55 protein-coding genes, 2 tRNA genes and 1 pseudogene (1 of these 58 only partly in view) are annotated in these 57303 nt (G+C 59.8%); 29 read left to right on the forward strand and 29 right to left on the reverse strand.

What is annotated here, in order from left to right:
* The first annotated feature begins 113 nt into the window (after positions 1-113).
* Both ACUXUR_RS23935 and ACUXUR_RS23940 read left to right on the forward strand, forming a co-directional pair.
* Positions 114-995 (forward strand): 3-hydroxybutyryl-CoA dehydrogenase, encoded by an 882-nt coding sequence (locus ACUXUR_RS23935; protein ID WP_445504855.1) that lies wholly within the window; start codon positions 114-116, stop codon positions 993-995.
* Between the two features lie 135 nt (positions 996-1130).
* Positions 1131-1700: an HNH endonuclease gene (locus tag ACUXUR_RS23940; RefSeq protein ID WP_445504856.1), complete on the forward strand. Its 570-nt coding sequence runs from the start codon at positions 1131-1133 to the stop codon at positions 1698-1700.
* A gap of 7 nt (positions 1701-1707) precedes the next feature.
* Here ACUXUR_RS23940 and ACUXUR_RS23945 read toward each other — a convergent pair whose 3' ends face one another.
* On the reverse strand, positions 1708-2208 hold the full coding sequence (locus tag ACUXUR_RS23945; RefSeq protein ID WP_445504857.1) for a disulfide bond formation protein B: 501 nt from the start codon (positions 2206-2208) through the stop codon (positions 1708-1710).
* Between the two features lie 12 nt (positions 2209-2220).
* Positions 2221-2802 (reverse strand): YqaA family protein, encoded by a 582-nt coding sequence (locus ACUXUR_RS23950; RefSeq protein WP_445504858.1) that lies wholly within the window; start codon positions 2800-2802, stop codon positions 2221-2223.
* A 149-nt stretch (positions 2803-2951) separates the two neighbouring features.
* Here ACUXUR_RS23950 and ACUXUR_RS23955 point away from each other — a divergent pair.
* The 3 genes from ACUXUR_RS23955 (at position 2952) to ACUXUR_RS23965 (ending at position 4580) form a co-directional block, all read left to right on the forward strand.
* Positions 2952-3036 (forward strand) — tRNA-Leu (locus ACUXUR_RS23955).
* Positions 3037-3244: 208 nt separating this feature from the next.
* Positions 3245-3685, forward strand: a complete 441-nt coding sequence (locus ACUXUR_RS23960; RefSeq protein WP_445504859.1) for a c-type cytochrome — start codon at positions 3245-3247, stop codon at positions 3683-3685.
* A gap of 52 nt (positions 3686-3737) precedes the next feature.
* Positions 3738-4580: a DUF1194 domain-containing protein gene (locus tag ACUXUR_RS23965; protein WP_445504860.1), complete on the forward strand. Its 843-nt coding sequence runs from the start codon at positions 3738-3740 to the stop codon at positions 4578-4580.
* A 127-nt stretch (positions 4581-4707) separates the two neighbouring features.
* Here ACUXUR_RS23965 and ACUXUR_RS23970 read toward each other — a convergent pair whose 3' ends face one another.
* Complete coding sequence (locus ACUXUR_RS23970) at positions 4708-4971, reverse strand: hypothetical protein (RefSeq protein ID WP_445504861.1); 264 nt, start codon at positions 4969-4971, stop codon at positions 4708-4710.
* A gap of 460 nt (positions 4972-5431) precedes the next feature.
* Between ACUXUR_RS23970 and ACUXUR_RS23975 the strand changes: the two genes are divergently transcribed.
* A complete protein-coding gene (locus ACUXUR_RS23975) occupies positions 5432-5623 on the forward strand; it encodes a hypothetical protein (RefSeq protein ID WP_445504862.1) in 192 nt (63 codons plus the stop codon).
* A 95-nt stretch (positions 5624-5718) separates the two neighbouring features.
* Here ACUXUR_RS23975 and ACUXUR_RS23980 read toward each other — a convergent pair whose 3' ends face one another.
* The 8 genes from ACUXUR_RS23980 to ACUXUR_RS24015 all read right to left on the reverse strand — a co-directional run bounded on the left by ACUXUR_RS23980 (position 5719) and on the right by ACUXUR_RS24015 (position 12938).
* Positions 5719-6351 (reverse strand): DUF1236 domain-containing protein, encoded by a 633-nt coding sequence (locus tag ACUXUR_RS23980; RefSeq protein WP_445504863.1) that lies wholly within the window; start codon positions 6349-6351, stop codon positions 5719-5721.
* A gap of 256 nt (positions 6352-6607) precedes the next feature.
* Positions 6608-7147 carry an RNA pyrophosphohydrolase gene (locus ACUXUR_RS23985; RefSeq protein ID WP_445504864.1) on the reverse strand — a complete coding sequence of 180 codons (540 nt, stop codon included), beginning with the start codon at positions 7145-7147 and terminating at the stop codon, positions 6608-6610.
* A 228-nt stretch (positions 7148-7375) separates the two neighbouring features.
* On the reverse strand, positions 7376-8689 hold the full coding sequence (locus ACUXUR_RS23990) for a S41 family peptidase (RefSeq protein WP_445504865.1): 1314 nt from the start codon (positions 8687-8689) through the stop codon (positions 7376-7378).
* A complete protein-coding gene (locus tag ACUXUR_RS23995; RefSeq protein ID WP_445504866.1) occupies positions 8689-10047 on the reverse strand; it encodes a murein hydrolase activator EnvC family protein in 1359 nt (452 codons plus the stop codon). Before ACUXUR_RS23995 ends, ACUXUR_RS23990 begins: the two co-directional genes overlap by 1 nt.
* A gap of 3 nt (positions 10048-10050) precedes the next feature.
* Positions 10051-10545, reverse strand: a complete 495-nt coding sequence (rlmH, locus tag ACUXUR_RS24000) for a 23S rRNA (pseudouridine(1915)-N(3))-methyltransferase RlmH (RefSeq protein ID WP_445504867.1) — start codon at positions 10543-10545, stop codon at positions 10051-10053.
* 15 nt (positions 10546-10560) lie between these two features.
* Positions 10561-10890, reverse strand: coding sequence for a ribosome silencing factor (gene rsfS / locus ACUXUR_RS24005; RefSeq protein ID WP_244470453.1), 330 nt, complete (start codon positions 10888-10890; stop codon positions 10561-10563).
* 153 nt (positions 10891-11043) lie between these two features.
* Positions 11044-11700: a nicotinate-nucleotide adenylyltransferase gene (locus tag ACUXUR_RS24010; RefSeq protein WP_445504868.1), complete on the reverse strand. Its 657-nt coding sequence runs from the start codon at positions 11698-11700 to the stop codon at positions 11044-11046.
* A complete protein-coding gene (locus ACUXUR_RS24015) occupies positions 11697-12938 on the reverse strand; it encodes a glutamate-5-semialdehyde dehydrogenase (RefSeq protein ID WP_445504909.1) in 1242 nt (413 codons plus the stop codon). Before ACUXUR_RS24015 ends, ACUXUR_RS24010 begins: the two co-directional genes overlap by 4 nt.
* 217 nt (positions 12939-13155) lie before the next feature.
* Here ACUXUR_RS24015 and ACUXUR_RS24020 point away from each other — a divergent pair, with 217 nt between their 5' ends.
* Positions 13156-13905: a DUF72 domain-containing protein gene (locus ACUXUR_RS24020; protein ID WP_445504869.1), complete on the forward strand. Its 750-nt coding sequence runs from the start codon at positions 13156-13158 to the stop codon at positions 13903-13905.
* Here the strand turns inward: ACUXUR_RS24020 and proB are convergent.
* The 5 genes from proB to rplU form a co-directional block, all read right to left on the reverse strand.
* Complete coding sequence (gene proB / locus ACUXUR_RS24025; RefSeq protein ID WP_445504870.1) at positions 13875-14990, reverse strand: glutamate 5-kinase; 1116 nt, start codon at positions 14988-14990, stop codon at positions 13875-13877. The genes ACUXUR_RS24020 and proB overlap by 31 nt on opposite strands.
* Positions 14987-16024 (reverse strand): GTPase ObgE, encoded by a 1038-nt coding sequence (gene obgE / locus ACUXUR_RS24030; protein WP_445504871.1) that lies wholly within the window; start codon positions 16022-16024, stop codon positions 14987-14989. The genes proB and obgE overlap by 4 nt, the downstream gene beginning before the upstream one ends.
* Positions 16025-16143: 119 nt before the next feature.
* Entirely contained in the window at positions 16144-16794 is a 651-nt protein-coding gene (locus tag ACUXUR_RS24035) for a GNAT family N-acetyltransferase (RefSeq protein WP_445504872.1), read from the reverse strand.
* Positions 16795-16971: 177 nt separating this feature from the next.
* Positions 16972-17238: a 50S ribosomal protein L27 gene (gene rpmA / locus ACUXUR_RS24040; RefSeq protein WP_009763277.1), complete on the reverse strand. Its 267-nt coding sequence runs from the start codon at positions 17236-17238 to the stop codon at positions 16972-16974.
* A 35-nt stretch (positions 17239-17273) separates the two neighbouring features.
* Positions 17274-17666, reverse strand: coding sequence for a 50S ribosomal protein L21 (rplU, locus tag ACUXUR_RS24045; protein WP_047191305.1), 393 nt, complete (start codon positions 17664-17666; stop codon positions 17274-17276).
* Positions 17667-17940: 274 nt separating this feature from the next.
* Between rplU and ACUXUR_RS24050 the strand changes: the two genes are divergently transcribed.
* The 5 genes from ACUXUR_RS24050 to ACUXUR_RS24070 all read left to right on the forward strand — a co-directional run bounded on the left by ACUXUR_RS24050 (position 17941) and on the right by ACUXUR_RS24070 (position 19380).
* A tRNA-Ser gene (locus tag ACUXUR_RS24050) sits at positions 17941-18030 on the forward strand.
* A 304-nt stretch (positions 18031-18334) separates the two neighbouring features.
* A complete protein-coding gene (locus tag ACUXUR_RS24055) occupies positions 18335-18697 on the forward strand; it encodes a hypothetical protein (RefSeq protein WP_445504873.1) in 363 nt (120 codons plus the stop codon).
* A gap of 63 nt (positions 18698-18760) precedes the next feature.
* Entirely contained in the window at positions 18761-19129 is a 369-nt protein-coding gene (locus ACUXUR_RS24060; RefSeq protein WP_445504910.1) for a tyrosine-type recombinase/integrase, read from the forward strand.
* Positions 19080-19235 (forward strand): hypothetical protein, encoded by a 156-nt coding sequence (locus tag ACUXUR_RS24065; RefSeq protein ID WP_445504874.1) that lies wholly within the window; start codon positions 19080-19082, stop codon positions 19233-19235. The genes ACUXUR_RS24060 and ACUXUR_RS24065 overlap by 50 nt, the downstream gene beginning before the upstream one ends.
* On the forward strand, positions 19228-19380 hold the full coding sequence (locus tag ACUXUR_RS24070) for a hypothetical protein (RefSeq protein WP_445504875.1): 153 nt from the start codon (positions 19228-19230) through the stop codon (positions 19378-19380). Before ACUXUR_RS24065 ends, ACUXUR_RS24070 begins: the two co-directional genes overlap by 8 nt.
* Before the next feature lie 235 nt (positions 19381-19615).
* Here the strand turns inward: ACUXUR_RS24070 and ACUXUR_RS24075 are convergent, their stop codons facing one another.
* Positions 19616-19900, reverse strand: coding sequence for a hypothetical protein (locus ACUXUR_RS24075; RefSeq protein ID WP_445504876.1), 285 nt, complete (start codon positions 19898-19900; stop codon positions 19616-19618).
* Positions 19901-20413 carry a LysR substrate-binding domain-containing protein gene (locus ACUXUR_RS24080; RefSeq protein ID WP_445504877.1) on the reverse strand — a complete coding sequence of 171 codons (513 nt, stop codon included), beginning with the start codon at positions 20411-20413 and terminating at the stop codon, positions 19901-19903. It lies immediately after the preceding gene.
* Positions 20414-20724: 311 nt separating this feature from the next.
* Between ACUXUR_RS24080 and ACUXUR_RS24085 the strand changes: the two genes are divergently transcribed.
* The 15 genes from ACUXUR_RS24085 (at position 20725) to ACUXUR_RS24155 (ending at position 40682) form a co-directional block, all read left to right on the forward strand.
* Positions 20725-27144, forward strand: a complete 6420-nt coding sequence (locus ACUXUR_RS24085; protein WP_445504878.1) for an RHS repeat-associated core domain-containing protein — start codon at positions 20725-20727, stop codon at positions 27142-27144.
* Positions 27145-27153: 9 nt separating this feature from the next.
* Positions 27154-27495, forward strand: coding sequence for a DUF6572 domain-containing protein (locus ACUXUR_RS24090; RefSeq protein ID WP_445504879.1), 342 nt, complete (start codon positions 27154-27156; stop codon positions 27493-27495).
* Between the two features lie 118 nt (positions 27496-27613).
* Complete coding sequence (locus tag ACUXUR_RS24095; RefSeq protein ID WP_445504880.1) at positions 27614-28483, forward strand: RHS repeat-associated core domain-containing protein; 870 nt, start codon at positions 27614-27616, stop codon at positions 28481-28483.
* Between the two features lie 539 nt (positions 28484-29022).
* The gene (locus tag ACUXUR_RS24100; protein WP_445504881.1) at positions 29023-29529 is read left to right on the forward strand and encodes a hypothetical protein; all 507 of its coding nucleotides are present in this window, start codon (positions 29023-29025) and stop codon (positions 29527-29529) included.
* Between the two features lie 294 nt (positions 29530-29823).
* Entirely contained in the window at positions 29824-32202 is a 2379-nt protein-coding gene (locus ACUXUR_RS24105; RefSeq protein ID WP_445504882.1) for an autotransporter outer membrane beta-barrel domain-containing protein, read from the forward strand.
* Positions 32203-32370: 168 nt separating this feature from the next.
* Entirely contained in the window at positions 32371-32859 is a 489-nt protein-coding gene (locus ACUXUR_RS24110) for a prepilin peptidase (RefSeq protein WP_445504883.1), read from the forward strand.
* Positions 32847-34586 carry a GspE/PulE family protein gene (locus tag ACUXUR_RS24115; protein WP_445504884.1) on the forward strand — a complete coding sequence of 580 codons (1740 nt, stop codon included), beginning with the start codon at positions 32847-32849 and terminating at the stop codon, positions 34584-34586. The genes ACUXUR_RS24110 and ACUXUR_RS24115 overlap by 13 nt, the downstream gene beginning before the upstream one ends.
* 65 nt (positions 34587-34651) lie before the next feature.
* A complete protein-coding gene (locus ACUXUR_RS24120; protein WP_445504911.1) occupies positions 34652-35809 on the forward strand; it encodes a type II secretion system F family protein in 1158 nt (385 codons plus the stop codon).
* 74 nt (positions 35810-35883) lie between these two features.
* Positions 35884-36282 carry a type II secretion system major pseudopilin GspG gene (gene gspG / locus ACUXUR_RS24125; RefSeq protein WP_445504885.1) on the forward strand — a complete coding sequence of 133 codons (399 nt, stop codon included), beginning with the start codon at positions 35884-35886 and terminating at the stop codon, positions 36280-36282.
* Complete coding sequence (locus ACUXUR_RS24130; protein WP_445504886.1) at positions 36275-36715, forward strand: prepilin-type N-terminal cleavage/methylation domain-containing protein; 441 nt, start codon at positions 36275-36277, stop codon at positions 36713-36715. The genes gspG and ACUXUR_RS24130 overlap by 8 nt, the downstream gene beginning before the upstream one ends.
* Positions 36702-37091: a PulJ/GspJ family protein gene (locus ACUXUR_RS24135; protein WP_445504887.1), complete on the forward strand. Its 390-nt coding sequence runs from the start codon at positions 36702-36704 to the stop codon at positions 37089-37091. Before ACUXUR_RS24130 ends, ACUXUR_RS24135 begins: the two co-directional genes overlap by 14 nt.
* A gap of 649 nt (positions 37092-37740) precedes the next feature.
* Positions 37741-38787: a hypothetical protein gene (locus tag ACUXUR_RS24140; protein ID WP_445504888.1), complete on the forward strand. Its 1047-nt coding sequence runs from the start codon at positions 37741-37743 to the stop codon at positions 38785-38787.
* Positions 38784-39347 (forward strand): GspMb/PilO family protein, encoded by a 564-nt coding sequence (locus ACUXUR_RS24145; RefSeq protein ID WP_445504889.1) that lies wholly within the window; start codon positions 38784-38786, stop codon positions 39345-39347. The genes ACUXUR_RS24140 and ACUXUR_RS24145 overlap by 4 nt, the downstream gene beginning before the upstream one ends.
* Entirely contained in the window at positions 39344-39832 is a 489-nt protein-coding gene (locus ACUXUR_RS24150) for a hypothetical protein (RefSeq protein WP_445504890.1), read from the forward strand. Before ACUXUR_RS24145 ends, ACUXUR_RS24150 begins: the two co-directional genes overlap by 4 nt.
* Entirely contained in the window at positions 39807-40682 is an 876-nt protein-coding gene (locus ACUXUR_RS24155) for a hypothetical protein (RefSeq protein ID WP_445504891.1), read from the forward strand. Before ACUXUR_RS24150 ends, ACUXUR_RS24155 begins: the two co-directional genes overlap by 26 nt.
* Positions 40683-40789: 107 nt before the next feature.
* Here ACUXUR_RS24155 and ACUXUR_RS24160 read toward each other — a convergent pair whose 3' ends face one another.
* Together ACUXUR_RS24160 and gspD are read right to left on the reverse strand one after the other, a co-directional pair.
* Positions 40790-43576 (reverse strand): hypothetical protein, encoded by a 2787-nt coding sequence (locus ACUXUR_RS24160; protein WP_445504892.1) that lies wholly within the window; start codon positions 43574-43576, stop codon positions 40790-40792.
* Positions 43577-43711: 135 nt separating this feature from the next.
* Positions 43712-45760, reverse strand: coding sequence for a type II secretion system secretin GspD (gspD, locus tag ACUXUR_RS24165; protein WP_445504893.1), 2049 nt, complete (start codon positions 45758-45760; stop codon positions 43712-43714).
* A gap of 272 nt (positions 45761-46032) precedes the next feature.
* On the opposite strand from gspD, the pseudogene ACUXUR_RS24170 reads away from it, so the two are divergent.
* Positions 46033-46802 (forward strand): annotated as a pseudogene (locus ACUXUR_RS24170) (transposase).
* Between the two features lie 409 nt (positions 46803-47211).
* Here ACUXUR_RS24170 and speB read toward each other — a convergent pair.
* The 8 genes from speB to argH form a co-directional block, all read right to left on the reverse strand.
* On the reverse strand, positions 47212-48264 hold the full coding sequence (gene speB / locus ACUXUR_RS24175) for an agmatinase (RefSeq protein WP_445504894.1): 1053 nt from the start codon (positions 48262-48264) through the stop codon (positions 47212-47214).
* A gap of 27 nt (positions 48265-48291) precedes the next feature.
* The gene (locus ACUXUR_RS24180) at positions 48292-49692 is read right to left on the reverse strand and encodes an MmgE/PrpD family protein (RefSeq protein WP_445504895.1); all 1401 of its coding nucleotides are present in this window, start codon (positions 49690-49692) and stop codon (positions 48292-48294) included.
* 97 nt (positions 49693-49789) lie between these two features.
* Positions 49790-50632 (reverse strand): ABC transporter substrate-binding protein, encoded by an 843-nt coding sequence (locus ACUXUR_RS24185; RefSeq protein ID WP_445504896.1) that lies wholly within the window; start codon positions 50630-50632, stop codon positions 49790-49792.
* 36 nt (positions 50633-50668) lie between these two features.
* Complete coding sequence (locus ACUXUR_RS24190; RefSeq protein ID WP_445504897.1) at positions 50669-51457, reverse strand: amino acid ABC transporter ATP-binding protein; 789 nt, start codon at positions 51455-51457, stop codon at positions 50669-50671.
* A gap of 13 nt (positions 51458-51470) precedes the next feature.
* Positions 51471-52316: an amino acid ABC transporter permease gene (locus ACUXUR_RS24195; RefSeq protein ID WP_445504898.1), complete on the reverse strand. Its 846-nt coding sequence runs from the start codon at positions 52314-52316 to the stop codon at positions 51471-51473.
* A gap of 28 nt (positions 52317-52344) precedes the next feature.
* Positions 52345-53337: an NAD(P)H-quinone oxidoreductase gene (locus ACUXUR_RS24200; RefSeq protein ID WP_445504899.1), complete on the reverse strand. Its 993-nt coding sequence runs from the start codon at positions 53335-53337 to the stop codon at positions 52345-52347.
* A 23-nt stretch (positions 53338-53360) separates the two neighbouring features.
* Complete coding sequence (locus tag ACUXUR_RS24205; protein WP_445504900.1) at positions 53361-54224, reverse strand: transporter substrate-binding domain-containing protein; 864 nt, start codon at positions 54222-54224, stop codon at positions 53361-53363.
* A gap of 112 nt (positions 54225-54336) precedes the next feature.
* Positions 54337-55743: an argininosuccinate lyase gene (argH, locus tag ACUXUR_RS24210; protein ID WP_445504901.1), complete on the reverse strand. Its 1407-nt coding sequence runs from the start codon at positions 55741-55743 to the stop codon at positions 54337-54339.
* A 123-nt stretch (positions 55744-55866) separates the two neighbouring features.
* On the opposite strand from argH, the gene ACUXUR_RS24215 reads away from it, so the two are divergent.
* Entirely contained in the window at positions 55867-56799 is a 933-nt protein-coding gene (locus ACUXUR_RS24215; protein WP_445504902.1) for a LysR substrate-binding domain-containing protein, read from the forward strand.
* A 4-nt stretch (positions 56800-56803) separates the two neighbouring features.
* On the opposite strand, the gene ACUXUR_RS24220 is transcribed toward ACUXUR_RS24215, so the two are convergent.
* On the reverse strand, positions 56804-57303 hold the 3' portion of the coding sequence (locus ACUXUR_RS24220; RefSeq protein WP_445504903.1) for a polysaccharide deacetylase family protein. It continues 370 nt past the right edge of the window; the window shows 500 of its 870 coding nt (coding positions 371-870); the start codon falls outside the window, past its right edge; it ends in the stop codon at positions 56804-56806.

Genomic DNA, 57303 nt, shown 5'->3' on the forward strand with positions numbered 1-57303 from the left:
GAAGGATGAGTTGACCAAGGCCGGTTAATCGGTCCAGGAATAAGTACGATGATTGTGATCCGGGCGGGAACGCTCGCCCGGGCATTTTGGGCATGGATGTCAGGCGAAATCAGATGGGCATTGAGATCAAAACGGTTGGCGTGATCGGCGCGGGACAGATGGGCAGCGGCATTGCCCACGTCTGTTCGCTCGCGGGCTTCAACGTCCGGCTCAACGATCTCTCGGAGGAACGCATCAATGCGGGCCTCGCCACCATCACCGGCAACATGGCCCGCCAGGTCGCCAAGGGCGCCATCACCGATACCGACCGTCAGGCCGCGCTCGATCGCATCAAGCCCGCGCTCGGCTACGACGACCTGTCCACCTGCGACATCGTGATCGAGGCTGCGACCGAAAACGAGGAGGTGAAGCGCAAGATCTTCACCAATCTCTGCCCCTCGCTGCGTCCGGATGCGATGGTCGCGACCAATACGTCGTCGATCTCCATCACCCGCCTTGCCGCTTCCACGGATCGTCCGGAAAAGTTCATCGGCATCCACTTCATGAACCCGGTGCCGGTGATGCAGCTCGTGGAGCTGATCCGCGGCATCGCAACCGATGACCCCACCTACGAATCCGCCAAGGAATTCATCGGCAAGCTCGGGAAGACCGCGACGGCCTCGGAAGACTTCCCGGCCTTCATCGTCAACCGCATCCTGCTGCCGATGATCAACGAGGCGATCTACACCCTCTACGAGGGCGTGGGCTCGGTGGATGCGATCGATACGGCCATGCGCCTTGGCGCGAACCACCCCATGGGCCCGCTGCAGCTCGCCGACTTCATCGGCCTCGATACCTGCCTGTCGATCATGCAGGTGCTCTATGAAGGCCTGGCCGATTCCAAGTATCGCCCCTGCCCACTGCTGGTGAAATACGTCGAGGCCGGCTGGCTCGGCCGCAAGACCAAGCGCGGCTTCTACGATTATCGCGGCGAGCACCCGGTTCCGACCCGCTAAAGGGCTTTGCCCGTAAGGTTGTTCACCGAAATAAACCCGGGTGCGTCACAAACGTCCCACGTGTGTGCTTCACAACAGCGTCACAATCCCTATAGTCTAATCAGACGGGACTACTCTTCTTGACGAGGAGGTGATGTGACGATCCACGTCCAACCTGTTGTGAGGCCGGAATCCTGCCCGGCCCTTGTTCTCAATGCCGATTACCGGCCATTGAGTTATTACCCCTTGTCCATCTGGTGTTGGCAGGATGCGATCAAGGCGGTGTTCCTGGAGCGGGTGAACATCGTCTCCGAATATGACAAAGTCGTGCGAAGTCCGAGCTTCGAAGTCCGCCTCCCCTCGGTCATCTCTCTCAAAACCTACGTTCAGCCCTCGCGGCACCCCGCCTTTACCCGCTTCAACGTTTTCCTGCGCGACCGTTTCAGCTGCCAATATTGCGGCACTCGCGACGATCTGACCTTCGATCACGTCATCCCCCGCTCCAAGGGCGGACAAACCACCTGGGAAAACGTCGTCGCCGCCTGCGCTCCCTGCAATTTGAAAAAAGGGGACAAGATGCCCCGCGAAGTCGAGATGTGGCCCCGCCAGCATCCCTTCGCCCCTACCGTCCACGACCTGCACTCGAACGGACGCCTCTTCCCGCCGAACTATCTGCACGAAAGCTGGATGGACTATCTCTACTGGGACAGCGAGCTGGAGCCGTAAGAGGCCGTCACCGCCCTACCGCAATTCCCTTGTCCGCCGCTGCCTTGGCCGCGAAAGCCGCCAGCCCGAGCGAGATCAGCAGGTTCCATCCCGCCAGCGACAGCCCGAGGAACCGCCATGCGGCCTCCGTGCAGCTCACCACGCGCGTGTTCTGCAGCTGACTGAGGAAATCACCCACATTGCCCGCCCCTGCCCCTGCCCCGCCGCCGCAATCGCTGGGCCCGGCGAAGAAGCCCCACTCGACGCCCGAATGATAGGCGCCAAGTCCCGCGCTCACGAGGAAGATGAGGGCGATGAGCCACAGCCCTAGGCGCGTCCAGCGCGACGGCAGAAAGGCCGCCACCAACCCCACCGGCATGGCGAGATAATAAGGATTGCGCTGGATGAGGCACAGCTTGCAGGGCACGTAACCGAAGACGTGCTCGAACACGAGCGCGCCGCCGATAGTGGCAGCAGCACCCAGAACGACCGTGAGAGCGGCTTGGCGGAGATTGAGGCGAAGGCTCATCGCCGTTTCCCTTTAGAACAGATAGCGGAAGGCCACGAAGCCGCCGATGAAGGCAACGATGGCCAGCGTCGCCACCACATTGAAGTTGTTGTCGATGATCGACTTGATGCGCGGCCCGAACTTGCTCATCAGCAGGGCGATGATGAAGAAACGGGCGCCACGGGTCAGGATCGAGAGCAGGATGAACCAGCCCAGATGATACCCGGCAAAGCCGGACGTGATCGTCACGAGCTTGTAGGGAATGGGCGTGAGGCCTTTCAGCAGGATCACCCAGTGGCCATACTCGGCATAGGCGTGCCGGAACGTCTCCGCGCCCTCCGTGAGGCCATAGAGCTGGAACAGCCAGGCTCCAATGGAATCGTAGAGCGCCAGACCGATCACATAGCCCAGAATGCCCCCTACGACCGAGGTGATCGTGCAGATCAGCGCATAGAACCAAGCCCGGTCGGGCCGCGCCAGCATCATGGGCACGAGCATGACATCCGGTGGAACGGGGAAGAACGAGCTTTCCGCGAAGGAGACGGCCGCCAGCGCATAGGGGGCCGAAGGCCGGGCTGCGAGGGAAAGGGTCCAGTCGTAGAGGCGTCTGAGCATGGGCTCCCAGCAGATTCATGGGCAACAGGGCTGCGCCCGGCCTCTTTGAGCACAAGCCGGCCGGAATAGCGAGAGGCAAGCCTTGCGGCGTGGCTTCACATCTCACTGATTGACCAGCCTTCATCCCTCATGGTACTTCGCAGGTCCTTGCCCCTGTGGCGGAATTGGTAGACGCGCTCGACTCAAAATCGAGTTCCGCAAGGAGTGCTGGTTCGATCCCGGCCAGGGGCACCAAGAAAACCTTGGTTTTCCTTTTAGATTCAGCATCTTAAGGTCTCGCAGATGGCGCTCGTGGTGATACACGAGGCAATAACGCACCCATGGAGACCCGGGGCTGGACAGAGGACACGGCCCTGAGCCGAATAACCGGCTCTACCCCCAAGTTTCGTATGGCCCAGCCGACCATGGAGCGACATCCTTTCTGCTCGAAAGGAGGGCCGTCATGCGACCAATGATCATTGCCGCAATCGGTGTGTCGATGGTGAGCGGATTCGGAGTTCTAGCCCAGCAGGGCGATCCGATCCGGTTGCGCCAGGACTTGATGAAAAGCAATCAGGAGCAGGTACGCCTGTTGACCGGAATGTCCCGAGGACAGGTTCCGTTCAACGCGGCGCAGGCACGGGCTGCTCTCCAAAGGATTGAGCAGAACGCTCAGCAAATCCCGATGCTGTTTCCGGCAAACTCGCAGCAGGGCAAGACCAATGCTCTTCCGGTCATCTGGGAGCGAAAAGCGGACTTTGACGCTCGTGCGACCAAACTCGGACAGGATGCAAAGGCGGTTCAGACCGCCATCACGGATCAGACCAGCCTGCAAGGTGCGCTCCAAAGGGTCGGCCAGAATTGTGGCGGCTGCCATGAGACATATCGCAAGAAGGAAACCTGATAAGATCAATGGGGCTTGAAGAAACCGCGTGTTTTCGCTGGGAGAAGTCGCCATGCGACATCCCAAGACTTTATGGATGCTCCCCGTTCTCGTCACGGGGCTTCTGACCCTTACCCCTGCTTGGCACCGCCCTTCCACTGAGGTTGATCTCGCTCTTGTCCTGGCCGTCGATGTTTCCATCTCCATGGACTCGGACGAGCAGGCTCTCCAGAGGCAGGGCTATGTCGAGGCCTTCCGCTCTCCTTTGGTTCATCAGGCGATCCGCACCGGCACGCTCGGACGCATCGCGGTGACCTATGTGGAATGGGCAGGAACTCATCCGCACTTCCAGAAAGTCATTGTGCCGTGGGTCGTCCTGGACGATCCCAAGGACAGCATTTCCTTCGCCGACCGGCTGGCCCATACCCCCATTCACCGTGCGGCAGGCACCTCGATCTCAGAGGTCATTGATTTCAGCATGGCTCTGTTTTCGTCCGGTCACTTTCGGGCTGCACGGCAGGTGATCGACATTTCAGGGGATGGCTCGAACAACCAGGGACGGCTCGTGACGGAGGCTCGCGACGATGCCATTGCGCGAGGTGTCACCATCAATGGCCTCCCTCTCCTGCTGAAAGTCCCTGATCGGCATGAGAACGCGACGATAGACGCATATTACCGCGACTGCGTCATCGGGGGCTCGGGCGCTTTCATGATCCCGATCCGCGAACCTGGGCGGCTGCTGACAGAGACCAGGAACAAGATCGTTCGTGAGATCGCAGGGGTGGAAATGCCCAGCGCGCCGGTCCAGCCTGTACAGGGAGAATCGCGAACCGACTGCGACACCAGTGAGAGTCTCTGGGACGAGCCGGTTCCCGAGGCTCATCCACCCGCAAGCAGCATTGGGCAGAGATTGTAGGTGAGCGTGAGTGGATGCGCCCATGAATAGCCGAACCGCCTTCGTGATGCTTGTTGCAGCCTCACTCTGAATTCCGCGAAGGGGCGATGTCGGCGCTTTCTAACCCAACCTTCTGAGACGCACGAGGCTACGGCTCGTCCTCGACGACAGGCTCACCCGATGTGTCCTCTATCGGTCCCTCCTCTTCGCTCCTGTGCACTTTCGGGTGGCTCTTCGCAGGTGACGAGAAATCGGCTCCTGCTGGTTGATGCGCGGCGGCGAGGTCGGCTTCCGCCTGTCGCTTTGACTCAGCTGCATCGAGTTCCTGCTTCGTGCGCACATAATCGACCGCAGTTGCGCTTTCCGACGCTGCGCCTTCTTGCGGTTTTGTGTCCTGAGATTTCTTCGCCATGGGAGAACCTCCGAGCCGGACGAGAGGCCGCGAACCGCCTCCTGCCCCATCATTCACGTCGTTCTCGAAGTTCGTTGCAAACCCGGCTCCCATTTTGGAAGCCTCATGAAGCAAACATGCAGGGCCGGCATGCGTTCCGCATATTGTGTAAGCCTTCCGTGAAGCGGCATCGGCGAACTCGACGCCGGCATATTCTGGCCCGAATCCTGTGGAATCCCCACTGGAACCCGTGACGGGATCCTGATCCGAAAAACCCGATCCGTCCCAACGCTAAGAGTGCCTCGACCGAACGGCCTAGAACCCTTGAGCTACCACTTTTGCACCTTTGCCAAATCGGGAACCTTTGGCGCAAATGATCCCCGTCGAACGGCAACCCCCTGCCCCTTGCTGGCATTCAAGACCAAGAAGAGGGCCGCAGGGAAGCCGCAAGAACCAATCACCTTGTTACAAGGGGCATACCATGGACCAAGAAGTCGAATACGTCGCTCGCGCCCTCTATGAAGCCGAGGATGATGCGTTGATTTGGGAAGCCGAGCCAGAAATCCTGAAAGAGGAGTTCCGCCGCTATGCCCGCGCAGCCATTGCGATGCTGCCCCGGCAGAAGCGGGATGCCCCTGAGGCCCAGAAGAGCCAAGTCCCGTACGCAGCCTGATTTTCCGCAACAAGCAACTGATCCTACTGTCATAGAAGAACGCCCGTGACGCTCATCCGCCACGGGCGCTGCTGTACCGGCCGTTCCGAAAGACGTCAGCCGCGACGCTCGATAACCGTCACGATCCGCCGGGTCTTTGGCTCGACGATCACCACCTGATCGCGAACGATCACATAACGGCATTCGGGCAACCCGTGCAGGATGCGAATGACCTCGTTCGGGCATGCCTCCAGGCGGGTGACGACCGTCTCAGGGATCACCGTGCCGACGCTGACCGAGAAGTTCACGTCGTTCAGCGGCTGAGTTCTGACGCTGCTGAAGGCGCGCGTGATCTCGGTGCGCTGCTCGTTCGTTACGTTGATATTAGTCGAGCTGGAGGTGCTGCCGGTCGTGCTGGCCGCGCCGCCTGTCCTGGTGCCGGCAGCTCCGCTCGTCGTGCCGGAGGTCGTACCGCCTGAGGCTGTCCCCGAAGTCCCACTCGACGTCCCAGCGGATGTGCCAGACGAAGCGCCGCCCGAAGTGCCTGAGCTACCTGTGGTAGGACCGGAAGTGCCACCGCTCTGCGGAACGACAGTCGTTCCACCGGATGCACCGCCCGAAGCGCCGCCTGACATGCCACCCGAGGTTCCTCCCGTGCTGCCACCAGAGCCACCGCTCGTCTGTGCAATGGCAGCCACGCTCAAGGACAGAGCGGCTGCGGCAACGGTCGTCAACAAAGCTACACGCATAGAGAACCCTCCGATTGACGAGGAGCAGACTCTTGCCCCTCTGGTGATCGTATCAACGGGAAGCGTTCGCGAGGGTTCCGTTCCTATTACAGCCACGCATCGGCACGAGCACATCGTACGGAATCAGAGGTCCGCGTCAGCGAAATGCGGCTTCGGCAAGACTGATCTCGGCAGTTCTGAAAGACGCTGGAATAATTGCTTCGCTCAGACTCCGTTCCTGCAGAGGGCAGGGAAACTTTGCAAACTCAACCTATGCTCAGGCTTTGGTTTTCTGCACTGCCAAGTGGCTGAAGGCTGCAACCACGCTCTCGTAAACACCACGCTTGAAAGGAATGATCAGCTCCGGCAGACGGTGCATGTCTTCCCAGCGCCACTCGTCGAATTCCGGCTTGTGATGACCACCGCCGGGCTGAGTGATGTTGATCTCGCTGTCGTCGCCTTCGAAACGAAAAGCGAACCATTTCTGGATTTGTCCCCGATAGCGGCCACGCCAAGCGCGACCGGCCACCATGGCGGGGAGATCGTAGGAGTACCATTCAGGCGCTTCCGCCAAGAGACTCACGGAGCGCACGCTGGTTTCTTCGTACAGCTCGCGAAGAGCTGCCTGATAAGGATTCTCGCCTGGATCAATGCCGCCTTGAGGCATCTGCCATGCATAGCCATCGGCAAGGTGATCGCTGGAATCGGAATGACGCCGTCCGATGAAAACCTGGCCCTGCTTGTTCAGCAGCATGACGCCGACGCAGGAGCGATAGGGCAATTCCTTCTTGCTCTGCGGGCTTTTGGCGTTTCTCATCAGACACTCACTCCCTTGCCTCGCCCCCAGGTTTGCCGATCGTTTCAAATATCGCCGGCTTTTGTTGATGATTCCAAAGGTCAGAACCAAAGAGTGCCGCGTCATAAAAGCCAGCACAAGCCGTTACGTGCGGTTGTCAAAGCCTCAATGAAAAAGCCTGGCGGCTCATGAGCCGCCAGGCTTCTTTTTTCGTCATGCCGCTGAGAAGAACAGCGGAGCCTTTAAATTTCAGTTCGGAGACGTCGTGGTGTTGGCAGCACCCTTGCGGACACCGTGGAGCAGGTCATAGGCAGCGAGCAGCTGCTTGTCCTTGGCCGGATCCGGCGGAACGTAAGCGGAGGAACCGCCGCGCTCTTCCTTCTCACCACCATTCTGCAGGTGACCGCGAAGGCCGGCTTCGCCCTTGGTCTCATCCTTGCCCTTCAGTTCCTCGGGCACCTCCTGCAGCACCTCGATATCCGGATCGATGCCCTTGGCCTGGATCGAGCGGCCGGACGGCGTGTAGTAGCGCGCCGTGGTCAGGCGAACGGCACCGTTGCCGCCGAGCGGAATGATGGTCTGCACCGAACCCTTGCCGAAGGAGCGGGTGCCGAGGACCGTCGCACGCTTGTGGTCCTGGAGGGCACCGGCCACGATCTCGGACGCGGAAGCCGAGCCGCCGTTCACGAGCACGACGAGAGGCTTGCCTTTCGTCAGATCGCCTGCCTTGGCGCTGAAGCGCTGCGTATCCTCGGCATTGCGGCTGCGAGTCGAGACGATCTCGCCGCGGTCGAGGAAGGCATCGGAGACCATGATGGCCTGATCGAGCAGGCCGCCCGGGTTGTTGCGCAGGTCGACGACAAAGCCCGCCACCTTGTCGGCGCCGATATCCTGAGTGAGCTTCTCGATGCCCGCGCGCAGGGCCTCATAGGTCTGCTCGTTGAACTGCGTGACGCGCAGAACACCGATGTCACCCTCGACGCGAGCACGCACCGGGCGAACCTTGATGGTCTCGCGGGTGAGCTTCACCTCGATCGGATCCTTGGCTTCCTTGCGCTGGATCTTCAGCGTAACCGAGGAATTGACCGGACCGCGCATCTTGTCGACAGCCTGATTCAAGTTGAGACCCTGAACAGGTTCATTGTCGATATGCGTGATGATGTCGTTTGCCAGAATGCCGGCACGGGAAGCAGGCGTATCGTCAATCGGCGTCACCACCTTCACGAGGCCTTCTTCCATGGTGACCTCGATACCGAGGCCGCCGAACTCGCCGCGGGTCTGAACCTGCATATCGCGGAAGCTCTTGGCATCCATGTAGCTCGAATGCGGATCGAGCGAGGTCAGCATGCCATTGATGGCCGACTCGATGAGCTTCGATTCCTCAGGCTTTTCAACATAATCCGTGCGGACCTTTTCGAAGACGTCTCCGAAAAGGCTCAGCTGTCGGTACGTATCCGCCGAGGCGGCAACCGCGCCCGAGGACATCAGGCTCGTCTGCGACACCATGGTCGCGCTGCCTGCGCCGATAGCCGCACCGAGAATCAATAGGGAGAGTTTGCGCATTATCCGCGAACCTTTTCGCTTTGCGATTTCGCCCACCAGGGACCTGGGTCGATCGAACCGCCGTCTTTCCTGAACTCAACATAGAGGACGGGATTGTTCTTTTCTATGGCACCGCCGGTCAAACTCATGAGAGGAGCATCCCCCATGGTTGCGACTGGCTCACCAGCGAGCACGAATTGCCCGACATCGACGTTGATTTGGTCCATACCGGCCAGAAGAATATAATATCCCCCGCCCGCGTTGATGATCAAGAGTCGACCGTAGGACCGGAAGGGCCCTGCGAAGGCCACCCAGCCGTCCGCTGGTGATACAACAGCTGCCTTTGGACGGGTGGTGATCGAAATGCCGCGCGTCGTTCCGCCGTAGCCGTCTGCCGCACCGAAGTCCAGCGCAACGTCACCGCTGACCGGCTTCGGCAGCAGGCCCTTGGCCTCGGAGAACGGAATTTTGGGCGCAAGCCTCGCCGGATCGCGGAAGGCGGCCTGGGCGAAACGCTCCTTGGCCTCGCGCTCCTGGGCCTCCGCGGCCTTGCGCGCCTCCTCGGCGGCCCTCTGGGCGCCTGCGATCTCCGTCTCCATCCGATCGATCAACTCTTTGAGAGTGCCGGCCTGGCGGGCGAGCTCCGCTGCCTTGTCCCGCTCGGCCCCCATGCTGCGCTCCACCTCGACCATGCGGCTTTGGCGGGCGTCCATGAGAGCCGTCAGGCGCTGCTGCTCGCCGTTGAGAGCGCCGAGTTCGGTGTTGAGGGTGGACCGGTCGGTGGCAATCGCCTCCTTGAGACGCACCAGCTCGGCGAGATCGGAGGCCAGAATCTCGGCCTCGGCCCGCAATTCGGGGAGCACCGCCCCCAGCATGATGGAAGCCCGCACCGCCTCGAGCATGTCCTCCGGACGGACCAGGACGGCGGGCGGCGGGCGGCGGCCCATGCGCTGAAGGGAGGCGAAGACCTCGACGATCACGCCCCGGCGGCTCTCCAGCGAGCGACGGATCGCCGTTTCCGATGCGGTAAGGGTCTGAAGCCGCTGCTCCAGGCCGCGAATCCGGTCCTCGGTCTCCCGGACCCGGCCAGCGGTCTCAATCAGCGTGGCATTGAGCTTCGCCCGGTCCGTCTTGATCCCGTCGATCTCCGCCTGGAGGCGCTTTTGGGCCTCGGCGTTCGCATTCATCGCATCTTCCAGAACCTTGAGGTCGTTCTGGCGCTTCTGCTTCTCCTCCAGCGTCTCCGGCGCGATCTGGGGCGTCCCGGCCGCAGGCCCAGCAGGCGCCTGCTGGGCCTGCACGGGCCCCAGGGCGGACACAGCCAGCATTACGGCAAGACTCAAGGCCCTGCGGGGGAGAACGGTTTGGGAGCGGATCATTCGTCAGGAATCATCGTGGCCGGCGCGATGATAAGGGTGTCCGGCAATGATTGTCAGCGCCCTATAAAGCTGCTCGGCCACGAGCGCCCGGACGATCTGGTGCGGCATAGTGAGCGCACCGAAGGAAACCACCATTTCAGCCCGCTGGCGGATCTTGGGATCGAGCCCGTCAGGCCCGCCGATGACGCAGGCCACACCGGAGCGGCCCTCGTCGCGCCATTGCCTGATTCGCTCGGCGAAGGCTTCGCTGGAGGGGCTCTTGCCGCGCTCGTCGAAAACGATCAGCACGGAGGACCCAACCTTTTCCAGAAGCGCAGCCGCCTCTTCCGCACGGCGGTCGTCATCGCGGCGCGCCCGGCTCTCCGGCAGCTCGACAATATCGAGCCCGGCCAGACCCAAGGCCCGGCCCATGCCTTCGACTCTCTGCCTGTATCGTTCGACCAGCTCCCGTTCGGGGCCGCTCTTGAGACGGCCCACGGCCAGCAAGCTCAGTCGCAACGGTTCAGGCCTTCCTTAGCTCGCCCGATCCTGAGGACGATCGGCGCCCCACATCTTCTCGAGGTTGTAGAAACCACGCACCTCGGGACGGAAAATGTGAACGAGAATGTCGCCGGCATCGATCAGCACCCAATCGCAGGCAGGCAGGCCTTCCACGCGCGGAGTGCCGAACCCCTTGTCCTTGAGGTCCTTGACCAGACGGTCGGCAATCGCGCCCACGTGACGGTGGGAACGGCCCGATGTGACGATCATGGTGTCTGCAAGCGAGGTCTTACCGGCCAGGTCGATCTCGACCGTGTTTTCGGCCTTCATGTCCTCGATGGAAGCCAGGGCGACGGCCCGGATATCCTCATCCTGCGGAGCAGTCGCTCCGGAGAGAGGGGGAAGCGTGTTCGTGTCCGCTTCGACAGTGTTCAGTCGGTTCAGGTTCAAGCCCTTTCTAAGCAGCGCTCATGAGGCAGCGCCGACCCTTAAGATAAGATCGAACGCCCCCATTTTTCAACGTCCCCCGGAAGGAGAAGTTCGCCCCATTCGCCGCAGCATGGTGGAGGAGAGGTGCGAGCGCGGCCCGTGCAGGAAGACCCAGGCGGGCGGCTTGAGGCCGGCCAGAGCCGGTGCCCTGCCCTCGTCGATTCGGCCCGACGAGAAGGCAATGGCGGCACGGGAGCGCATCGCCTTCAAGGTCCAGCCGGGCCGGTCGATGATGGCCATCGGCATCATCCGGGCGATGCGCCGCCAGCCGCGCCAGCGATGGAAGCCTGCGAGATTATCCGCCCCCATCACCCATACGAAATGCACACCCGGGAAACGCTGCTTGAGATAAGCGAGCGTATCGATGGTGTAGCGCGCGCCGATCTCCCCTTCGAAGGCCGTCACGTCGATGCGTGGATCGTCGGCCATCTCCTTTGCCTGCGCCACGCGCATGGCGGTGGAGGCAAGCTCTCCCGTATCTTTCAACGGATTGCCGGGCGTCACGATCCACCAGAGGCGATCGAGCCTCAATCGCTTGAGCGCCATCAGACTCACATGCCGGTGCCCCGCATGGGCGGGATTGAAGGAGCCGCCATAAAGCCCGATGCGCATGCCGGGCTCAGCCGGCGGCAGGCGAACGAGACCCGAGGGCCTGATGCGGAAACGGGAGGGCGGAGAACTCACGGACGCGTCTGACCCGAACCGTGGATGCGATATTTGAACGAGGTCAGTTGCTCCACGCCCACGGGTCCTCGCGCATGCATGCGGCCCGTGGCGATGCCGATCTCGGCGCCGAAGCCGAACTCGCCCCCATCGGCGAATTGCGTCGAGGCATTGTGGAGCACGATGGCGGAATCGACTTGCCGGAGGAAGCGCTCCGCGGCGGCCGGATCGTCCGTCACGATGGAATCGGTGTGATGCGAGCCATAAGTCTCGATATGTGCGATGGCTTCATCCAGACCGTCAACGACGCGTACGGAGATGATCGAATCGAGATATTCGGTGCGCCAATCCTCTTCCGTCGCAGCCGTCACGCGCGGATCAGCGGCCTGCACGATCTCATCACCCCGCACAGCGCAACCTGCATCGAGGAGCATCATCACGAGCGGCTTCAGATGCGTCGAGGCGCAAGCGTGATCTACGAGGAGCGTCTCCGCCGCGCCGCAGACTCCCGTGCGGCGCATTTTGGCATTCAGCACGATTGCCTTCGCCATATTAAGATCGGCCTTCTCGTGCACGAATACGTGATTGAGACCTTCAAGATGCGCGAAGACAGGCACGCGCGCCTCTTCCTGCACGCGCGCCACGAGGCTTTTGCCGCCTCGGGGCACGATGACATCGATATTGCCATCAAGCCCTGAGAGCATCGCGCCCACGGCCGCGCGATCCCGCGTCGGCACGAGGCGAATGGCATCGGCGGGCAAGCCCGCCTTCTCCAACCCCTCGCTCATCGCCTCGGCGATCGCGAGCGCGGAACGGAAGCTCTCCGAGCCGGTGCGAAGAATCGCGGCATTGCCCGCTTTCAAGCAAAGCGCACCCGCATCCGCCGTGACATTCGGGCGGCTCTCGAAGATCACGCCGATGACGCCGAGCGGCGTTGCCACGCGCTCGATCTGCAGCCCATTGGGACGCTCGAACTTCGCCAGCACGCGTCCAATCGGGTCGGGCAGAGCGGCAACGCTTTCCACTGCGGCGGCAATGGCTTCGAGACGTTCGCCGTTGAGAGTAAGACGATCGATGAAGGCCGCTGTCTGCCCCTTGGCTTTGGCCTCGGCGAGATCCTCGGCATTCGCGGCAAGAATGGCCGGTGCGCGCGCCCGAATGCAGGCGGCCATGGCGCGCAAGGCAGCGTTCTTCTGCTCGTCCGGGGCCAGGGCGACGCGCCGGGCGGCCTGCCGGGCGCTGCGACCCAGATTGGCCATCAGAGCCGGGACATCCGGATTCCCAACCGAAGCCGCACCTGACGCGTTGAGGTGTTCAGCGAGCGAGTTTGCGCTCAAGGCTTGAGTGTTATCCATGTCCAAGTCCCAACCCTCTGATCCCCAGAGGGAAATATACCGTCCGCAACCCATAGCACGCCGGGCTGCTCCCGGGCCAAGCTATTCCATACGACCTGACGCAGCACACCCTGATATCCGGGTGGGAACCTCCGGCTGGCATTATCGATCCTGGCACGGACCTTTCTACCCGGAAGGCTTAAAGATCAAGGATTTCCTATCCTACTATGTCACACAATTCGACACGGCCGAGATCAACAATTCCTTCTACCGGCTTCCGACCGAACAGGCCGTCAGAGCATGGCAGGAGAGCGTGCCCGAGGGATTTCTCTTCGCCTGGAAGGCCTCGCGCTTCATCACGCATATGAAAAAGCTCAAAGATGTCGAGGAGAGCATCGATCTCGTGTTTAGCCGGATGGAGGGTCTGGGCGATACTTTCGGGCCTGTCCTGTTCCAGCTTCCGCCGATGCTCAGGGCCAATGATGAGACGCGTGAGCGGGTGGCGCGATGCCTGTCGCTCGTGCCACCCGGTCGGCGCATCGCTTTCGAGTTCCGGCATCCGAGCTGGTACGAGGAAACCACTATCCATATCTTGCGCGACCACAACGCAGCGCTCTGCCTGTCCGATCACGCCGATGCGCCCGCGCCATGGGTGGTCACAGCGGATTTCGTCTATGTGCGAGGTCACGGCACGAACGGACGCTATGCCGGAAGCTACAGCAAAGAGACGCTGCAGAGTTGGGCGCACGACATCGGAGAGTGGCGGCGGAATGGACGTGATGTTTACGTCTATTTCGACAACGACATCAAAAGCGCCGCGCCCGGCGACGCTCAGACTCTGCTCGGGCTTCTGGGAGACAGTCAGTCGCTCAGCGCCATGTCGTCCCGGTGAACCATTTCGGTGCGTCCGACATAGCCCAGGATCGTTTCGATCTCACGGCTCGGACGGCCGATGATGCGCGCGGCTTCATCCGCATCGTAAGCCACAAGGCCACGCCCCAGAACGCGATTCTCGTCGCGGATCGTTACTGCGTCGCCGCGATGAAACGTCCCTTCGATGCGACGCACGCCGACAGGCAGAAGACTCGCGCCGCCCTTGAGGGCACGCGCAGCGCCTTCATCAACGATGAGCGTGCCGCGCGGCTCGAGCGCTCCGGCAATCCAGGTCTTGCGCGCGGTCACAGGATTCGATGGCGTGAGGAACCAGGTGCAGCGTCCGCCCTCAGCCACGCGTTTCAGGGGATTCTTTGCGCGGCCATCGGCGATGATCATGTGCGTGCCGCCCGAGGTCGCGATCTTGCCCGCTTCGATCTTCGTGCGCATGCCGCCGCGCGAGAGTTCGGAAGCAGCACCTCCCGCCATCGCCTCGATGGCAGGCGTGATGCGCTCGACCACGGGGATGTGCTGCGCGCTAGGATCGGATGCAGGCGGCGCGGTATAGAGGCCGTCGATATCGGAGAACAGCACCAGGAGATCCGCGCCGATCATGGTGGCGACACGCGCGGCCAGACGATCATTGTCTCCGTAGCGGATCTCAGAGGTCGCCACCGTGTCGTTCTCGTTGATCACGGGCACGGCGCGCATCTCAAGCAGCTTCAGCGTGGTTGCGCGCGCATTGAGATAGCGCCGCCGCTCTTCCGTATCGGCGAGCGTCACCAGAATCTGGCCCGCCGTGACGCCATGGTGGGCGAGCACCTCCGACCAGGTGCGCGCGAGCGCGATCTGGCCGACAGCGGCTGCCGCCTGGCTCTCCTCCAGTTTCAAGGGGCCGGAAGGGAGACCCAGGACCGTGCGCCCCATGGCAATGGCGCCGGAGGAGACGACGAGAACATCGGCGCCCTTCGCGTGAAGGTCAGCAATATCCTCCGCAAGCGCCGCAAGCCATGCGTGATTCAACCGGCCGCGCGCGCGGTCCACGAGAAGCGCAGAGCCGACCTTCAGAACGACGCGGCGGAATTGGCTGAGTTGCGGGCTCACGGATGCCACTCTTCCTGGGCCTCGACGGTTTCCTGCTCTTCAGCCTTCGCCTCGTCGATCACGCTAAGCAGAGATTGCAGAACCTCCTGCACGCCCTGACCCGATGCGGAGGAAATCACGAGAGGCGTGCGCTTGCAGGCCTTCTTCAGCTTTTTGAGCTGCTCCTTCAGCGTCTCCTCATCGAGCGCATCGGCCTTCGAGAGAGCCACAATCTCGGGCTTGTCGGCAAGCCCATGACCATAGGCCTCGATCTCGTGACGCACGGTCTTGTAGGCCTCGCCCGCATCCTCGCTCGTCCCCTCGACCAGATGCAGCAGCACGCGGCAGCGCTCCACGTGGCTTAAGAAACGATCGCCGAGGCCGACGCCTTCCGACGCGCCTTCGATGAGACCCGGAATGTCGGCCAGCACGAATTCGCGGCCATGGATGCGCACGACGCCGAGACCCGGATGGAGCGTGGTGAACGGATAATCGGCAATCTTAGGTCTGGCCGAGGTGACGGTGGCAAGGAATGTCGACTTGCCTGCATTTGGCAGACCCACTAGGCCCGCATCCGCGATCAACTTCAGGCGCAGGATGATCGTGCGCTCGATGCCCTCCTGGCCCGGATTGGCCCGGCGCGGCGCGCGATTGGTGGAGGTGGTGAAATAGGCATTGCCGAAGCCGCCATTGCCGCCTTTGGCGAGCAGCACCTTCTGGCCCACATGGGTCATGTCGGCGATGACGGTCTCGCCGTCCTCCTCGAGGATCTCCGTGCCGGCCGGGACTTTCAGCACCACATCGGCGCCCTTGGCGCCGGCGCGGTTCTTGCCCATGCCGTGACCGCCGGTCTTGGCCTTGAAATGCTGCTGATAGCGATAGTCGATGAGGGTGTTCAGCCCCTCCACGCATTCGGCCCACACGTCGCCGCCGCGGCCGCCATCGCCGCCGTCCGGCCCACCGAACTCGATGAACTTTTCACGGCGGAACGACACGGCGCCGCCGCCGCCATTGCCGGAACGAATATAGATCTTGGCTTGGTCGAGAAATTTCATAACCCGTATCCTTTACGGGACAACATGCCCCTGAGCAACGCACACCCATGAGCAACGCAAACAAAAGAGAAGCGCCCCCGAATGGTTTCGGGAGCGCCTCAGGATTTAATGACCCCTGCTTAGCTCGCAAGCGAGATGGAGCGGTCCATCTCGACCTCGACGGAGGCGGGCTCAGGGATGAAGCCCGTATGGCCCCAGGCCTTCAGGCTCTCCCAGGTCCGCCGGTCGAGGCGGAAATGGTCGACCGGATAGAGGCCGCACCGGGCGGGCAGCTCCGAGAGCCCCGCGCCCTGATAGGCAAAGCCGCACTTCTCCAGCACGCGCCGGGAAGCCGGGTTGATCACGCGGGCGCAGGCCGTGATCTCGCCCCCCTCACCATAGGCGAAGAAGGCATCGATCAGGGCGCGCGCCGCTTCCGTGGCATAGCCGTGGCCCCATGAGGGCATGCCGAGCCAATAGCCGAGATTGGGCTTGCCCGTCTCGGGGTCGGGGCCGATGCCCACCATGCCGATGAGGCTGTTGGGCCTGCCCTTCGGGGTGATCGCCAGCTGCAGGCCCTCGCCATTCGCATTGGACCTCCGGGCCTGGAAGATGAACCTCTCGGCCTGTTCCGGATGGTATGGATGCGGAATTCGAGCCGTCATGTCCGCGACAGCTTTCTCACCGGCAAGGCGTACGACGGCTTGTGCATCCGCAAGGCGAGGCCAACGCAGCCACAGACGGCGGGTCTCGAGACGGAAAACATCGTCACGGGTGAGGTCGGGAAACATGCTCTTGCTCCGATCCGAATGGGCCTCCCTGGCCCGGAAAACACGAAGGGGAGGTGGACACCCCACCTCCCCTGTTGGTTTTCGGATCTGAGCTTGGCTTTTTGGGCCTGTTTGGAGCTTTGGATCCGCCGGGTCGGTGTGATGCCGGCGGGAGCTCCTTCGTTTTGCTCTCGCCGTTTACTCTGCAGCCTCTTGGGCCGGTACGACCGATACGAATGCTCGGCCCTGACGCGTAAGGAATCGGACTCGGCCATTGGCCGTGGCAAAGAGGGTGTGGTCTTTGCCCATGCCGACGTTAGCGCCGGCATGCCATTTCGTGCCGCGCTGACGAATAATGATGTTGCCGGCGACAACCTGTTGATCGCCGAACTTCTTGACGCCGAGACGACGGCCTTCGGAGTCGCGACCGTTGCGAGACGAACCGCCTGCTTTTTTGTGAGCCATGGGTGTACTCCCGTGTTCTGTGTCAGTTGCCGCGCTTACTCAGCAGTGGCCGGCGCAGCGTCTTCCGCCGCAGCCTTGGTGGTCTTCTTGGCGGCCGCCTTCTTGGGCTTCGCGCCACCGGCGAGGATCTCGGTGATCCGCACCACGGTGTAATCCTGGCGATGCCCGCGCTTGCGGCGCGAATTCTGCCGACGGCGCTTCTTGAAGGAGATGACCTTCTCGCCGCGGGTGTGCTCCACCACCTCGCCGGCCACGGTCACGCCCTCAACGAGGGGGGCGCCCACCTGGGTCGTGCCGTCGTTGGTGACCATGAGAACCTGGTCGAACGTAACGGCGGTGCCCGGCTCGCCCGCGAGCGTGGCGACGGTGATGACGTCGTTGGCGGCAACGCGATACTGCTTGCCGCCGGTCTTGATCACTGCGAACATCTTAATCCTCGTGTTCAAACCCAAATCTCAACGGGAAGTCTCCCGCAGGCTTGGCTTTTTGGCAGTTTCCGGCTTCGTTTCACGGCCGCTTGGCGCAGCCGCATGGATTACGAGCAGGCACTCGTACCCGCTCATAGAGGAGGCTTACCTACGGGCTGCCCTGAGCTTTGTCAATCAAAAAGGCCGCAAAAACATGCTTCAAGGTGCTTGAAGAGCCGCCAAGCCCATGATATCCACCCCGCCTCAACCAGCGGGCCGACGGCCTTCGCACCCCGGAGAGGTGGCAGAGTGGTTGAATGCACCGCACTCGAAATGCGGCATACGGGCAACCGTATCGGGAGTTCGAATCTCCCCCTCTCCGCCATTTAACCCCTTGATCTACGAGGATCTCTGAGGCTCAGGCCGAGGACCGCCAGAGCGTCCGAACCAGCCCAACAGATCAGTCCGTCACACTGGTGTCACAACGACGGACAAACGACTATGGCGACTATCCGCAAACGCGGCTCTTCCTGGCATGTCCAGATACGACGCCAAGGCTATCCGTCCCTAATAAAGACCTTCCCTCAAAGGCTGATGCAGCCGCTTGGGCACGGGACAAAGAACGCGCAATAGATCGAGCAGAACTACCCGTCAGTCACCGCGAACTTAGGAGCGCAACAGTATTAGATTTGCTGAAGCGCTACGAGTTGGAGATTACCTCCAAGAAGCGAGGCGCAGACCAAGAGCGCTTCAAGCTTCGCGTCATCGGCTCCCATAGCATCGCCAGAGCGTCCTTGGATAAACTTTCAGGGACAATGGTCGCCAATTACCGAGATGAGCGTTTCAAAAGCGTTTCAAGCGGAACTGTGAGGCGTGAGCTTGCCATCCTTCAGCATTGCTTCGAGGCTGCACGGCGGGAATGGGATCTACCCATTATGCAGAATCCGGTTCGTCAGATTTCTTTGCCAGAGCCGAGCAAGGCCCGTCAGCGCCGCCTCTCTCCAGAAGAAGCCGAGAGGCTTTGGATAGGCATTGAGCGAGCACGGGCTTGATATCTGGAACCGTTGATTACCCTGGCTATCGAAACAGGGATGCGCCGTGGAGAACTCCTCTCGATGCGATGGCAGGCGATCAACGCTAGGGCCCGAACCATCACAATTCCGCTCGCGAAGAATGGGCATCCACGTACCGTCCTATTATCGCCGAGAGCCATCCAGATCTTTGACGATCTGCCACGCCACGGTGAATTGGTCTTTCCCATTAAGCCTACGGCCGTTCGGCTGGCATGGGAGCACCTCGTTCAACGCGCAGGCTTGGCCGACCTGCGCTTTCATGATCTCCGCCATGAGGCCGTGAGCCGTTTCTTCGAGGCAGGCCTCAATTGTCCCGGAGGTAGCACTTGCCCAGGAGGCTTTCGCCGTCATCCGCGATGCGATGCAGGAGAAGGGGCGCGCTGGCATCGCCCGAGTTGTCATGGCCCGTAGCGAGCGCATGGTCCTTCTAGAGCCATTGGGTAAGGGTCTTCTGGCGACCGTATTGCGGTATCCTTGGCTTCAACCCGGTCCCTGGCAAGGAGCCTCTTGTGTTTGAAGGCCATGACGAGCCATACATCGAGTTCATCAAAGAACTCACCCCGCCTCAGAATGCCATCACGACGGCATCGGATGCAGCCGTTCTGTTTCGGATCGAGGGTTATTGGGACGCTCAGTCCGAGTTCGAGGTGGTGGAAGCATGAGCACCAATCTCACCCTCCAACTGCATGACCTCGAGCAAGCACAGGCAGATACGATCGTGGCACACCTTCGATCTTATCTTAGCAGGTCGTGACGTTGCACACGGACATGTTCCGGAGACTTCTCTTTAAGGGAGAAGGTGTTCCTCTTGAGCTTGCTGAACTCTTTGAGGATGCAGGCAACACCTACATCACGCTCCCAGAAAGCATTAGCAAGCTTCATCTTCAACGCGAGTTCTCACAGGTTGAAGAGCAGCTTAATCCCGACATCAAACCGGCTCTGCGCCTTGATCCGCCGCAGAGCAGGGTTAAACCACGGATTCGCCGGGCCAAACATCTCACTGAGCCAGTCGAAAACTAGGCGCACAGGGCGCGAGTTCAGACGCTCTGTCAAAGCCATGGCATGCAAAGGGACCGATACCTTGACGTCCAGTTCTAGCGGAACAGCATCAGGCTCAAGAACGGTGTAGCTGCCGAGGAGCCCGATGCCGAGACCCGCTTTGACAAGCATTCCGTACGCCATTCAGTTATCGCAAAAGTGGGCAATCTGGCCTTGTGAGACAGCCTGGTTCCAGGAGTCCCACAAGCCTGTTCTCGCCATATAGAACTCTGACTGCAGGAAGTAATGCTGATTCAGGTTAGAGCGCGTCGGAATGCCATGTTGCCGAATGTAAGATTTCGCGACGATCGGGATAAAGTGGAGATGTCCCAACTTCTGAACAAAGATGTCCGACGCCTCAATTGGACTAAACCCGATCATCATATCGGTTTGGCTGTCGCGGAGGCTGACAACGTTCGCAGGGCTCTTGAGATGGAGCTGGATTTTTGAATGCTCGGCAGCAAAGCCTGACACGGCAGGTGCAACGAAGAAGGTGTTCAGCCCGTTCGTGATGCTGACGCGAACGATGCCTTCCGCTTCCTTGTTTTCGGCCCGCAAGTCGTTGCTCAAGGCAAAAAGCGAATGATCAAGGCTGGTCAGGGCGTGAGCGAGCGCCTGGCCTTTTGCAGTGAGTTTGACGCCATTCTTGGTCGGCACGAAGAGCTGCGACCCCATTTGATTCTGGAGCCGCCGAACCTGGCGACCGACCGTTGAGGACTTGTGTTCAGGATTTCAGCGGCACGGTTCTGCGGCGGCATTATCACTGTTTTTTGGGTCTTCCCAGGACTGTTGTCTCTTGCCGGGGATGCTGTCTGCACATTATAACCTTGCAACTGTAATTAGCGGCGCCGATCCTCATGCCACCTTAAGACGGGCGCTGCTGGGCGGGGGCAACAATGACACGATCCCAGGCACAGCGCTGGCGGAGCCATGCTTTAGGAGACTGGAATCTCTCTCGCCTGGCCTTGATGTTAGCTCTTGTACTTGCTTTGACGGGCTTGAGCCCGTGGTCCGCTGAGGCTGCTCAGGTTCCACCGGTTAGCCTCTCCGCCACCATCTCCGACCCGAACCCCGCTGAACCCGAGGACGCGCCCGACACCAATCTCGAATCCGGCGTCTCCGCGGATCCCTGGGACCAGGATCTCCCGCCCGATCCAGCCAGCGCTGCGGGAACCGATCCGCAGAACGGTGCTCCTATTCCCCTCCACCCGGCCGATGATGCCAAGGCGCCAACGCTGGCCGAGAGCGGCTCCAATGCCCCGGCGGAGATCCCGGGCGGCACGGACCCGAAGGCTATCGAGGCCCCGGAGGCGCCCTTCAACGGCAGCTACACCTATTCGGTACCGATCGAGGTGCCGCCCTATCATGGGCTCGAGCCCAAGCTGCGCCTGGTCTACGACTCCAACCGTGGCCTGGCCGCCGGCCGGGCCCTTGCCGGCTGGGTGGGCACCGGCTGGTCGCTTGAGGGCTTCTCCAGCATTGTCCGCATCGCCCCCCGGCGCGGCACGCCGCTGTTCGACCTCAACGACCGCTGGATGCTCGATGGCGAGGAGCTGGCCCCCTGCACCCGCGACATGGGCGGGGCGAGCTGCAAGACCGGCGGCACGCACACCACGCGGATCGAAAGCTATCGCCGCATCGTGCGCGATGATGAGCGCAACCGCTGGACCGTCACCGCCCGCGACGGCACGACCTACACCTATGTCTCCTCCGGCTTGCTCGGCGCAAGCAGCCCAACCGACGCCAACCTGCTCCAGCACCATACCTACCTGCTTCAAATGGCCGAGGACACGCATGGCAACAAGGTGCAGTACGGCTATCAATGCGCCTCAGCCACCGTCTGCTACCTGAGCACGGTGAGCTACAACGGCACTCTGATCAGCCTTTACCGCGAGGCCAAGCCGGATCCGATGCCGGTGGCCACAGGCGCCAGCCTGGAGCAGGTCGGTCAGCGCCTCCGCACCATCCGGGTGCAGGTCGGCAAGCGCGAGACGCGCGCCTATGCGCTCTCCTACGACCGCGGCCCCATCACGGACTCGTCGCGGCTGGTGGCAGTGAAGGAATATGCCAGCAACGTGGTGTTCAACCCCGACCGCACCATCAAGAGCGGCAGCTCCCTGCCGGCCATCCGCTTCACCTATTCCGGCAGCGCCGTCGCCTATGCCAAACGCGAATTGCCGAACCGGCCCGGCGACACCTACGGCCCGGGAGACAATTACGGGCTTCAGGCGGTGGAGGTGAACGGCGATGCGCGCGTCGACCTCATCAAGGTCCGCTATTGCAAGATCGAGAACACTCCCCCTGGCGATCCCTATGGGGGCGATCCGGTGGAGAGGAAGCTGTGTGGCCTGGGTCTGGCGATGGCCGGCACCGGCGGGCCTACGAAGTTCGTGGCGCTCACCCCCGTCTCGACCGATCCCGACGAGGCCTTGGGCCGTGCGTCCCCCGCCGGGCCTTTGCTGGCGGGCTCCACGAGCATCACGAACAGAAGCTGGCGCTGGCAGGCCGGCGACTTCGACGGATCCGGCACGCAGCAGCTCCTGCGCACCACGACTTGGACCGAGAAGACCAGTTCTGTCGAAGGCAGCGAAACGGTCGAGCAGACCAAGTATCATCTCAGCACCGCGCTCTACCGCTTCGACGACAAGAAGCGCACCTATACGATTCAGGCCTGGGGTCCCCGCGAATCCGTGGATCCGGAGACCGGAACCGGCGAGCCGCCGCCGGGCTGGGGCGCCTCGGCGGCGGCCGATTTCAACGGCGACGGCAAGGTCGATTTTCTGTTCGGCAACACGCTTTACTCGTCGAACGGACCGGGCAGGGAGCCCAGCCGGACGGTGATCCCGTTCCAGCCATGCTACCGGTCCACCCTGGGGCCGTACAAGGTCGGAGACTTCAACGGCGACGGCAAAGCCGATCTCGTCTGTCGCGAGGTCTCGGTCTATGGCAAGGGCCTGGGCCTGTTCCTCTCCACCGGCACTGGCTTCGTCAAGCGCTCCTTCACCCCGGTGCCGGCCGATGTTCTGGGCATCGACGGCGTGGACAGCCCCAGGCTTGCGGCGCCCAGGAAGGAGATGCGTGTGCAAGAGCTCCTTGCCGATTGGCCTCTTGTGGATAGGCCTCTTGCGGATGGGCCTCTTGCGAACGAGCTCCCGGAGCAGAGGCCGTTGGGGCAGGAGCCTCTCGGGTCGGAGACCTGGGGCGAGCCTGTTGCGGAGGCCTCCGCAACAGGCGCCTCGGCCGCAGGGGCGATCGAGCCCCTGGGCGGCGCGACGCCGGCGGAAGGCTATGAGCGCGAGCTTGTGGTGGGCGACTTCAATGGCGACGGCAGGGCCGATCTCGCCTCACTGATCCCGCGGACCCAGACGGTCTGGGTGCTGTTGTCCACCGGCAAGAGCTTCACGATCGAGCGCTGGGGCTCCTTCGTGCCCTATCAGCGCAGCCGCGCTGGCGTCGGCGACTTCGACGGCGATGGGCGCACCGACCTCTTCCTGCCGCTCTCCACCAACAGCCGCGCCACCCTGCTGCTCAGCCGCGGCGGCAGCTTCAAGGCGATCGCGGGACCGGCCGCCCTTTCCGGCGAGGCCGCCGACTTCAACGGCGACGGCAAAACCGACCTGGTGCACGCTCCAACGTTCTTCTCCCAGCCCGCCATTCTCTGGCTCGGCACCGGGGCACCGCAGGACCTGATGACCCAGACCACCAATATCTGGGGCGGCACCACCAGCATCGCCTACAAGCCGTCGTCCCACTACACGCCCACCCCCGGCACCTCCAACCGCCTGCCCTTCGTGCTGCAGACGGTGAGCCGCATCACCAAGAACGACGGGCGCGGCACCAGCGCCACCACCGCCTTCACCTATCTTAACGGCAAATGGCACAAGGGCGAGCGGCGCTTTCTCGGCTTCAAGACCGTCACCATGGCGCTGCCCTGCACGGCGGGCGAGAGAACCTGCCCCACCCATCACTACACCTTCCGCCAGGATCTCGCCTCGATCGGCAAGATCGCGCGCAAGCAGGTCAAGGTCGGCACCGTGACGCTGCGCACCACCGAGGAGACCTACGCGGTCAATGCCACCAAGGTGCCGTACCGGACGCAGAACACCAAGACCGTGACCACCGAGCATCTCGCCGGCGGCGGGCGTCGGCGCGCGGTGGCGCGCGCCTTCGACCTGTTCAACAACGTGACCATGCTCACCGAATACGGACGCGAGGATGTGAGCGGGGACGAGCGCAAGATCGTGCGCCTCTACCGCCCCGACGTCAGGAAGTTCATCGTGAACAACCCGGTGCAGGAGACGGTCTCCGGCTTCTCCGGCGGCGCCTTCCGGGAGCTTTCGAAGACGCAGTTCGCGTATAATGCGGAAGGCGACCTGGTGCGGCTCCTGCGCTGGCTCGATACCAAGAGCGCTTTCGTCGCCCGCACGTACGAATACGATCGGTGGGGCAATCGCATCACGGTCCGGGACGAGCTCAACAATCCCACCTCTACCGTCTACGACAGCACCTATCATCTCTATCCGGTGAAGGTCACCAACGCGCTTGGGCAGTTCACCACCGCCACCTATCGCAGCTTCGTCTGCGGCAAGCCGGACGAGACCACCGATCTTAACGGCCAGACGACCACCTATACCTACGACGTGTTCTGCCGCCCGACCCGCACTAGCCTGCCCGGCGGCGGCTATACCCGCATTGTCTATTATCCGCTGGCCAAGCCCGACAGCCAGGGCAGCATCGTCTACACGCCCTCCGCCGACGGCATCTCCGAGCAATACACCCGCACCACGCTCGACGGCTTCGGCCGGCCCTGGCGCGTAGCCTCCAAAGGTCCGGCGGGGCGGGATATCGTCTCGGATACCGCCTACAACGCCCGCGGGCAGGTGGTGCGCAGCTCGCGCCCCTACTATGCCGGCCAGCCGGTGCTATGGACTCAAGCCTTCTATGACGGTCTCGACCGGCGCGTGCGCCAAGTGCTGCCCGACGGCAATGCGATCATCACGGCTTACGCCGCGAGCCGCGACCGGCTCGGCTTCGACGTGGTGCAGACCACCGACGAACTGAGGCGCCGCACTGATCTGCATCGCGACGTGCGTGGCCTGACGCTGCGGCAGGAGAAGCTGCCCGGCACGGCGGAGGCGGTCTCGACGACGATGACCTATGACGGCTTAGGCCGCCTCCTCACCCTCACCGACGGCGCCGGCCATCGCTTCGCCTACACCTACGACACGCTCTCACGGCGGCTGACGGCGGACGATCCCGACCGGGGCCTGTGGCGCTCCACCTACGACGATGCTGGACGGCTCCTGACCCAGACCGACGCCAAGGGGCAGGTGCTTGCCTTCACCTCGGACGCGCTCGGGCGCGTGAAGACCAAGACGGCGCAGGCCGATCCGGCCGCCCCCGGCGAGGTCACGACTTACGTCTATGACGAGCCGCGCTCCGGCTTCTACAACATCGGCCGGCTCACGAGCCTGTCGAATGCCGCCGCCGCCCTGCGCTTCAACCACGACCGGGACGGGCGCAAGGTGGAGGAGGTCCACGCGGTCGATGGGCGGACCGCCACGTCCGTCACCGCCTACGACCGCGGCGGGCGGGTGAAGGCGCGGCGCTATCTCGGCATGGGCGCGGCCCTCGACGAGGTCGGCCACGAGGCGAGCGCCGCCACCGCCTGGAAATACGACGGCGCCGGACGGCTCACCGCCATTCCGGGCCTGTTGACCCAGGTCAGCTACGATGCGTCGGGCCAGCCGCTGAAGGTGAAATACGCATCGGGGGCCGAGACCACGCGCACGTATTCGGCCCCACGCGGCTGGCTGATGAGCCTGCGCACGCAAGCCGCCACGCGGCTGATCGATCTGACCTACAGCCGCGACGCGGCCGGGCGGATCACGCAGCTCGCCGATGCGGTGAATGCCGCCCAGAGCTGGACCTACATCTACAACAACCGCGACGAGCTGTTGACCGCCACACCGGGGACGGGGCCTGCGCAGAGCTTCAGCTATGACAAGGCCGGCAACCTGCTCAGCAACTCGGGCGTGGGCGCGTACGAGTATCCGCCGGTGGGCTCGGCCCGGCCGCATACGCCTGTCACGGTGAACGGGCAGGCCTACACCTATGACGCCAACGGCAATCTGTTGAGCGGCGGCGGACGCACGTACAGCTGGGACGCGGAGAACCGGCCGGCGGCGGTGGCCGCAAGCAACGAACGCGGCGAGCCGGTCACCTCAACCTACGTCTACGCTCCCGACGGCTCACGGCTGAAGAAGATCGTGCGTTCGGCCACAGGGGTGCAGGAGACGCTGTACTTAGGCGCTGACGTGGAGCGCTCAGCAGACGGCGTCTGGCACAAGTACCCGCATCCTGAGTTCCGCCTCAGCGACGTCGGCGTGGCGCGCAAGGTGATGGTGCTGCACAAGGACCACTTAGGCTCGGTGAGGTCGGTGAGCGATGCCTATGCGGGGCTGAAGAAGAGCACGGCGTATGCGCCGTATGGGAAGCCGACGACGAGCGGATCGGATCCCGAGCCGAAGAGCTTCATCGGCGAGCGCTTCGACGGCGAGACGGGTCTGCTGTATCTGAACGCGCGCTACTACGATCCCGTGCTCGCCCGCTTCATCTCGCCCGACAGCCTCGATCCGATCCTGCCGGGTGTGGGGACGAACCGGTATGCGTATTCGCTCAATGATCCGGTCAATAAGCGGGATCCAAGCGGGAGTGAGTTGGAAAGTGTGAAAGGCTCGTCGGACCCTGAGACTGCAGCTCTGGCGGATTGGGAATCCGACAAGATGGCCTTAGATCCTGAAAAGCCTGCTGACGCTGCGTTAGGCGAATATCTCGATACCAAGACGGCTAGCAAAATTGGGGCACTCCATGATGACCGAACAAACATGGGGATTGCCGTCGATCTTGCATCTAAGAACTACAATGGAGCAGCTTCACGCTATCAACGTACTCTTGAAGAAATCAAAGCGGGCGGAGCATCCCGATCCGCAAGGGAATTGGCCCAAAGTGAGAAAATCGCTAACGCACCTCGGACCATGAGTCCAGCTGAGCGTCTCGCGGCAAATAAGCAGGTTGGTGAAGAGTTCAAGCAGTCCGTAAAAGATAGATTGGAATCAATGGGTTTGGAGGTTGCAGAAGAAGTTACTATTGTCACGTCTAACGGAGCTAGATTCCGCGCAGATTTGCTCACTAAGGATCCAATGACAGGAGCCGTTGGATGTATAGAGTGCAAAGCATCATCTACGGCTCGCCTTTCCCCTAATCAGCGGGTAGGTTTTCCCGACTTCGCTCAGAATGGCGGTACAGTGACAGGGGCAGGTAAGTCGCCTTTCCCAGGAGGGACTGAGCTGCCCCCCACCCAAGTTGACATAATATTTGGCCCTTAGGAACTGCAAGTGTCTGTTGAAGAAACGAATAAGATTGACTTCATCCGCACTGAGCATGGGACTGGCAAGGTTTTGCTTGTCATAACAGATCATCTCGAATGGGATTCGGATGACGAAAGCACTCAGTATCATGTAGACATCTTGGAAAGAAAAGTTGAGTCTTATCTTGATTTTGTAATCAATGGAGAGCTGAACTACAAGTTTCCACAGTTATCCAGACGGGATGTTGTCATACTTCTATTTTGCAAGCACAGTCCCGAGGGTAAGGGCGCTAAGTTGATCTCTGCCTTAGGAGCGCTTCTGCAAAAAAATAACATATCTCTCAGAGTTGAAATACTTGACTCACACTAATGTTGCGGGCGTAGTAATAATTTGAGCGGACGCTGCACACGCTTGTAATCTTTAGGGCGCTCTTAACGGCGTCTGGCACAAGTACCCGCATCCTGAGTTCCGCCTCAGCGACGTCGGCGTGGCGCGCAAGGTGATGGTGCTGCACAAGGACCACTTAGGCTCGGTGAGGTCGGTGAGCGATGCCTATGCGGGGCTGAAGAAGAGCACGGCGTATGCGCCGTATGGGAAGCCGACGACGAGCGGATCGGATCCCGAGCCGAAGAGCTTCATCGGCGAGCGCTTCGACGGCGAGACGGGTCTGCTGTATCTGAACGCGCGCTACTACGATCCCGTGCTCGCCCGCTTCATCTCGCCCGACAGCCTCGATCCGATCCTGCCGGGTGTGGGGACGAACCGGTATGCGTACTCGCTGAATGATCCGGTCAATAAACGGGATCCGAGCGGCAAGTCGGTCGATGCGAATGGTGGCATGACGGCTGACGGCCCGCCGGGCTCCAACGATGATGACTATGAGAAAGGCGGCGATCCAGCCAAGGAAGGTAACACTCCTGGAAAGGACGAGAAGAAGCCCGATGAGGTAACTGATCGTCCTATTAAGACAGCTCAGAACCTGCCGGACTGGAAGAAGGAAGCCGGTGCCAAGTACAGCATCAACGAAGCTGTAAAAGCGTGGCAGGGTGGAAGAGCAACGCCTGCTCAGGCAAACCAATTGCGTGATGCAGGGCTTATCTCGGTAGAGGATGCGCTTGCAGTTGAAAAAGCTTGGGTAAGTACAAAGCTCCCGGATAGCCGTCTGAGCGCACCACCAAGTGGTCGGGGGCGGGCGCCAGTAGGTGATGATGGGCATCCTGTTGAACTGCATCACAATGAGCAGTTACCAGGGACCCCCAAGACTGAAATGACAAGGACAGATCATCGTCTTGGAGAAAATTTCTCAAAAAAACCACCCGAATACTGGGCAGGAGCCGAGCCAGATAGACCGAACTGAATTCACAAAAGAGCGCAGGGATTATTGGTCAAAGGAGTGGGATAGTGGAAGATTCGACAGGTTTCAGAATAACGAGTGATTATTCTGACAAAGGACCATCAATCGTGATCGAAGATGACGGGCGTGTCTGCTACGCATACTATATCTCTGGGGAGGGTGAGATTGCAGGTGATGTTTGGCTGTACAATCGCTGTAAAGCACCAACCGCTCCTGAGTGGACAGATAGAAACAAGGCACCCTTCGCCAACCCGGCAGAATTCGTGCGGCAGGACACGGCATTCCCTCTGCCCTCGGGCCCTCAAGACCTTCAAGTCAGGTGGCTTAATAGGCCGGGTGGATTGCGAGCCGAGATCCTTCTCAAAGATCTAACTATCGGCGAGTTAGCAGAAGGGTCGAAGCCAGGTTTTGCGCTCGCAGCTTTTAAAAATGGGCCACTTGCAAGAGTATTGAGCACCTCAGGCTCTTAAGGCCCAGATGTTTCCGGGCTTTTACAACATGGGCGATCTTATCCACGTGACGGATGCTGCCGCGACGAGCTGTTGACCGCCACGCCGGGGACGGGGCCTGCGCAGAACTTCAGCTATGACAAGGCCAGCAACATGCTCACCAACTCGGGCGTGGGCACCTACGAGTATCCAGGCGTGGGCTCGGCCCGGCCGCATACGCCGACCAAGGTGGCGGGGCAGGACTACACCTATGACGCCAACGGCAATCTGTTGAGCAGCGGCGGCCGCAGCTACAGCTGGGACGCGGAGAACCGGCCGGTCGGCGTGGCCTCGACGAACGAGCGCGGCGAGCCGGTCACGAGCACCTATGTCTACGCTCCCGACGGCACGCGGCTGAAGAAGATCGTGCGTTCGGCCACAGGGGTGCAGGAGACGCTGTACTTAGGCGCTGACGTGGAGCGCTCAGCAGACGGCGTCTGGCACAAGTACCCGAGCCCTGACTTCCGCATCAGCGATGTCGGCGCGGCGCTACTCAAGTCGGCAGCAATCCGCAGAAACATGACGTATGGTCATGAGTTGCAACACTGCAACAGCTTGTGAATTAGTGATCCCCTCTCCAAATGCAATATTGTAGCGCTAGGCTCATCCTCCTAGCCTACGTGTGGTTGAGATTCGCTTCCGGGTGCACCTTATCGGCGCCTAAGTGAGGCTCCCGTTACGCGTAAGTACACTGCAGCGTCTTCGAAAAGACCAATACGAGCCGCCGCTCCGCCACCTGGACGCGGCTGTCCTGGATGCCAGAAGAAAACAATGGGCCCACAAAAAGCCGAATGGCTCCTCAGCGGGAAAATGGAACCAGGGCGTAGAGGGCTTGCAGGTAACGGGAGATTTCCGTTGCGGCAGAACAAGGTGTTGGAAGCCTGCACCGCTGCTCTTCTCATAGGATCACTTTTCAACTCACCGACATGGGCCGATACAGAACATGTTGACGGCACCGTGACCGTTGACACGCCGCAATCAAACGTTCCTTATCCGATTTCCCCAACAGGCACGGTGATTACGGACTTCACCAGTTACGGGGGGCCGTTTCCATATGTAATGGGTACGTTCACGGTCAACCGCTCGGGCACCTATTCCGGCACCCTTCTCACGCCGACCGTGCAGAATGGCTTCTATCTCGTCCAGGGACCATTCGCTCCCTCGCTTGGCACACCGTCAACGCCACTCTCCAATGTCATTGCTTTTATCCAGGATCTCGGCTCGTCCACGATGAGCTTTTCGTTGGAAGCAGGCACTGTTTACTCGTATGTGGCGATCTTCAGCGCCGGGAGCTCCGACTACACATTTATCCTCGATGGATCAGGGTGCATTGCGCTGACGACCACCTGCTGGATCGATACCTCCAAGCCCTATTTCGTGGAGACGGACAGTCGCGCGAATGGAGAGACGATCGTTTTTGATGGTGGCACCCTTCGCCCCACCACTTCCATGGTGTTTGCGCAGCCAATCACGTTGCGGTCGGGCGGTGGAGCCATTGATACTGCAACCGCTCCAATCGTCACGTTGTCAGGGCCGATCACAGGTTTTGGAGGCCTCACGATCAACGGGGGGAATACCGTCATTCTCGCCGGGCTGAACACCTACAAAGGCGGTACAGCCATTCTAGATGGCCGCGTTATCGCCTCAGCCCGAAGCCTGGGTAGAGGTGATGTCCTCAACAACGGTATCCTTGTCTTTGATCAGAGTGAGGACGGTAGATTCGCTGGCGCCATCACCGGTACTGGAGTTCTGACAAAGGTAGGTGCCGGACGACTCGATCTGTCGGGCACGAGTGACTTCTCAGGTACGACCGATGTTCAGCAAGGCTACTTGTCTGTAAACGGCCATCTGGGCAACTCACTTGTCCGTCTCGGGAGAGATACGACGCTATCGGGCAATGGCTTGATTGGCAGCGTGCTCGCCTCGGCCGGATCGACAGTTGCTCCTGGCAATTCTATCGGACATCTGCATGTCAACGGCGACGCCAGCTTCGCACCGGGTTCCACCTATCGAGTCGAAGTGAATAGCGCCGGCCAAGCCGATCTTCTGACATCGGACGGTGTCATTCGTCTGTCTTCGCGCACCACGTTAAACATTGTTCTGATCGGTGGGCAGCACCAGACATCAGTTCCGTACCTCATCATGCGAGCCCGTGAGGGTATCAAGGGAAGATTTTCACCGCTGCAGAAGGACGTCCTTCCCTTCGTAGAAGCGACTCTGAACTACACGGGGCAAACCGTTACTCTCACTCTCAAACCGAGGGTCAAGCCAAGCGAAGCAGGAGAAATACATGCTGCTGCCATTGGGAGCATATACAAGGACAATCAGCTTGTGCAGAGCACCCTCCTCTCGCGCCTGCGTCGAGTCGAACGCGAAGGTGCAGCAAATCCTCAGGATCTCCCTCAAGCATCGGGTCTCACGTTTTGGGGAGAAGCCCTTGGCTCGTGGGGGCAGGCTCAAAGCCATCATACGAGTGCAAGCGTTGAACGATCTGCCGGAGGATTCCTTCTCGGCGCAGGAGCCCAATTGACACCGGCCACACGCCTGGGCGTCGCCGGCGGCTTTGTGCGCGATACGTTGGATATTGATCGCAGGCTTGCTTCAGGGACGACCGAGAGCGTGGTTGGTGCTCTCTATGGCGCAACGGAACGGGGGGCGCTCAAGCTGCGATTAGGTGCAGGTTTTGCAGGTCACGCCATCGAAAGCCAGCACGGGGTCGAGGCTGCAGGTTTTATTGACCGATCCCAGGCCTCCTATAGTGGTTCAACCCTACAGGGTTTCGGCGAAATCGGCTATGCGCTCGGTCGCGGCCGACTCCGCATCGAACCGTTTCTTGGTGCAGCAGCTTTCAAGGTGCAGACGGATGGCTTTCGAGAAACCGGAGGAGTCGCAGCCCTCAACGCAGATGCCACCAATCATAGTGTCGGGACGGTTACGGTCGGAGCGCATTTAAATGCTATGATCAGCGAAACTCTGCCGATTGCTCTTAATGCGACCCTGGGTTGGCAACGCGCTTATGGCGATCTCATGCCGCAAGTTCTGCTGGTCCCGGTGAATGATAAGCTTGTTTCGCGTGCATCAGGTGCACCTGTCGACCGCAACAGTCTTGTGGCCGAGTTTGGGCTTGACTGGCAGCCGACTAGGACCACCAGCCTCAGCGTGCTCTATCAGGGACAGATCGGAAGGTTCGATCAGGACCATGCTCTCACGGGCAATTTTACCTGGAATTTCTAGCAGAGGATGTCTGAGCCTTGATAAGACCTATTAGCGAGTGTGCCGTCGATCAAGGGGAGAGACTCAGAATGTCTCAACTCACGCGAGGCATCGACGCAGTTCCTTGTCGATCGATTTGCAAAATCTTCGAGATTTCCACGCTGCGGGCCCATCAGGTTGGCACAGAAGATGAATGACTCAGCCCTGCTTTACCTATTCACAGCTTACCTGAGTGGCGTGCTCCTCGTCTGCACGCTGGTCGATATTCGCCGCTATGTCATTCCCAACCTAGCCAGCGGAGCAAGTCTTACCGGGGCCGTGGCTTTCGCCGTGATGTCGTCGCATCATGCTCTTATGCCACAGATACTCGGAGGCGTGCTTGGCGGCGGCGGCTTCATGGCGCTTGCCATCGCATTCCATCGCATCCGGCACCATGAGGGTTTAGGTCTCGGCGACGCAAAATTCATGCTTGGTGCCGGCACCTGGGTCGGATGGCAAGGTGTAGCCCCGCTCGTCCTGCTGGCTTCAGTCTCAGCGCTCATCTATCTCCTTACCCGCAAAGTGATAGACCCGCGTTTCAATTTACAGGGCCGTGTACCCTTCGCACCGTTCTTGAGTGCGACAACGCTCTTCATCTGGTCGCTCCAGGAATTTGGGACTGCGATATGGATGGAGTAGTCCTCCAAAGCAACGATAAACCGAGCCTACCCTCGGTTTCCAGTCCTCGCGCAGCAATCGAGGCAGTCATCGATGTGCTGGTTCAGCGCAGCGCACTTACGCTGCAGTCTCTCACACGCGGTCAACGAGCCTCCGAGCAAAGCAGGGAACGGCTTGATCTGGTCTTGAACAAGCTCGGAATCGTTTCCGACTCTGAACTTGCGTTGGCGTGGTCGACTGTCACTGGGCTTACAATTGCAGAACCGGGCGAATACCCGAATGAAGTACTCTTACGGGAGACCCTCTCGGATGCCTTTCTCAGGCATGCAAAGGTGATCCCTTTAAGGGTCCACAACAGTTCCCTCGAACTTGCTGTTGTTGATGCCCTGGACTTGTTCACGCCAGCGGCGATTGCCGCGAAAACTGGACTCGAGGTCTCGTGCAGGATTGCACGTCATGGCGAGTTTGCAGCCGCTTTTGAAAGGCTGTACGGGAGAATGGAAGGATTGGAGGGTCAGGAAAGCCCTCTCATCACATCCGATCATGCCCTGACCGCGGATATTGAGCGGCTGCGGGATCAGGCCAGCGATGCACCTGTTGTTCGGATCGTCAACAACCTCATCGATCGCGCGATCGAGCTGGGGGCGTCCGACTTGCACATCTCAGCCACCCGGACGGGCTCGCGGATCCGTTATCGCATCGATGGTATTCTTCGAGATGTCACTCCTCCAACGGCCGAGTTCCATGCAGCTGTCGTCTCTCGTTTGAAGATTATGGCGGGTCTTGACATTGCTGAACGGCGCCTCCCACAGGACGGGCGCATCCGCATTGCCTGGCGGGGCCGCGAAATTGACTTACGACTGGCTACTATACCGCACATGAATGGAGAAGGTGCAGTCTTGCGCGTTCTCGACAGGTCCGCGGTTGCTTTGGACTTTCACGCGCTCGGATTTTCTGCTCCGGTGGTTGAGAATATCAATAGCGTTCTCAAACATCCACATGGGATATTCCTCGTAACAGGTCCGACAGGGTCTGGCAAAACAACAACGTTGTATGCGGCTTTGCAGACAATCGCCGAACCACAGCGGAACATCATCACTGTCGAAGATCCCATCGAGTATCAGCTTGAAGGGGTAAATCAGATCCAGGTCAATCGCAAAATTGGGCTCGACTTCGCCAGCACCCTGCGGGCTGTTTTGCGGCACGATCCTGATGTGATTATGGTGGGCGAGATCCGCGATCGCGAGACAGCAGTGGTTGCCAACCAAGCGGCCCTGACAGGCCATCTGGTTTTAGCGACAATCCATACCAATACGGCTGTAGCAGCCTTGCCGAGGCTCGTCGATATGGGGATCGAACCTTACCTGCTTGCCTCGACGATCCGGGCAAGTATGGCGCAGCGCTTGGTGCGCAGGCTCTGTCCCCATTGTAGAAAGCCAGAAGAAGCCGGCTCTTGGCAGAGACACATCTGGAAGCACCAGGCCGCACCTCCTGAGGTCAGCTTCAGGGCTACGGGCTGCGAGGCATGCCAGCATACCGGTTATGCCGGACGACTAGCTCTCGCGGAAGTTGCCATCATCTGTGACAACGTCAGGGAAGCTCTGCTCGATAAGGCAGACGAAACCTGGCTAGCCGCAGCGGCGCGCTCGGCGGGAATGCGCTCATTGCTTGATGACGGCCTCTCGAAAGTGGCGAGCGCGCAGACCAGCATGGAAGAGGTCTTACGTGTGACGGGAGCCTCGTCATGAGGCTTCGATATTTGGCAGCCACCTCGACGAATGAGCGTCGCACCGGATGGATTGAGGCTTCGTCTATGCAGGAGGCTGCAGGAGAGCTGAGGAACAAGGGGCTCCTCGTCATCCGCCTCGAGGAGACATCGATCGCAGCCCAGATTTGGGCATCGCTCAATCGCGAGATTCAACTGAGGCCTGCGGTCTCATCACGAGATCTTGCGAGCCTATCTCAAGAATGGGCCGGTCTTCTTGAAGCCGGTATCAGTGTTGAAGAAGCGCTGAGCATCGTGATGGTTTCTAGGCGTCCATCAGCGGCAAAGGTTTTATCGGGTGTTCGGGATGAAGTGATCAAGGGATCGTCTTTGCACGTAGCTCTTGCCCGTTTTCCTGACTGCTTCCCGACAACTTATGTCACTTTGATCCAGGCTGGTGAAGCCGCTGGAGCGCTTGGCTCAACCCTGAAACGCCTCGCTGACGATCTGTCGATGCAGCGTGGTGTCATGGAAGATGTTAGAAACGCTCTGCTTTACCCAGGGTTTCTTCTTGTGACGGCAATCGTCGGCATCTCGACTTTGCTTGTGGCCATTGTCCCCAATCTGGAGGATCTCTTAGGAGAGCAAGGCCTCGACACCCTGCCGGTCACGACGCGGCTCATCATCACGGCAAGTCACGCTCTGCGTGAGCATGGCCTCTCCGCCCTCGGCGTTGTCGGCGTCCTAGCCCTTTCCCTCACCGTCATTGCCAGAACGGAGATCGGGCGCCTCTCGCTTCACCGTCTCCTCCTGCAGATGCCCCTTATCGGAGCCCTGATCCAGGCCGTCGAGACAGGGCGCTTTGCCCGATCTTTTAGCGCACTCCTCAAGGGAGGGGTGAGCGTCCCCATTGCGATGCCGCTCGCCGTAAAGACTATTTCGAGCCTGGCAATTCGCCTGAAACTAGAGCGGGCATATGACGGCATCCTAACGGGCACCAGCATCGGCGATGCTATTGCCAAGGTCGCGATCCTTCCACGCGACGCCATTGGTCTCATCCGAATGGGAGAGCGAACTGGCCAACTGGATTTAGCACTCGAGCGGACGGCCATGCTCTACGAAGGGAGAGCAACGCGGAGGCTCAAAGCCTTAACGACCCTGATGACGCCAAGCCTTACGATTGCGTTCGGTCTCGTCGCCGGTGGGATCATCTATGCCATGCTCTCCGCGATTCTCAGCATCAATGATTTGGCGGTTGCACAATGACAAGAGCCATCAGAAAAATCCTACGAAGATCGCTTCGCATGGTCCTGGCGCGTATAACCGGTTGCGACGAGGGTATGACACTGCTCGAGCTCCTCGTCGTCATTGTTATTCTAGGCCTCCTTGCGACACTCGGCTCGATTAAGCTCATGAGCTATCTTGGGCGTGCCAAGACGGATACGGCCCGATTGCAGCTGCAGGAGCTCATGACGGCTCTCGACCTGTATCGGATCGATGTTGGGCGGCTTCCGACGACTTCTGAGGGGCTGAGTGCCTTGGTCGAGCGACCCGGTAGTGCCCCCACGTGGCGCGGCCCTTACCTGCGCAGCAAGGCCGCTCTGTCTGATCCTTGGCGTCGCCCGTATCGATATCAGTCACCAGGCACGCGCGGAGAGTATGACCTCCTCAGCTTCGGAGCAGACGGGACAGCCGGTGGAGAGAGTGAAAACCAGGACATCGTCAGCTGGAATGAATGATAATCAAGGTTTTACGCTTCTTGAGATGCTTGTGGTTATCACCATCCTATCCTTGGCAGGGATGATTGTGAGTATCGCTATTCCACGAGCTGCTGAACGTGTCCTTTTGGCAAGGGCAGAGGCTGAGATCGTCAAAGTTCTGAACGACACGCACACGCAAGCGCTGCAATCAGCATCGATCCGACGGGTTGTCTTCGACCTTGAGCGGCGACGATTCCAGATTGAAGGAAGTCAGGACTGGCTCAATCTCCCCGAACGAACCGAGGTCGCCATAATTTCGGCTCGTGAGCTGGGGCTTCCGCGCTACCCGGCTATCGTGTTCCTTGGAGATGGAACGAGTTCCGGAGCCGAGGTCACACTCAGGAATGGGGAATATACCAAGAGGTTTCGCATCAATTGGCTGACAGGGATCATTGATTATGCAGCCCTCTAACAGTCAATCCGGCTTCACAGTGCTCGAAGCCTTGGTGGCCCTTGCGATCCTGACCGGCGTGACGGCCTCGATCCTTCTACTGCTGTCCAGTCTCAGAGCTGCGCAGCTGAACAGCCGTTTGCGCCTGGCAAGTACGCTCCAAGCTCAGGCTCTTCTGAACCGGGTTGGGCGTGATATTCCGCTCGAAAGCGGAATCCGAACCGGAACGTTTATGGATGGGCGGAAGTGGTCCATCGCTATCCAGCCATTCGGCAGCGATGTTGCGTTCGAGAGAACGAGATCGCACGTGCTCTATGACGTGCGGGTTCTGGTTGGGGTGACCATCGACAGGAATAGAGACTTTGAATTACGAACGCTCATAAGGGATGTCCCATGAGCGGCTCTCGACCTAACGAATCTAATCAGGGATTTGCGTTAGTCGATGTGCTTGTGGCTCTGGCAGTCACTGGTCTGGCAGGGTCAGTTCTTGTCGGGCTGTTCGTCTTCATTGAGAGTAGTATCTATAGGACCCGCGAACTCGCACAGGCTGACCGAGGGACCGCGGTCGTCAGCCGAATTCTGCGCCAGCTGACCGAAGATGGATATTCTGTCCGCGCGAGCCATTCAGGCGTCGTGCATCCACATGGAACGGACCGTGCCTTCGTTATTGCTACCACGGGACCTCGGATTCTGGGCCTGTCTCGGCCAGCGCTTTTTACACTTGAATCGGAGATTGCAGGCGGAAAGACGAGAATCGTTCTGCGGTGGAAAGATCCCGATACCGGACAGGAGCATGCGGAGATTGTAGGAGCGCTCGTAGACCGCGCCTCATTTTCGTATTTAGGCCGGGACAGCGCTTTTGCAGAACGATCCTGGAAACCTACCTGGGAGGGAAAGCGTGGCCGGTTGGAAGCAATAAAGCTAACTTTATCTTCGAGAGATATGCCTACGCCAATCGAGCTTGTCGCACCAGTGCGAGCCAGCGTGCCCCTCCAATGTATCCGCAATCCCCACCAGCCGGGATGCTCCTTCGGGGAGGAGTAGGAATGAAGCTTTTCCGAAGCATCAGATCTCACTATGGCCGTCTCGTCCTTAAATCCTGGCTAGCGGCCGCACTCGTACACCTTCCGCCACAGTGGAGGCAAAAGCTTACCGCTCGGCGGCGTTTGCTGATCAGCCTTTTCGAGAATGGTTTGTGCCTTCAGATCACTCCTAGCGACAGTCGCTACGATAGGGCAGTATGGTCGCCGGATCTGCAAGGTTGGACCGACGCGAGCGCCGCGGACGAACTGCTCTCCCTGGCCCCTGATCACTTCATCGATCTCAGGGTCTCTGACAACTATATTCTTAACCAGATTATCGTCTTGCCGCGCCTCGCGGGAGAAAATCTGGATGAAGCTGTAGCTTTTGGCCTGTCAACTTGGACCCCCTTTCAAGCTGATGAGGTCTATTTCGCCGCTTGCCCGATAGCCCGGGATTGCGACCAGATCACAGTGTCGATCAAGTATGCTCTACAAGCTAGACTGAAGCCGCTGATTGATCAGGTATCCGTAGCCATCTTACCGCCTGACAGGCTCGCGTTCGAAGGAGGCGAACATTGGACTGTCCTCTTGAACAAGAAGAAGAAGCAGCGAATAAACTGGCAACAGCGCTGTGATGCGGGCCTCGTCGCTGCGGCGGTTGCCCTAGCGCTAATCCTTGTCCTTGCCGCAAGTTGGCGACAAGAAGACGAACTCGTCGCCTATCAGACTGCACTCCGCCGGGAAGTGAGCCTTCTCGCGAAGGAAGATGCTATTCGCAAAGCATCGGAAGTGAATGCAGTACCACACGCCACGGTCGCTCAATATCGCGCGGAGCACTACAGTATAAGTGAAGTGATGGCAGGGCTGGCGCAACACCTCCCCCCGGATGCTTTTGTTCTTGATCTTGAGGTGAATGGGAGCAAGGGACGTGTTGAGATCGGGAGCGCCGATAGTACGGCCCTCGCCGATGCTCTTATCGGTGTGAGTGCCATGGCTGATGTGCAGATTGAGGATTTTCGACCCGGACGACCTGTAACAGTTCTGTTTACGATCCCGCGGATCAGCCCATGAAACTTAAACTCTCCCGACACCAGCGATCACTCGCTGCACTATGTTCTCTCCTGCTGCTGGTCGGACTTGCTTGGGCGGTAATGCAATCCTTTTGGAATAGACACGTACAAATTGTCACTGCGCAATCGCGCATAAGGGATATTTCGGATAGGAAGCGTCACTTAATCTTGCTGCCGGGACGCTCCTCTTCTTTTGCCAGCTCGTCTTCATCAGGACTTTTACAGGCAGAGACTGTAGATGAAGCCCCTGCTCTCCTTGAGAGCTATCTTCGAAATTCCATCCAATCTCACGGAGGTATTGAAGTTACTGTGCGGGTTGGAGCATCCATGGAGCTGGGGATCACTGTCCTTCGAGCCGATCTAAGCGCTCGCGTGCCCGAGGATGAAATCATGAAATTGCTTCATTTAATGGAGGCTGGATCTCCCACTGTAATCATTGACAGCATTCGGATACGGCACTTACCTCCAATAAATTCAAGCCATCCTGGAGAGTGGTTGGGTCTGACCGGCTCTGTGCGCGTTTTTGCCGATCCCTCTCCTCCTGTGAAGCAGCAGCTATGACAAGGCTCCGCCTCGTTCTTCTTCTCGCGAATGGCGCTCTCATCGTATGTGTGAGCCTGCTGTTACAATTGCCTCTTCCCGTGATTGATCTCTCTGCACCCAAGGGAGAAATCTCGCAGGTGAGCGCTAACCAGCCAGCGATCCGGACCATTCCGGCACTTGACCTGGAACAATCGCTTTTTCGGCCAACTTCAAGCGACCCTCAGATCAATGAATCGCAGGAGGCGTTATCTGCTCCAGAAATTCGCTTGGCCGGGGTTCTTCTATCAGATGAGGTTCGCTTGGTGCTGGTCGAGCAGCAGGACCTTCCCTTGCGGCGACTTCAAGAAGGTGATGACTTTAATGGTTGGATTGTGACTAGCATTGAACCGCGGTCGATGACGCTCATGGCGCAAGGGCAGACTGCCGTATACCGATTGGATCCGAGTTCTGATGATACCAGCTCTCAAAGTGAAATCGTTGAGCAGCCACAAGACCCGATGTAGTTCGGGCAAAGCGTTTCATTTTACAGGCGTAAAGGAGGAGAATGGCTTTGTTCTCCTGTCCGTTCTGCTTGTAACAAGCGTAATCTCCGCTCTTGCTTTGGGGGCTGCAGTCATTGCGCGAAGTTACCTGCGGAGCGCCGATATAGAAGTACGCGCTATTTCCGCCCGCGCTCTCGCTGATGCAGGACTAACGCGCATCGTGGCGGCCCTTGAGGATGTGGACGATCAGCTTGGCGCCAGCTTGCGTGTGTCCCCTACACCTTGGATCTACGCTGGCACAGAGCTTCTTCTTGAAGTTGAGTTTGAGGCTGGAAAAGTCGACCTCAATTCTGGCGACGGGGAGTTGGTTCAATCTGTCATGAGGGCTGTGGTCAAGGACGGCTTACTGGCCAATCATGTTCTAGAGCGATGGATGGAGTTTCGCCGCCGCGGCCAGGAGATAGAGACGATCGATGTTCTTCTTGACCCGCGGCAGAGGTTCGCATCCCTTGCTGCCGACCTTGAACGCCATTTCACGACCATATCTGGCGCAAGAGGGTTCGACCCCATCGTGGCTTCAGATGTTGTGCTGCATCATGTTCCAGGGATCGCTGAAGCTGATCTGCGCCAGATTGAAGACATGAGGCAAGGGAGGACCGGCAAAGGCGATCTCCCAGCGATCAAGCGGCGCTACCAACCTTTGCTCGATGGCGAGCGGCCTCTCTATCGCATTCGCTCAACCATTAGTCTTCCTAACCAGCTTACCGTGCGTCGAGAAGCCCTGGCTGCTCGGAATGATGACACTGGTACAATGCATATTATTTTCTGGCGCGATCATGTGGAGCGCGCGCCAGTTTCGTTGCCACAATAGTCAGTAGCCAAGGAGGATTGCGCGAACATCCCTCGGGCGATCGCTAACAAAGGACCAAGGGCAAAGTCAGTTCCTAGGCCCCGTGCTCAACTGCAACCATGGCCTTCTCAGATAACGAGAATATCCTTGTACGTGAGCGATGCCTTATTCTTGATCAAGGCAATCTCAATCGCCGCGCCCCTGCCAGATCCGTCAGGATCGTACCAGAGGACTCCTGTCTTTTTGTTGTAACCTAAAAAGTCGTCTTTGTCTTTCGCAGCGGCACCTGAGACGAAGTTCTTGCTGCTGAGCCAGCCAGCTTTTGTGAGCTTTCTAAAAATTATGTTCTCCAGAGCGATAGTGTCCTGCGCTCTGTTGAAATCCTGAATCGTGTCGAAATTTACCGAGCGATCCGTCACGGATGTGCCGAGCCTTGCATTGAAAACAAAGGTATCGGAGCCGGCGCCTCCAGTGAGAATATCGTTGCCGTATCCACCTGTGATCCTGTCGTTCCCAAGACCGCCGCCCAGCCTGTCGCCAGCTGAGCCGCCAACCAAGGTATCGTCTCCGCTCGACCCAAGTGTGGACTCGGACCATACGTCATCAACGGAAACCGAGATGGTTTTCGTGAAAGTTAAGCCTGTCTTGTCGGTCACCAAGACAATGATATTGTGAGATCTTGCCTGCTCAAAATCCAGCTTGACCCCATCAGCAACAACAATTTTGCTACCACTCAAGTCAAAGCGGCCACCCGCATTGTCAATGAGCTCGTATGTAAAGGAATCAAGCGCTCCGTCGGCATCGACAGTCTCGAGTGTTCCGACCACGGCTCCTGACGCTGATAGTTCCTTGATGTCGTAGCGGTCCATGGTCAAGTCTGTCGGAGCTTGATACAGGTATTGGCTTACGGTTGTTTGGGCCGATGTTGCCTGATCGTCCTGATCGGTCACGGTAACAACGATTTTGCGGGCTCCAAGCATTGCCGTTTCGGGATTTCCGTTGCGATAGGTCACAGCGTGGAGAAGCTCCTGCACGAGTTTCCGACTCGCAAATGCATTGAACTCAATCTCAAAGCCGGACCCGTCAGCCCAGGCGAGCGTCCCGATCGCCACTCCGCCAATTGAAACAATACTATCGGCACGCAGACCATCGGAAAGTGTAATGCGGCCTGAAAGATCAAGACCCACAGCATCAATGGAGTCTACGTAGCCTTCTGAGATGGCGACATTGAGAGTTTTGAGTGGGCGCCCTGAAAGGAATGTCAGCGGCTCGCCAGCGTCGATGAGAACAGAACGACCCGAAAAAGTGAGCACAGAGTCACCGTCGAGATGACTGATGCTGGGCGGGAAAGCCGTGTAGGTTCCACTGTCATCGGTAATCTTGTCGATCCCGTTGAGGATCAGCTGCTCTCTTTCCTCAACCGAAAATATACCGCTGGTCAGGATCAAGTGATCGTTCAGGCTCGTGCGCCCGTTGATCCGTAACGCAAGAGCTTTATCACTTAAGGTAACATTCGTGTCGTTGGACAGGGTGACGTGCTGGAGGTTGCGAATAGTTTTGCCGCGAAGGTCAATACCAGTGCCCTCGAGAACAAGTTCGTTCTCGGCCCCGTCGCCAGCTCCGCCATCGAGCGTCATCACTCCCAGGAGCGTAGCAGCATCAACTATAAAGGTGTCTGCCGCTGTTTGTGATCCCTGTAAAATCTCTATATTTGTAAATTTTGTCATTCCTCGAAGATCGAGTGTGCTCCCTAGGGACTGCAGTGTATCAATACCGCCTTCCCCATCGAGTTCATCGGTCTGATTTAACGTTGCAGGATCCGCGATAAAAATCTCACCCGCCGCAGTCCCTGTGATAATGTCGCTACCTTCGGTGAGAAGATGCGATCCTGCAGGTGCAACGGAGACAGAGACGATCGATGTGACACTTTGATGGCTTCGGTCTTCAATGGATACTGCTATGTCGCATTGGCCTACGTACAATGGGTCCAACGCTACGTTCGTATAGCTGAGTGCGTGTAGAAGCTGCTCAACCCGAGCGTAGGTTGCTTGATCGTTGAACGCAATTTTGAAGCCCGCGTCGGAGATACTCTCGATTTTTCCGATGACAATGCCTTCAACGGATACAACGCTGTCGACATCCATCCCGTCTGAAAGCACAATCCCACCGCTGGTGTCGATTCCGACGGTATCTAAAGCGGAATTTCCTGACACGGGGGTTGTGGTGATCGTCAGTGAAGCGAGTGTTTCTCCATCGTCATCAATGTCAGCGTTATGATCAGGGTCGAGCAATATGCTTGCCCCCGGCGTGACCTGAACGGTTCCAGACAGATCGACGATATCAGGAGGCTGATTATCGTAGCTGTCTGCACCAATCAAAACACGGCTTATTCCGTGTTCGAAGAGCGTTCTGAGAAGTGCATTCCTTTCGTCGATATCAGGAACATCCTCAAGCAGGGTTAGCGTTTTCGTTCCTTCCCCGTAGGCGCGAATGAGGAGCGCAATTTCTTTGTTAGGGACTGTTACCTCAATTCCCCACAACGGAGTTTCGAGGTTGATCTCGCCAAAGCCTGAGATGGTCTTGCCCGTAAGGTCGAATGTGTCACCGGAGATCGTAAGTTCGCTGGTACCGCCGCTTCCTTGGAGTGTCAGAACGCTACCTAGCTGAGCGACACTCATGAGAAGGGAGTCAGTGTCTCTCAAGCCGGTGATGATCTCAATGTTTTGAAATGTGCTGACGCTTCTGAGGTCGAAAACGCCGCCTCCCGTCAAGTCGAGAGTGTCGATATCAGCACCACCATCCAGGGTGACGCCTGCGAGTTCATCGGCTGTGACGGTGAAGGTATCCGGCCCCGAAGTACCGCTGCTCGCTGCTGCAACAATAGCGGTTGTCCCGCTGCCATTCAGTGTCGTCACGGAATCGCTCCTACTTTCATTTTAGGCGTCTCTCCCAATCGGTTTCTGACGCCTCACTCTAGGATATGTAAAGTTATAACGTGTTATATTTTTGTTGCAACTTACCGGTGCAGCGCTTGTCGGACACATTCATGATCATTGGCCGAGGGCGCGTGATACCCCAGCCATACCGGCCTTGATCTCTTCCGTAACGCGAGCCGTATCCAGACGATTAGCAATTACAGTCGGACGGATGATGATCATTAGCTCTGTACGATGCTGCTCTTTTGAGGCATCGCTTGTGAAGGCCGCCCCGAGCAGCGGAATGTCTTTCAGAATCGGAACGCCTTGACTCCCCTTCTGGCGGCTCGTTGAGATTAATCCACCGAGAATGATCTCGGCTCCGCTCTGCACAGCAACCGAGCTGTTGATTTTACGCTGTCGAATCGTGGGGGAGTCGATCGTGGACGTAGCAGTCGGGACCACATCGCTGACCTCTTGGCTGATATCCAGCATCACCAGGCCGCTTGAATTGACCCGAGGTGTGACGGACAGGATTATACCAGTATCCTTCATTTCGATGTCATTGACGATTGGCGCATCTGGGGTCGTCACGGTCCGTGCGGAGCGTGTCGCGATCGGAACTTGATCACCGACCTTCAAGGTGGCCGTCTCATTGTCGAGAACAGTCAGGGCCGGTGAGGAGATGACTTCCAAATTCGTGACCTGTTCGAGCGCGTTGACGACAAGGCGCCCGTTGGGGACGCTGAAGACATAGTTGAAGCCTGGCGAGAGCGGCGAGTTTGCATTTCCCCCGATGCCACTCAGCGCGATGCCATGATGGCCGTTCTGGAAATACCACCGGACGCCATGACGTAGGGCATCATTCAGGGAAACTTCTGCAATCGTCGCTTCGATTAGAACCTGTGTAGGTAACACATCGAGTCTGCGGATTGTCGCCTCGATCAACCTGTACTGATCAGGCTCGGCTCGGATGACGAGAGAATTTGTTGAAATGTCCGCCCGCACCTGAATGCCTTCAAGCGCGTTTCCGCTGCCGTCGACCTCAACCTCCCCGCCGCCGAAGCTGGCCTGCTGAATTCGCGCTTCGGCCGAACTCGTTTGGGAAAGGCCTGGTGTCAACGATGGTGGCGTCACACCCTTTTCAACCTTGCGTTGCTGATCGCCGCGTCCGCCTAGCACACCGTTCAGCATATCTGCGACATCCGTCGCGCGACGATTTTGGATCGGGAAGACTCGCACCTGTCTAGTGTCACTTCCCGATAAATCGAGCTGCGCAATCCAGTCTTTTGCGCGCTCGAGGGTTTCGGGCACACTCGTCATCAGAATCACCGCGTTCATACGCTGAATCGGCAGGACTTTTAGAGTTTGTCCACCGCCTTGCCCGAACATCTGCGTGATCTCGGAAGCAACGTAAGTGGCATTTGCGTCTTTGAGAGGTACCAGAGCAAATGACATGCCCCGCATCTGGTCCACATCAAGGGATTGCAGAACCTGGATCAGTGCGTCGAGCTCAGAGGGTGCACCAGCGAGGACGAGATAGCGTCCCTCGTTGTTGGCTGTGATTTCCGTACCCGAACCGGAGAAGGGCTGCAGCGCAGCCCGCGCCTGCTCGGGATTAAGGTAACGTACAGGAATGATGCGGATGTTCTCGCCGAATTGTCCGCGAGCATTCTCAGCGCTACGAGCTGCGACCCGAAAGACGCCGTCGCTCTTCATTAGTGTGGCATTGTTCATTTGAAGAACATTGCGCACAAGATTGAGTGCCATCTTACGTGAAACGGGGTCCGTTGTGCGCAAAGTGATGCGCCCGGCAAGATCCGGGTCGACAAGGACGTTTTCCTTCAAAATCTCGTCGAAGACGACGCGGACGAAGCTTTGGAGCTCTACATTGACAAAGTTGAGAGCTACCTTCGTACCGTTGTCGGAGATCTGAACCTGCTCTCCACCCTCGAGAGGAGGGGCTGGGGCCGCGTCTTGACCAAGATCCGTGTAAGCGCGCCTGCGGTCCCCTTGGTAGGACATCACGGCTTCGGATGTGCCTCGTTCCGGACGCCCGGACGTGAGAACAGACGCGCCGAGCCCAAGAAAGCTCGTTCTTGTTCCCTCGACATCTCTAGAGCCGGACGAAGTGCAGCCAGAAGTGACCACCAACAACGCCATGGCCACCATTCTGCCCTTCATGGAAAGCCCCGATCAAGAAAATTAACCCTGTTATAACATGTCATTACAGTGGTAGGCTCTGCTTTGGCACGACCATTGGTAATCCGTCCACAAGATAGAATTTGGCTCGCTGGTAAGTCTTTGGACGGCTAGGATCTTGGGGCCTTAACTAAGAACCCTGCTCTACCAAGATTGCTTCGCTGTTTAGGGAGACTCTTTCCCTGTTACCTTGCCCTGTCCTTATAGAATAAACACTTGATATTATTATAAGATAACCAGAGCACCGAGGCCGGATGGCCAGGATCGCCCGGAAGATCAAGCGTTACCCATCCGATTTGACGGATGAGGAATGGGCACGGATCGCGCCCCCTCATGCCCAAACCGGGTCGCCGTGGCCGATCCCGAGAGATCGAATTCCGGGAGGTGATTAACGCAATGCGTTATCTGGTGCGTTGTGGCTGCGGCTGGCGGGATCCACTTCGGGCACTGGCGGACGGTCTATGGCTGGTCCCGCGAACTGGCCCGCCGCTTCCTGTTCCAAACCCTTCACGACGTCGAGTTGATGCTGGATCGTGAGCGGTCCGGACGTAAGGCAAGCCCGACGGCGGCCGTGATCGACAGCCAGTCGGTCAAGGCTCCCCATGCCGCAACAAGAGGTTACGATGCCGGCAGGAAGATTGTCGGCCGCAAGCGTCACATCGCAGTCGACACCGACGGGCAGCTCCTGATGGTCAACCTGACCGCGGCCGACATCTCCGACAGCGCCTATGACAGGCTCACGCTGATGGACAAGGCCGCCTATCTCGACTTCGCCCTCGAGATCATCCGCCGTCGTAACGAGGCCCAGGACTTCTAGATCCTGCCCCGCCGCTGGGACGTGGAACGGACTTGCGGATGGATAATCCGCTGGCGGCGGCTCGTGCGCGACTACGAACGCCGCATCGACATCTCACACACTATGATCCTCGTTGCAATGGGCGGAAATCTCATCCGAAGAAACGCACATCCCCGATTTCCAAACAGGCTCTTAGACGGGGACTTGCCTCTTCGTCGCACTGAGTAACGACTGCTTTTTTAGCGCGACCCCGTAAAGGTCAACTCATCACGCCAATGCGGAACTTCGGCTGAGGTCCGAGACGTGCCAAGAGCCGAAGTTTTTGCTATGCTCCATTCTCTGTTTCAAGACCATGGTGTGAGCTGACGCAAGTAACCCTGAAAAGAAAATGCCGGGCCAAAGGCCCGGCATGAAGTGAGGCTCGACAAACAGTCAAAACCTTTCAGAGGGAACGGCCGACCCGGCAGCGCCGGGAGGAAGAAAAGCGATGCCGCGTTGAAATCAGCCGCTGCTGATATCGTCCGCATTGCGCTTATTTGCAATGCAGCATGCCTCATGAAAGAGCTCCGTTACAGAGATAGTCGTGCTCGCAAAATGCCTGCATCGTTATCGTCCATCACCTTCTGAGGTGCAGGTCTCAAATCCTGCGGCGGCGAGCCAGATTGCTGGAGGAGAGGCAAAGCAGTTCGAAGAGTACCTGTGCACCTGCATGTGCCGTATTGCTCGTCGCATCATATTGCGGTGCGACCTCCACGACATCGCCTCCTATGATGTCGATGCCGATGAGGCCGCGCAAAATCTCCAGGACCTCGCGCGGTTGGAGGCCGCCCACCTCCGGTGTGCCTGTTCCCGGTGCGAACCCCGGATCAAGGCTGTCGATATCGAAGGATACATAGGTCGGGCCGTCGCCGACGACAGCGCGGGCTTTCTCGATGACGGCGGCAATTCCCATTTTCGGCACTTCCTCGGCGTGAATCACCGTCATGCCGGACACATAGGAGAACTCCCATAGATACTCGGCCCCACCACGAATGCCGATCTGGATGACGCGTTCCGGGTCCAATGTGCCCTCCAGAACCGCCTGACGGAACGGTCCGCCGTGATGAAACTTGGAGTTCTCATAGATGCCGCCGGTGTCGCAATGAGCATCGATGTGAATCATGCCCACAGGCCGGTCCTTGCCGACAGCCGCAAGGATGGCTCGGGTAATTGAATGATCGCCCCCGACCGCGAGCGGCAGAACTCCAGCGCTAACAACTCTCCTGAAGAAGTCCTCAATATCGGCGTGACAAGACTCGAGACTGAAACGGCTGCGGAACGGCACATCGCCGATATCGGCTACCTTTGCGTCCGCCATAGGCGTCATTCGCAGGACATGTTCATAGGGCCCGATGCGCTCGATAGCGCGCACCGCGCGGGGCCCGAGGCGAGCGCCGGCCCGATTTGTGACGCCGAGATCCATCGGCACGCCGATGAGTGCCACGTCGAGCCCGCCGAAATCAGGCAGTTCAACCACATCTGGGCGAAATGGCGCATCCAGGAAAGTTGCTGGATCGGCGAACGGCCATTTGCGTCGGTCACTTTCCGAAAACTGGAGGCTTGCTGCCTTACGGAAGTCCGCATCATCAATGTCGCCGCCGGTCGCGCCTTGGTAGCGGGCCCGTAGAGCTTCGAGCTTGTTCTGGTCCATGATCGTCTTCTCCAGTCGCTAAGAACATCATCGAAAGATCTTCGGGCGCGTTTGAGCAGAGCGCACTGCGTCCTCCAGCCACCGAACATCGTCCTGCCCCCACAGGCCAAGCACGCCGTCGATCAAGCGCTGGGTGCGAGTATCATCCAGAGACATGGCAGCAAGGCTGCGGATCTTCACGAAATAGGCCTCGTCCGTGACCGGGTTCGCTGGAGAGCCGAGCGCCATCGGCACCCGTATTTCGTCCGTACGGCCATCACGCGCCACCACCTTCACAAAGGGCTCGTCATTGGCCTCAATGGTGGGGTCGACGATCTGGTTGACCCGATTCATCGCGGCCAGAACCAACGGATTCCGCCGCTCACTCGCCGCATAGGCCGTCAGACCGGCGTGTCCCAGGACAAGGCGCGCCGCAAGGGCGTAGGGCAGGCTCATCTGCGCAAACGGCAGTGTGACGACGTCCTGGCCACCGCACATCTCGAAGAGGAAGGGACTGAGCCGCACGTCGATTCGCTCGACATCGTCCGCCGTCAGGCCATTGCGTTCAAGGATCATTCCCAACGCGTCGATCGACGAATGCGTACCACGGCAGGAGGCGTAGGGTTTCAGCGACACTCGTTCCAGGCGCCAGCGTTCGCCGAGCTCGACCGTCAACGCGTCCGGTTGGGCCGAAGTGGATGCAAAGGTCGCCAGAAAGCCGCCCCAGACGTCCTCAAAGACCCGGGAGGGGCCAGTAACGCCGGCGCGTGCCAGAAGCGCCGCGAACAGACCGCCTTCGGCAGCCTTCCCCGCATGGATCCGCTTGGTCTGGCTTCCGTCGTGAATGAATGCCCAGAGGCCGCCGCTGAAGCTCGCCGCATGCCCGAGGGCATGCACGACCCCTTCGGTATCAAGCTGAAGAATGCGTGCCGCGGCGACCGCTGCGCCGAAGGTGCCGCAGGTGGCCGTGGAGTGCCAACCGGCCTCATTGTGTGGCGAATATCCCCCGCAGGCTTCCAGGACACGACGTGCAATCTCGTATCCGAGAACGATCGCGTGCAGGAACTCCTCGCCGCTGACCGGACGGTCCGCGAGATTAAGCGCCGCCAATGCGGCGGGAAGAACGACGGCGCCCGAATGGTCGCATCCGCCGGTGTCATCCAGCTCGAAGGCGTGGCAGGCAATGCCATTGACGAGGGTTGCGGAGCGAGCCGACAGAGCCTCGCTCGTTCCCCAGACAGGAACGTTTCCCTGTGGTTCGGTGGCCCGGATCAGGTCGAGCGCCGCCTGTGCTTCTTGCGAAGCGGCGCCTGCGATCCCGCATGCGAGCGTATCGAGGATGTGACGCGCCGCCTTCGTTCGAATGACGAGCGGAAGATCCGATGGAGCGGTCGTGGTAACGAACTGGGCGAGCGTGACCGCGCGCGGCGTCCCGGCATGCGTGCTCATGAGCTTGGCGATCCTGCTGATCCTGTAAGGCCGACAAACGGGAGATTATCAGCGGACGTGACGCCAGTCCCGTGAGGAACCGGCGCCACGACAGATGTTATTTCGCCGGAGCGGCTTCACCGTTGATCATAACAGAGTCGACTTTGGCGGAGGACAGTTCCCACTTCTTGAGTACCTCTGCGTAAGTGCCGTCCTTGATCATCTCGGCGAAGGCCTTGGCGACCGCATCGCGAAGTTGGGCATCCTTCTTGGCGAAACCCATGCCCTGATAAACGGAGGTGAAGGGCTCGCCGATGATCGCATAGGTATTCGGCTCAAGGCCCATCAGATAGGGCAGGGTCTCAGAGCCCTGCACGGCAGCGTCCAGACGCTTCTGGCGAAGCTGCGTGCGCGCATCCGCCGAACCCTCCGTGCCGACGATCTTCAGAGCCGGCTTTCCGGCCGCCTCGCAGGCGGTCTTGCTCCAGGTCTCCATCTCCTTGGGGAACGAGGTACGGCGGCTTGCGCCGACGGTCTTGCCGCAAAGATCAGCCGGGGTCTTGTATTCATCCTTGCGGTCGGCCGTCGTATAGAACTGTGCGCCGGATTCCAGGTAATCGACGAAGTCGAGCGTATCCCGGCGAGTGGGCAGATCGCTCATGCCCGACAGAATCATGTCGGCGCGGCCCGTGGTCAGGGCGCTCACCATCTGCTCGAAGCTGATCTCCTCCCATTTGATCTCGACGCCGAGTTTCTTTGCGAGTGCATTGCCGAGGTCGATATCGAGGCCGGTGAGCGTGTTCGTTTTCGGATCCTTGAACTCAAGCGGCGGGTAGTTCGGCACATTGGCCACGACGATGGTTTTCTTGGACGCAATCCGCTCCGGCAGTTCCTGCGCCATCGCGACGCCGCCGGCCGCGATGAGAGCGACGATGGAGCAGAGGATAGTTCTTGATGTCATTGTAGGTTCCCTTCACTTTTGTGGTTGCTGACAATCTCATTTATGCACGGCCGAGATGAACTCCCGGGTGCGCGCCTGTTGCGGGCTTGCGAGAATGGAACGCGAGTCTCCGATCTCCACGAGCTGCCCCTGATCCATAAACGCCGTGCGGTGGCTTACCTCGCGGGCGAAGCCCAATTCGTGCGTCACGACGATCATCGTCATTCCGGTCTGCGCCAGGTCCCGCATCACATTCAGGACTTCGCCGACGAGCTCCGGATCCAGCGCCGAAGTCGGCTCGTCGAACAGCAGCAGTTGAGGCCGCATGGCGAGCGCTCGGGCGATTGCGACGCGCTGCTGCTGGCCGCCGGAGAGATGTGCCGGATAGACGTCGCGCTTATCGATGAGGCCGACACGGTCCAGCAATGCGTGGGCGCGGTCCCTTGCCTCGTTTCTGTTCTCCTTCAGCACCTGCACGGGGCCTTCGATGATGTTCTCCGTGACCGTGAGGTGCGGAAAGAGATTGAAGCGTTGAAAGACCATGCCGATGGATCGCCTCTGCCGGGCGATCTGCGCATCATCGAGTTCATAGAGGTTGTCGCCTTCGCGCCGGAAGCCGACCAGTTCACCGCCCACCCAGATGGCACCACCGTCGATGCGCTCAAGCTGGTTGATGCACCGCAGGAAGGTGCTCTTGCCCGAGCCCGACGGCCCGATGATGCACAGCACCTCGCCCTTCTGTACTTTGACGTTGATGCCCTTCAGGACCTCCAGCGGGCCGAAGTGCTTACGGACATCGGCCGCGACGACGAGCGGGGCGTCAGGAGAGAGATTCTGCACGTCCATAGCCTGCTCCTCTTCACTTCGCATTGCCGGCGACGGCCACGCCCTTGGAGAAATACTTTTCGATCCGCCCCTGGATCAGGCTTAAGATCGTGACCACGGCGAGGTACCAGATTGCCGCCACGATCAGGAGTTCGATGACGCGCGAGTTGGCGTAGTAGATGTTCTGCGCGCTATGGAGGATCTCGGCGTACTGAATGACGCTCGCGAGGGACGTGAGCTTGACCATGCCGATGAACTCGTTGCCGACCGGCGGGACGATCACGCGCATCGCCTGTGGCATGATGATCCGGCGCAGCATCTGCAACCGCGTCATGCCGATGGTCTGCGCCGCCTCGTATTGCCCCCGGTCGACCGAGAGCAAACCGGCGCGCACGACTTCCGCCGTGAAGGCCCCCTGCTGAATGCCGAGCCCGAGGAGCGCTGCCACGAAAGGTGTCATGACTTCGACGGTTTTCACCGAGAACAGGCCAGGAATTCCGATGGTCGGGAAAACCAGCGCCAGGTTGAACCAGATCAGCAATTGCAGCAGCGCGGGGATAGCGCGGAAGAACCAGACATAGCCCAAAGCCGTCGTCGAGAGGACCGGGTTCTCGGACAGGCGCATGATGGCGAAAACAATTCCGAGGACGATGCCCAGAACCATGGCGAGGATGGCCATCACGATGGTGTTGACGAGACCGCTCATGATGGCCGGCACTGTCAGGAACTCACCGACGAACCTCCATTCGATCTGCCCGACCGCAAAGGCATGGACGATGACGGCAAGCGCCGCGATCACAAACGCGGCAGCGAGCATCCGCCCGTAGTGGCGGCGCGGGATGAGCGTGAGGTGACTGACTTGATAGACTGTATCGGTCATGGGCCTGTTCTTTCTTCGCTGTTCTTCTTCATGCCTGCCAATCTTTTACGCTCACAACGATTTTTCCAACATGGCTGCCGCTCTCCATGTAGCGGTGCGCCTCGGCCATCTCGGCCAATGGGAAGATTCGGTCAATCACCGGCGCGATTGCCCCGCGTTCTACATGGGGCCACAGATCCCGCCCCACTCCCTCGACGATCCGGGCCTTGGCCTCGAGCGTCCGGTCCCTGAGCGACGTGGTGAAGAGAGAAGCGCGCTTGGCCATCATGCGGCCCAGCGGGATTTCCGCGTCGCGTCCGCTCTGCAGGCCGATCATGGCGATCCGACCATCGGGCGCAAGCGCTTCGATGTTACGGACGAGGTAGGCTGCGCCCATATTGTCGAGGATGATATCAGCGCCGCGCTGTCCGGTAGCATCCTTGACGATAGCCACGAAATCCTCGTCGCGATAGGAAATGGCGCGCTCGGCTCCGAATTCGACGCAACGTTGCATCTTACTGCCACTGCCCGCAGTGGCAAAAACCCGTGCGCCGATCGCGCGGGCCGCCTGGACGGCGAAGGTACCGATGCCGCCCGCGCCGCCATGGACGAGAAGAACGTCGCCCGCGCGGAGCGCCGCGATATCGACGAGATTGGACCACACGGTGCACGCCGCCTCGGGCAGTGCCGCCGCCGAGACGAGATCGACATTGCGCGGGCGCCGAAGGAGTTGGGTGGCGGGAACCGCCACCCTCTCGGCATAGGCGCCACCGGAGACCAATGCGCAGACCTCATCTCCCACGTTCCAGCCCTCGACGTCAGATCCGAGGGCGAGGATCGTCCCGGAACATTCGATGCCGAGGATGCCTGGCAGCGTCGCCGGTGTTCCGTAGGTTCCCTTCCGCTGTAGGAGATCGGCGAAGTTCAGCGCGGTTGCGTGAACATCGATGACGACCCCGCTTGAGGAAGGGTGCGGATCGGGGACTTCGGCCAGAACCAAGGCCTCTGGTCCACCGGTGTGGGGCAGAATGACAGCACGCATGACAGTCCCCGAAACAAGCCGGCTCAGGTGCCAGCGTCGATCTTCACTTCAGTCACGGCTTGGCGTTCAAGGCCGAACTTCTGCAGCGCCTGCTTGTAAGCTCCACTCTTGATCGTCGCCGTCAGGGCCGCAGCGACGGCGTCCCGCAAGGCGGCGTCGTTCTTGTTGAATGCGAAGCCGAAGAGCGTCTTGGTCAGAGGCTCGCCCGCCAGGACATAGGTGTTCGGTTCATCTGCCATGAGATAGGCGACATATTCGGGGCCCAGGACCGCCGCATCGAGGCGTCCCTGCTTGAGGTCGAGGCGCGTCGCCGTGGCGCCGGCCGTGCCGTTGACGCTTGCGGCAGGTTTGCCGGCAGCGACACAGTTCTTCTCGCTCCAGGCCTGCAGGACCGGGAAATAGTTCGTCGTGCGCGGCGCACCCACGGTCTTTCCGCACAGATCGGCTTCAGTCTTGATGCTGTCTTTCTTCGACGTGACGGTGAAGGGTTGTGAACCGGTTACCAGATAGTCGACGAAAGTCAGCTTTTCCCGCCGCGACGGCAGATCGCTGATTGCGGTGCCGATCATGTCGATACGGCCTGTGGTGAGAGAGGTCATGAGCTGCTCGAAGCTCATCTCCTCCCACTTCACCTTGACCCCGAGCTCCTTGGCGATGCTTTCGACGAGATCGATGTTCACGCCAATCCGCTCGTTAGTCTTCGGATCCTTGTAGGCCATGGGCGGATAGGTGGACTCGATGCCTACCGTGATGGCACCGGCAGCCTTCACCTTCTCTGGGAGATTGACGCTCTGTGCCGATACGACTGCCGGCACGAGCATTGCGAGAGCCGCTCCGAGCGCGGCATGGCCGAAGGTCCGAGCGGACCGATTTCTTCTTGTCATCATCTGGTTCCCTTTGGCTAGCGAAAGGCTGCGGTTGCTCCGCGGCTCGTTGCTTTTGTTAAGGGGATCTCGGGCCTGGCGTGCTTCCTCCACACCGGACCCGATCAGGCGTCGATCAAATTTGGGCCCAGCGACGCTGGCGAGTGATAGTCTCCTTCAGGCGTGCGATCTGTTCTGCAACCCGCACCGGCGCGGTTCCGCCGTAGCCCGTGCGCGCGGCGACGGCAGCCTCCGGCGTGAGACAGCCAAGCATCTCCTTGCCCAGGCGCCGATCAACAGCTTGGAGATCGGTGGGCGCCAGATCCGAAAGCTCGATATTCTTTTCCTCGCAATAGCGCACCAGCGCACCGGTGATCTCATGCGCTTCGCTGAAGGGCACACCATTGCGGGCGAGCCAGTCGGCGACCTCCGTCGCAAGCGTAAAGCCCTCGGTCGCTTGGGCCCTGACACGGGAGACATCGACCCGCATGGTGGCGATCATGCCCGACATGGCCGGCAGAACCACTTCGAGGGTGTCGATGGCCTCGAAGGCCGCCCATTTGTCTTCTGAGAGGTCGCGGTTATAGGCGAAGGGAAGCCCTTTCAGAGCGGTCATCATCGCATTGAGACCGCCGATCAGGCGCGCGGCGCGGCCACGGGTCAGTTCCGCAATATCCGCATTCTTTTTCTGCGGCATGATCGAGGAGCCGGTCGCATATCCGTCATCGAGAACGACCCAACGGAACTGGCGCGACGACCAGAGGAACACCTCCTCCGCCAGACGCGAGAGGTTCACGCCAATCATTGCGGAGACAAACAGGAATTCCGCCACATGATCGCGGCTCCCGACCGCATCGATCGAATTCTCGCAGGCCGACTCGTAACCGAGCTCCTTGGCTGAGAGTTCAGGATGGAGCGCAATGGCGGAACCCGCCAGCGCCGCAGCACCGAGCGGCGAGCGTGACGAGCGACGGTCCCAATCCTGCAGACGCTCGATATCCCGCGAGAATCCCTGAGCATGAGCCAGAAGCTGATGAGCGAACGTGACCGGCTGGGCAGGCTGCAGATGCGTAAACCCCGGGGCGAGCGTGTTCTGGTGCTCACTGGCCTGCGCGATCAACGCCTCCTGGAGTGCAAGCAGATCGTTCGCAATCCGCTTCGCCGCGCGGCGCAGATGGAGCTTGAGATCGTTCGCGGCCTGATCGTTGCGCGACCGCCCCGCCCGAAGCTTGCCGCCGAGCGGACCGAGGCGCTCCACGAGGACGCGTTCAAGGAAGGTATGCACGTCCTCATCGGCGGAGGAAGGCGCGATGTTTCCTTGAGCGAAATCCTCACCGATCGCTGCGAGGGCCTCGCTGATCCTGTCACCTTCGTCCTGCGTCAGGATACCGGCGCGCACCAATTCTCTCGCATGGGCGATGGAGGATTGGAGATCTTCCGGAACGAGACGGAAGTAAGTCTCGGGTGCGCGTGAGAGGCGCATCAGGGCGGCGGAGGGAGGCGTCCGGAACCTTGCTCCCCAGAGTCGAACGGGTTGGGTCATTGGTATTCCTCTTGACTAAGGAATGCTTGCACCCGTTTCCCGTATGGACAATTGAATTGATTTCCCCGACGATAGTCCAAAATGGAATAGAAACTCTGTATCACAAAAGGACGACGGAGTTCGATGGCGAGGACGCACCTACCGAGTACGATCGGATTGCGGGTCGTGGCGGCGCTGGCGCAGCACGGCACTGTGTCCTCCGCGGCGGATGCGCTCCACCTCACCCAGAGCGCTGTGAGCAAGCAGCTCAAGAACATCGAGATGCTTGTCGGAGCGGCGCTCTTCGACCGCACGAATCAGGGGCTGTCTCCCACGGAAGCCGGGATGATCTATGTCGAGCAGGCCCGCATTGCGCTCGGCGCGATGGAAACCGCTGCGGTTCGCGTGGCAACCTTGCGCCGCTCCGAACCGGCGATCCGGCTTCACGTTCTTCCTATTCTCGGCGATCGATGGTTCATGCCCCGCTTCTCGCGCTTTGCGGAGCTTCACCCACAGATCGAGGTCGAGTTCACGACCTTCGCATCGGGCGACACCGTGGAGGAAGCGGATGCGGTCTTTCGCTTCGGCGACGGACAATGGCCCGGCTGGCAGGCGGATTACGTCCTGGGACGCGATGTGATCCTCGTCGGATCACCGCAACTCGTCGCCCGGGGTGGCGGGATAGATTCACTGGAGGATCTTCGCCGTTATCCGGCACTCGAGCACCGCCAGACGCCGTTGCGCTGGAGCGATTTTGCTCAGGCATTGCACCTCGACGAGTTCGTGCCGGCCCGGATTACCCGCTTCGGCTATTATTCTCTGGTCATTCGTGCCGCCATCGGTGGCCAGGGCTTGGCTCTCGTGCCGCGCAGCCTCATCCCCGACGAGCTTGCAAGTGGCCAACTGATCAATCCGCTTGGCCTTGGATATGCAAGCCGGAATTGCTACTGGCTGACGACGCCTGCGAACAAGGCGCTCAGCGCAGGTCTGGTTACTCTGCGTGAATGGCTTCTCGAGGAGGCTCGGCAATCAGAGCCCCTGGAGGAGGCGGCGCTCCTACAAGATGTCGCCTCCTGAGGGCTTATCGCGCCGCGCGTTCGCACGCCTCGAAATGTTCCGTGATCTCGCGCCCCGTCGTCCACCATACGTCGTCGTAGCGCCGGACATATTGCAGGAACTCTTCGAGAATTCGATAGCGCATTGGGCGTCCGGAGACCTGCGGATGCATGATCATCGTTGCTACACCGCCCCATTCCCGCGTCTGATCGAACTCATCGCGCCAGATGGACAGCACCTCCTCGCGGCCGAACAGGGCGCGTGGGCTCATACGGTGCGTGATGCCGAAGTTCCAATCGTCGAAGCTGTAATTGACCGGGATTTCCACGGGCCCCGGTCCATCCGGCAGGACATGGCGATATGGCCGGATATCGTCACGCCAGGAACTGGAATAGCGGATGCCGCGGTCCCGCAACAGAGCGAGAAGTTCGATGAAACTTTCGCCCGAAGGGGCACGATAGCCGATGGGAACCACGCCAAGAATGCGCTTGAGGGCGTCAAATCCGCGATCCACCTCCTCCACCA

The sequence above is a fragment of the Microvirga medicaginis genome (assembly GCF_052658925.1).

Excerpts from the sequence above, each read along its gene's own strand:
- ACUXUR_RS23935 (WP_445504855.1), top strand. The coding sequence starts at position 114 with ATGGGCATTGAGATCAAAACGGTTGGCGTGATCGGCGCGGGACAGATG.
- ACUXUR_RS23945 (WP_445504857.1), bottom strand. The coding sequence starts at position 2,208 with ATGAGCCTTCGCCTCAATCTCCGCCAAGCCGCTCTCACGGTCGTTCTG.
- ACUXUR_RS23950 (WP_445504858.1), bottom strand. The coding sequence starts at position 2,802 with ATGCTCAGACGCCTCTACGACTGGACCCTTTCCCTCGCAGCCCGGCCT.
- ACUXUR_RS23960 (WP_445504859.1), top strand. The coding sequence starts at position 3,245 with ATGCGACCAATGATCATTGCCGCAATCGGTGTGTCGATGGTGAGCGGA.
- ACUXUR_RS23965 (WP_445504860.1), top strand. The coding sequence starts at position 3,738 with ATGCGACATCCCAAGACTTTATGGATGCTCCCCGTTCTCGTCACGGGG.
- ACUXUR_RS23970 (WP_445504861.1), bottom strand. The coding sequence starts at position 4,971 with ATGGCGAAGAAATCTCAGGACACAAAACCGCAAGAAGGCGCAGCGTCG.
- ACUXUR_RS23975 (WP_445504862.1), top strand. The coding sequence starts at position 5,432 with ATGGACCAAGAAGTCGAATACGTCGCTCGCGCCCTCTATGAAGCCGAG.
- ACUXUR_RS23980 (WP_445504863.1), bottom strand. The coding sequence starts at position 6,351 with ATGCGTGTAGCTTTGTTGACGACCGTTGCCGCAGCCGCTCTGTCCTTG.
- ACUXUR_RS23985 (WP_445504864.1), bottom strand. The coding sequence starts at position 7,147 with ATGAGAAACGCCAAAAGCCCGCAGAGCAAGAAGGAATTGCCCTATCGC.
- ACUXUR_RS23990 (WP_445504865.1), bottom strand. The coding sequence starts at position 8,689 with ATGCGCAAACTCTCCCTATTGATTCTCGGTGCGGCTATCGGCGCAGGC.
- ACUXUR_RS23995 (WP_445504866.1), bottom strand. The coding sequence starts at position 10,047 with ATGATCCGCTCCCAAACCGTTCTCCCCCGCAGGGCCTTGAGTCTTGCC.
- ACUXUR_RS24015 (WP_445504909.1), bottom strand. The coding sequence starts at position 12,938 with ATGGCCAATCTGGGTCGCAGCGCCCGGCAGGCCGCCCGGCGCGTCGCC.
- obgE (WP_445504871.1), bottom strand. The coding sequence starts at position 16,024 with ATGAAATTTCTCGACCAAGCCAAGATCTATATTCGTTCCGGCAATGGC.
- ACUXUR_RS24035 (WP_445504872.1), bottom strand. The coding sequence starts at position 16,794 with ATGTTTCCCGACCTCACCCGTGACGATGTTTTCCGTCTCGAGACCCGC.
- rpmA (WP_009763277.1), bottom strand. The coding sequence starts at position 17,238 with ATGGCTCACAAAAAAGCAGGCGGTTCGTCTCGCAACGGTCGCGACTCC.
- rplU (WP_047191305.1), bottom strand. The coding sequence starts at position 17,666 with ATGTTCGCAGTGATCAAGACCGGCGGCAAGCAGTATCGCGTTGCCGCC.
- ACUXUR_RS24060 (WP_445504910.1), top strand. The coding sequence starts at position 18,761 with ATGCGATGGCAGGCGATCAACGCTAGGGCCCGAACCATCACAATTCCG.
- ACUXUR_RS24065 (WP_445504874.1), top strand. The coding sequence starts at position 19,080 with ATGCAGGAGAAGGGGCGCGCTGGCATCGCCCGAGTTGTCATGGCCCGT.
- ACUXUR_RS24075 (WP_445504876.1), bottom strand. The coding sequence starts at position 19,900 with ATGGCGTACGGAATGCTTGTCAAAGCGGGTCTCGGCATCGGGCTCCTC.
- ACUXUR_RS24085 (WP_445504878.1), top strand. The coding sequence starts at position 20,725 with ATGTTAGCTCTTGTACTTGCTTTGACGGGCTTGAGCCCGTGGTCCGCT.
- ACUXUR_RS24110 (WP_445504883.1), top strand. The coding sequence starts at position 32,371 with ATGAATGACTCAGCCCTGCTTTACCTATTCACAGCTTACCTGAGTGGC.
- ACUXUR_RS24115 (WP_445504884.1), top strand. The coding sequence starts at position 32,847 with ATGGATGGAGTAGTCCTCCAAAGCAACGATAAACCGAGCCTACCCTCG.
- ACUXUR_RS24120 (WP_445504911.1), top strand. The coding sequence starts at position 34,652 with ATGCAGGAGGCTGCAGGAGAGCTGAGGAACAAGGGGCTCCTCGTCATC.
- gspG (WP_445504885.1), top strand. The coding sequence starts at position 35,884 with ATGACACTGCTCGAGCTCCTCGTCGTCATTGTTATTCTAGGCCTCCTT.
- ACUXUR_RS24130 (WP_445504886.1), top strand. The coding sequence starts at position 36,275 with ATGAATGATAATCAAGGTTTTACGCTTCTTGAGATGCTTGTGGTTATC.
- ACUXUR_RS24135 (WP_445504887.1), top strand. The coding sequence starts at position 36,702 with ATGCAGCCCTCTAACAGTCAATCCGGCTTCACAGTGCTCGAAGCCTTG.
- ACUXUR_RS24140 (WP_445504888.1), top strand. The coding sequence starts at position 37,741 with ATGAAGCTTTTCCGAAGCATCAGATCTCACTATGGCCGTCTCGTCCTT.
- ACUXUR_RS24145 (WP_445504889.1), top strand. The coding sequence starts at position 38,784 with ATGAAACTTAAACTCTCCCGACACCAGCGATCACTCGCTGCACTATGT.
- ACUXUR_RS24150 (WP_445504890.1), top strand. The coding sequence starts at position 39,344 with ATGACAAGGCTCCGCCTCGTTCTTCTTCTCGCGAATGGCGCTCTCATC.
- gspD (WP_445504893.1), bottom strand. The coding sequence starts at position 45,760 with ATGAAGGGCAGAATGGTGGCCATGGCGTTGTTGGTGGTCACTTCTGGC.
- speB (WP_445504894.1), bottom strand. The coding sequence starts at position 48,264 with ATGGACCAGAACAAGCTCGAAGCTCTACGGGCCCGCTACCAAGGCGCG.
- ACUXUR_RS24180 (WP_445504895.1), bottom strand. The coding sequence starts at position 49,692 with ATGAGCACGCATGCCGGGACGCCGCGCGCGGTCACGCTCGCCCAGTTC.
- ACUXUR_RS24185 (WP_445504896.1), bottom strand. The coding sequence starts at position 50,632 with ATGACATCAAGAACTATCCTCTGCTCCATCGTCGCTCTCATCGCGGCC.
- ACUXUR_RS24190 (WP_445504897.1), bottom strand. The coding sequence starts at position 51,457 with ATGGACGTGCAGAATCTCTCTCCTGACGCCCCGCTCGTCGTCGCGGCC.
- ACUXUR_RS24195 (WP_445504898.1), bottom strand. The coding sequence starts at position 52,316 with ATGACCGATACAGTCTATCAAGTCAGTCACCTCACGCTCATCCCGCGC.
- ACUXUR_RS24200 (WP_445504899.1), bottom strand. The coding sequence starts at position 53,337 with ATGCGTGCTGTCATTCTGCCCCACACCGGTGGACCAGAGGCCTTGGTT.
- ACUXUR_RS24205 (WP_445504900.1), bottom strand. The coding sequence starts at position 54,224 with ATGATGACAAGAAGAAATCGGTCCGCTCGGACCTTCGGCCATGCCGCG.
- argH (WP_445504901.1), bottom strand. The coding sequence starts at position 55,743 with ATGACCCAACCCGTTCGACTCTGGGGAGCAAGGTTCCGGACGCCTCCC.
- ACUXUR_RS24215 (WP_445504902.1), top strand. The coding sequence starts at position 55,867 with ATGGCGAGGACGCACCTACCGAGTACGATCGGATTGCGGGTCGTGGCG.